The 56398-nt window shown below is 67.1% G+C and carries 52 protein-coding genes and 2 pseudogenes (1 of these 54 cut by a window edge); 24 read left to right on the top strand and 30 right to left on the bottom strand.

Going from position 1 to position 56398, the window contains the following annotated elements:
• Both tssM and ACV22Z_RS27770 read right to left on the bottom strand, forming a co-directional pair.
• Positions 1-463: the beginning of a type VI secretion system membrane subunit TssM gene (gene tssM, locus ACV22Z_RS27775; protein ID WP_448079477.1), read on the bottom strand. The gene continues 3455 nt to the left of window position 1, outside the view; only the first 463 of its 3918 coding nucleotides appear in the window; its start codon is at positions 461-463; the stop codon falls past the left edge of the window.
• A 301-nt stretch (positions 464-764) separates the two neighbouring features.
• Positions 765-1610: a M15 family metallopeptidase gene (locus tag ACV22Z_RS27770; protein ID WP_448079476.1), complete on the bottom strand. Its 846-nt coding sequence runs from the start codon at positions 1608-1610 to the stop codon at positions 765-767.
• A 122-nt stretch (positions 1611-1732) separates the two neighbouring features.
• On the opposite strand from ACV22Z_RS27770, the gene ACV22Z_RS27765 reads away from it, so the two are divergent.
• Positions 1733-2692 carry a phage tail protein gene (locus tag ACV22Z_RS27765; RefSeq protein ID WP_448079475.1) on the top strand — a complete coding sequence of 320 codons (960 nt, stop codon included), beginning with the start codon at positions 1733-1735 and terminating at the stop codon, positions 2690-2692.
• 308 nt (positions 2693-3000) lie between these two features.
• A complete protein-coding gene (locus tag ACV22Z_RS27760; protein ID WP_448079474.1) occupies positions 3001-4191 on the top strand; it encodes a transporter in 1191 nt (396 codons plus the stop codon).
• Positions 4192-4368: 177 nt separating this feature from the next.
• Here ACV22Z_RS27760 and ACV22Z_RS27755 read toward each other — a convergent pair whose 3' ends face one another.
• Positions 4369-6534, bottom strand: a complete 2166-nt coding sequence (locus ACV22Z_RS27755) for a M1 family metallopeptidase (protein WP_448079473.1) — start codon at positions 6532-6534, stop codon at positions 4369-4371.
• A gap of 236 nt (positions 6535-6770) precedes the next feature.
• On the opposite strand from ACV22Z_RS27755, the gene ACV22Z_RS27750 reads away from it, so the two are divergent.
• The 4 genes from ACV22Z_RS27750 (at position 6771) to ACV22Z_RS27735 (ending at position 9944) form a co-directional block, all read left to right on the top strand.
• Positions 6771-7007, top strand: a complete 237-nt coding sequence (locus ACV22Z_RS27750; protein WP_448079472.1) for a hypothetical protein — start codon at positions 6771-6773, stop codon at positions 7005-7007.
• Between the two features lie 213 nt (positions 7008-7220).
• The gene (locus ACV22Z_RS27745) at positions 7221-7715 is read left to right on the top strand and encodes an LEA type 2 family protein (protein ID WP_448079471.1); all 495 of its coding nucleotides are present in this window, start codon (positions 7221-7223) and stop codon (positions 7713-7715) included.
• 104 nt (positions 7716-7819) lie between these two features.
• On the top strand, positions 7820-8953 hold the full coding sequence (locus ACV22Z_RS27740) for a methyltransferase (protein WP_448079470.1): 1134 nt from the start codon (positions 7820-7822) through the stop codon (positions 8951-8953).
• Between the two features lie 100 nt (positions 8954-9053).
• The gene (locus ACV22Z_RS27735) at positions 9054-9944 is read left to right on the top strand and encodes a class I SAM-dependent methyltransferase (RefSeq protein WP_448079469.1); all 891 of its coding nucleotides are present in this window, start codon (positions 9054-9056) and stop codon (positions 9942-9944) included.
• Between the two features lie 133 nt (positions 9945-10077).
• Here ACV22Z_RS27735 and ACV22Z_RS27730 read toward each other — a convergent pair whose 3' ends face one another.
• Together ACV22Z_RS27730 and ACV22Z_RS27725 are read right to left on the bottom strand one after the other, a co-directional pair.
• Positions 10078-10662 carry a DUF1415 domain-containing protein gene (locus ACV22Z_RS27730; protein WP_448079468.1) on the bottom strand — a complete coding sequence of 195 codons (585 nt, stop codon included), beginning with the start codon at positions 10660-10662 and terminating at the stop codon, positions 10078-10080.
• A gap of 73 nt (positions 10663-10735) precedes the next feature.
• The gene (locus tag ACV22Z_RS27725) at positions 10736-11356 is read right to left on the bottom strand and encodes a TetR/AcrR family transcriptional regulator (protein WP_448079467.1); all 621 of its coding nucleotides are present in this window, start codon (positions 11354-11356) and stop codon (positions 10736-10738) included.
• A gap of 179 nt (positions 11357-11535) precedes the next feature.
• Between ACV22Z_RS27725 and ACV22Z_RS27720 the strand changes: the two genes are divergently transcribed.
• The 3 genes from ACV22Z_RS27720 to ACV22Z_RS27710 all read left to right on the top strand — a co-directional run bounded on the left by ACV22Z_RS27720 (position 11536) and on the right by ACV22Z_RS27710 (position 15168).
• Positions 11536-12819, top strand: coding sequence for an MFS transporter (locus ACV22Z_RS27720; RefSeq protein ID WP_448079466.1), 1284 nt, complete (start codon positions 11536-11538; stop codon positions 12817-12819).
• A gap of 175 nt (positions 12820-12994) precedes the next feature.
• Complete coding sequence (locus tag ACV22Z_RS27715; protein ID WP_448079465.1) at positions 12995-13600, top strand: nitroreductase family protein; 606 nt, start codon at positions 12995-12997, stop codon at positions 13598-13600.
• A gap of 317 nt (positions 13601-13917) precedes the next feature.
• On the top strand, positions 13918-15168 hold the full coding sequence (locus tag ACV22Z_RS27710; RefSeq protein WP_448079464.1) for an Hsp70 family protein: 1251 nt from the start codon (positions 13918-13920) through the stop codon (positions 15166-15168).
• Between the two features lie 159 nt (positions 15169-15327).
• Here the strand turns inward: ACV22Z_RS27710 and ACV22Z_RS27705 are convergent, their stop codons facing one another.
• Positions 15328-15531 (bottom strand): cold-shock protein, encoded by a 204-nt coding sequence (locus ACV22Z_RS27705; RefSeq protein ID WP_006400508.1) that lies wholly within the window; start codon positions 15529-15531, stop codon positions 15328-15330.
• Between the two features lie 420 nt (positions 15532-15951).
• Between ACV22Z_RS27705 and ACV22Z_RS27700 the strand changes: the two genes are divergently transcribed.
• A complete protein-coding gene (locus tag ACV22Z_RS27700; protein WP_448079463.1) occupies positions 15952-17550 on the top strand; it encodes an APC family permease in 1599 nt (532 codons plus the stop codon).
• Positions 17551-17720: 170 nt separating this feature from the next.
• Here ACV22Z_RS27700 and ACV22Z_RS27695 read toward each other — a convergent pair whose 3' ends face one another.
• From ACV22Z_RS27695 to ACV22Z_RS27665, 7 genes are all read right to left on the bottom strand, one after another.
• Entirely contained in the window at positions 17721-18512 is a 792-nt protein-coding gene (locus tag ACV22Z_RS27695; RefSeq protein ID WP_448079462.1) for a DODA-type extradiol aromatic ring-opening family dioxygenase, read from the bottom strand.
• 219 nt (positions 18513-18731) lie between these two features.
• Positions 18732-19328, bottom strand: coding sequence for a UbiX family flavin prenyltransferase (locus tag ACV22Z_RS27690; protein WP_448079461.1), 597 nt, complete (start codon positions 19326-19328; stop codon positions 18732-18734).
• Between the two features lie 23 nt (positions 19329-19351).
• Positions 19352-19663, bottom strand: a complete 312-nt coding sequence (gene grxD / locus ACV22Z_RS27685; protein WP_011883132.1) for a Grx4 family monothiol glutaredoxin — start codon at positions 19661-19663, stop codon at positions 19352-19354.
• 67 nt (positions 19664-19730) lie between these two features.
• Positions 19731-20573 (bottom strand): peptide chain release factor N(5)-glutamine methyltransferase, encoded by an 843-nt coding sequence (prmC, locus tag ACV22Z_RS27680; RefSeq protein ID WP_448079460.1) that lies wholly within the window; start codon positions 20571-20573, stop codon positions 19731-19733.
• Between the two features lie 7 nt (positions 20574-20580).
• Positions 20581-21663 (bottom strand): peptide chain release factor 1, encoded by a 1083-nt coding sequence (gene prfA / locus ACV22Z_RS27675; protein WP_448079459.1) that lies wholly within the window; start codon positions 21661-21663, stop codon positions 20581-20583.
• Between the two features lie 82 nt (positions 21664-21745).
• The gene (gene hemA / locus ACV22Z_RS27670) at positions 21746-23044 is read right to left on the bottom strand and encodes a glutamyl-tRNA reductase (protein ID WP_448079458.1); all 1299 of its coding nucleotides are present in this window, start codon (positions 23042-23044) and stop codon (positions 21746-21748) included.
• A 26-nt stretch (positions 23045-23070) separates the two neighbouring features.
• On the bottom strand, positions 23071-23832 hold the full coding sequence (locus tag ACV22Z_RS27665; protein WP_448079457.1) for a response regulator transcription factor: 762 nt from the start codon (positions 23830-23832) through the stop codon (positions 23071-23073).
• Between the two features lie 175 nt (positions 23833-24007).
• Between ACV22Z_RS27665 and ACV22Z_RS27660 the strand changes: the two genes are divergently transcribed.
• The 4 genes from ACV22Z_RS27660 to ACV22Z_RS27645 are packed head-to-tail and all read left to right on the top strand — an operon-like array spanning position 24008 to position 27323.
• Positions 24008-24262 carry a hypothetical protein gene (locus ACV22Z_RS27660; RefSeq protein ID WP_448079456.1) on the top strand — a complete coding sequence of 85 codons (255 nt, stop codon included), beginning with the start codon at positions 24008-24010 and terminating at the stop codon, positions 24260-24262.
• 18 nt (positions 24263-24280) lie between these two features.
• A complete protein-coding gene (locus ACV22Z_RS27655; protein ID WP_448079455.1) occupies positions 24281-26095 on the top strand; it encodes an aminopeptidase P family protein in 1815 nt (604 codons plus the stop codon).
• Positions 26096-26151: 56 nt separating this feature from the next.
• Positions 26152-26703 (top strand): isochorismatase family protein, encoded by a 552-nt coding sequence (locus ACV22Z_RS27650; RefSeq protein ID WP_448079454.1) that lies wholly within the window; start codon positions 26152-26154, stop codon positions 26701-26703.
• Positions 26700-27323 (top strand): HAD-IA family hydrolase, encoded by a 624-nt coding sequence (locus ACV22Z_RS27645; RefSeq protein ID WP_448079453.1) that lies wholly within the window; start codon positions 26700-26702, stop codon positions 27321-27323. The genes ACV22Z_RS27650 and ACV22Z_RS27645 overlap by 4 nt, the downstream gene beginning before the upstream one ends.
• A gap of 204 nt (positions 27324-27527) precedes the next feature.
• Here ACV22Z_RS27645 and ettA read toward each other — a convergent pair whose 3' ends face one another.
• Together ettA and gcvA are read right to left on the bottom strand one after the other, a co-directional pair.
• Entirely contained in the window at positions 27528-29195 is a 1668-nt protein-coding gene (ettA, locus tag ACV22Z_RS27640) for an energy-dependent translational throttle protein EttA (RefSeq protein ID WP_448079452.1), read from the bottom strand.
• Between the two features lie 204 nt (positions 29196-29399).
• Entirely contained in the window at positions 29400-30317 is a 918-nt protein-coding gene (gcvA, locus tag ACV22Z_RS27635) for a transcriptional regulator GcvA (RefSeq protein ID WP_448079451.1), read from the bottom strand.
• Between the two features lie 198 nt (positions 30318-30515).
• Between gcvA and ACV22Z_RS27630 the strand changes: the two genes are divergently transcribed.
• The 3 genes and pseudogenes from ACV22Z_RS27630 (at position 30516) to gabP (ending at position 33826) form a co-directional block, all read left to right on the top strand.
• A complete protein-coding gene (locus ACV22Z_RS27630; protein ID WP_448079450.1) occupies positions 30516-31892 on the top strand; it encodes an MFS transporter in 1377 nt (458 codons plus the stop codon).
• Positions 31893-31910: 18 nt separating this feature from the next.
• Positions 31911-32072: pseudogene (locus tag ACV22Z_RS27625) on the top strand (MmcQ/YjbR family DNA-binding protein); the annotation flags it as partial.
• Between the two features lie 362 nt (positions 32073-32434).
• A complete protein-coding gene (gabP, locus tag ACV22Z_RS27620) occupies positions 32435-33826 on the top strand; it encodes a GABA permease (protein WP_448079449.1) in 1392 nt (463 codons plus the stop codon).
• 192 nt (positions 33827-34018) lie between these two features.
• On the opposite strand, the gene ychF is transcribed toward gabP, so the two are convergent.
• Positions 34019-35113 carry a redox-regulated ATPase YchF gene (gene ychF / locus ACV22Z_RS27615; RefSeq protein WP_448079448.1) on the bottom strand — a complete coding sequence of 365 codons (1095 nt, stop codon included), beginning with the start codon at positions 35111-35113 and terminating at the stop codon, positions 34019-34021.
• A gap of 320 nt (positions 35114-35433) precedes the next feature.
• Here ychF and ACV22Z_RS27610 point away from each other — a divergent pair, with 320 nt between their 5' ends.
• The 4 genes from ACV22Z_RS27610 (at position 35434) to ACV22Z_RS27595 (ending at position 40093) form a co-directional block, all read left to right on the top strand.
• Positions 35434-36612, top strand: a complete 1179-nt coding sequence (locus ACV22Z_RS27610; protein WP_448079447.1) for a UbiH/UbiF family hydroxylase — start codon at positions 35434-35436, stop codon at positions 36610-36612.
• A gap of 90 nt (positions 36613-36702) precedes the next feature.
• Positions 36703-37431, top strand: coding sequence for a DsbC family protein (locus ACV22Z_RS27605; protein WP_448079446.1), 729 nt, complete (start codon positions 36703-36705; stop codon positions 37429-37431).
• Between the two features lie 106 nt (positions 37432-37537).
• Positions 37538-39340, top strand: coding sequence for a M61 family metallopeptidase (locus ACV22Z_RS27600; RefSeq protein ID WP_448079445.1), 1803 nt, complete (start codon positions 37538-37540; stop codon positions 39338-39340).
• Between the two features lie 156 nt (positions 39341-39496).
• Positions 39497-40093: an FMN-dependent NADH-azoreductase gene (locus ACV22Z_RS27595; RefSeq protein ID WP_448079444.1), complete on the top strand. Its 597-nt coding sequence runs from the start codon at positions 39497-39499 to the stop codon at positions 40091-40093.
• 140 nt (positions 40094-40233) lie between these two features.
• On the opposite strand, the gene ACV22Z_RS27590 is transcribed toward ACV22Z_RS27595, so the two are convergent.
• The 9 genes and pseudogenes from ACV22Z_RS27590 to ACV22Z_RS27550 form a co-directional block, all read right to left on the bottom strand.
• The gene (locus tag ACV22Z_RS27590) at positions 40234-41133 is read right to left on the bottom strand and encodes a uracil-DNA glycosylase (RefSeq protein WP_448079443.1); all 900 of its coding nucleotides are present in this window, start codon (positions 41131-41133) and stop codon (positions 40234-40236) included.
• Between the two features lie 6 nt (positions 41134-41139).
• Positions 41140-41766 carry a CYTH domain-containing protein gene (locus tag ACV22Z_RS27585; RefSeq protein ID WP_448079442.1) on the bottom strand — a complete coding sequence of 209 codons (627 nt, stop codon included), beginning with the start codon at positions 41764-41766 and terminating at the stop codon, positions 41140-41142.
• Positions 41766-42551, bottom strand: a complete 786-nt coding sequence (gene trpC / locus ACV22Z_RS27580) for an indole-3-glycerol phosphate synthase TrpC (RefSeq protein WP_448079441.1) — start codon at positions 42549-42551, stop codon at positions 41766-41768. The genes ACV22Z_RS27585 and trpC overlap by 1 nt, the downstream gene beginning before the upstream one ends.
• 37 nt (positions 42552-42588) lie before the next feature.
• A complete protein-coding gene (gene trpD / locus ACV22Z_RS27575) occupies positions 42589-43620 on the bottom strand; it encodes an anthranilate phosphoribosyltransferase (protein WP_448079440.1) in 1032 nt (343 codons plus the stop codon).
• Between the two features lie 13 nt (positions 43621-43633).
• Positions 43634-44224 (bottom strand): aminodeoxychorismate/anthranilate synthase component II, encoded by a 591-nt coding sequence (locus ACV22Z_RS27570; RefSeq protein ID WP_448079439.1) that lies wholly within the window; start codon positions 44222-44224, stop codon positions 43634-43636.
• A 13-nt stretch (positions 44225-44237) separates the two neighbouring features.
• Entirely contained in the window at positions 44238-45731 is a 1494-nt protein-coding gene (gene trpE, locus ACV22Z_RS27565; protein WP_448079438.1) for an anthranilate synthase component I, read from the bottom strand.
• Positions 45732-46090: 359 nt separating this feature from the next.
• Entirely contained in the window at positions 46091-46882 is a 792-nt protein-coding gene (locus tag ACV22Z_RS27560) for a phosphoglycolate phosphatase (RefSeq protein WP_448079437.1), read from the bottom strand.
• A gap of 4 nt (positions 46883-46886) precedes the next feature.
• Positions 46887-47573, bottom strand: coding sequence for a ribulose-phosphate 3-epimerase (gene rpe, locus ACV22Z_RS27555; protein WP_448079436.1), 687 nt, complete (start codon positions 47571-47573; stop codon positions 46887-46889).
• A 39-nt stretch (positions 47574-47612) separates the two neighbouring features.
• Positions 47613-47824, bottom strand: a pseudogene (locus ACV22Z_RS27550) (hypothetical protein).
• Between ACV22Z_RS27550 and apaG the strand changes: the two are divergent.
• Positions 47750-48124, top strand: a complete 375-nt coding sequence (apaG, locus tag ACV22Z_RS27545; protein WP_448079435.1) for a Co2+/Mg2+ efflux protein ApaG — start codon at positions 47750-47752, stop codon at positions 48122-48124. The pseudogene ACV22Z_RS27550 and the gene apaG sit on opposite strands and share 75 nt — an antisense overlap.
• Positions 48125-48207: 83 nt before the next feature.
• Positions 48208-49440 (top strand): murein transglycosylase A, encoded by a 1233-nt coding sequence (gene mltA / locus ACV22Z_RS27540; RefSeq protein WP_448079434.1) that lies wholly within the window; start codon positions 48208-48210, stop codon positions 49438-49440.
• A gap of 247 nt (positions 49441-49687) precedes the next feature.
• Here the strand turns inward: mltA and paaK are convergent, their stop codons facing one another.
• From paaK to paaN, 5 genes are all read right to left on the bottom strand, one after another.
• A complete protein-coding gene (paaK, locus tag ACV22Z_RS27535) occupies positions 49688-50986 on the bottom strand; it encodes a phenylacetate--CoA ligase PaaK (RefSeq protein ID WP_448079433.1) in 1299 nt (432 codons plus the stop codon).
• Positions 50987-51023: 37 nt separating this feature from the next.
• Entirely contained in the window at positions 51024-51476 is a 453-nt protein-coding gene (gene paaI, locus ACV22Z_RS27530; RefSeq protein WP_448079432.1) for a hydroxyphenylacetyl-CoA thioesterase PaaI, read from the bottom strand.
• Position 51477: 1 nt separating this feature from the next.
• The gene (gene paaG / locus ACV22Z_RS27525; protein ID WP_448079431.1) at positions 51478-52269 is read right to left on the bottom strand and encodes a 2-(1,2-epoxy-1,2-dihydrophenyl)acetyl-CoA isomerase PaaG; all 792 of its coding nucleotides are present in this window, start codon (positions 52267-52269) and stop codon (positions 51478-51480) included.
• 60 nt (positions 52270-52329) lie between these two features.
• Positions 52330-53532 (bottom strand): 3-oxoadipyl-CoA thiolase, encoded by a 1203-nt coding sequence (gene pcaF, locus ACV22Z_RS27520; protein WP_448079430.1) that lies wholly within the window; start codon positions 53530-53532, stop codon positions 52330-52332.
• An 87-nt stretch (positions 53533-53619) separates the two neighbouring features.
• Positions 53620-55326 (bottom strand): phenylacetic acid degradation protein PaaN, encoded by a 1707-nt coding sequence (gene paaN / locus ACV22Z_RS27515; protein WP_448079429.1) that lies wholly within the window; start codon positions 55324-55326, stop codon positions 53620-53622.
• Positions 55327-55454: 128 nt separating this feature from the next.
• Here paaN and ACV22Z_RS27510 point away from each other — a divergent pair, with 128 nt between their 5' ends.
• Positions 55455-56231, top strand: a complete 777-nt coding sequence (locus ACV22Z_RS27510) for an enoyl-CoA hydratase (RefSeq protein ID WP_448079428.1) — start codon at positions 55455-55457, stop codon at positions 56229-56231.
• Positions 56232-56398: the final 167 nt, after the last annotated feature.

Here is a 56398-nt window from a genome sequence, read left to right as displayed (position 1 = left end):
GGAATTGCAGGCCGGAATTGATCACCGCGCTGCTCTTGCCCGCAGCGGGGTTGCCGATCACGATGTACCACGGCAGCTCGTACAGCGCGGAGCCGCCCGACACCTGGCCGATCTTCGACGTCTTGATCGTCTTCACCGCGTCCGACAGGCGCGTGCGCAGCACGTCGAGGTCGGCCGACTTGTCGGCCGGTGCGAGCGCGGCGGCAGCCGGCGCGGTGATCTTGCCGGTTTCCGCCTGCTCCTCGAGGATCGCGCCGAGCTGGCGGTTCGCGCGCTTCACGCGCCAGCGCCGCCACAGCGCGGCGCCGAGCCACAGCACGAGAATCGCCGCGAAGGCGATCGCCGGCCACAGCAGCGGCAACTGCAGCGTATCGGCGACGATGAAGAGGATCGCCGCGAGCGCGACGATCCCGACGATCGAGAGCGTACGCGGGTGAGTCAGCACGTTGAGGATGCGTTGCATAGGACGTTCAGGTTCCGGTGCGATTCGATGAGGCGACGCAGGCGCGCCGAGCGGCAAGGGGGGCGCCGCGATGTGTCGCCATGCTGTCAAACGGGGTGAAGGGAGTCGGCATCAATGCGCCCGCGGCATCGGAGCGGGCGCGCGCATTAACGAAAGGACGCTGTGAGATTTAAAACGGAGCCGGCGGCCCGAGTTAATCGCGCACCGGAATGCGAGATCGATTGCGCCGCCCATATCGTTTCCTGCCGGGAGATTAAAAAGCCCCATGCCGCCCTCATTATTTCCTGTCCGGCTAGCCTGGCTAGCTGCCGCGTCCCAGTTTAAAACCGGGTTTATGGTATTCCACGTGTCCGAGATCCATCATTTTCCATCGGCCACCCCAGGTCAGGCCGACCTGTTCGGCGACCTGTCCGTATAACTGGTAGCCGCGCATCGCCCACGGATCTTTCTCGGAAATGACCAGCTTGCCGTCGCGCAGGAATGCGTTATCAGCCGCCAGCCCGTATTGGTGATAGCTCTGGAATGCCGCCGCATTGGTCACGTTGCCGCCCATTTGCGCCAGCCGGTTTTGACGTTCCGGGCTCCGATAACCTTCCAGTAACGCCATTTCGTAGCCGTATTGCTCGTGCATGATCTTGTAGACCAGCAGCAAGCGCGTGCGGAAATCCGGATCCAGCAGATTCCAGTCGCGGCTCGCGTCCTTCAGCGCCGGCCGCACCTGCTCGACTTCCCTGGTGGCAAAGACTTCAGGCGGCAACGGCGGAGGCGGCACGAGCTGCTCGCCCTGCAGCAGGGCGGCGATCTTCTCGTCGGGCACGCGCGCCGTGTCGTCGTATTGAAATAGTTGCCGGCCGCGTAATGCAATGGCGACCAATGGCGGCGTCGCAAGAATACCTGTCGACACCATAATCAGCAAGCGCCGCCGAATCAGTAAATTTTGCGCATCGTTTAATGCGCCGCGCGTAACGCTTGCCGATTTAACAATTTGACTGCGAGTGCGTGCCGCGCGATCGTTCGCACGGCGTGTCAGACGGCCGTGAAACTGGGCGACGGATTCAAATACGGTCGCGCGGACACCCGGTAAAAGCAACAGTGCCGCAACCGCGACGGCGAGGGCGAAATAGGCGACGAGTACGACGGCAATCAATGAAATCCCCGGAAATTGGAATTGATTGTGTTTTGCAATGCTTGCTCTTAGAATCAGGCCTGCTCCGAGAGGCCGGGCTATATTATCGCGGCGAATTAAACCAGGATTCAATGAGACGCTGAATGAGTGCGCCGGACAATTCAAAATCCAAAACCCCGCCCAGCCTGCTGTCCAATGAGAAACAGGCCGGCGTGCCCCAGCATTCGCGCATTCTCGCGAATCTGGAAGGCCGTGTTACGCCGCAGCAGGCCGAGCCGGCACGCCACTCGCTGAAGGCGCCGTTCGCGGCGGTGGGGGCGGCGATGGTTGCGCTGGTGGTCGCGCTTGGAGGCTGGGGCGCATGGCGCTGGCAGCAGCAGTCGGGCGACAGCACGGCGTCTGTCGCCGCAGCGACAGCGCAGGCGGCGGCGAAGGCCGCGCCCGCGAGCGCTGCCACAGTGCAGGTCGCGCAGAACAATGCGGCGAGAGCGCCGCAGCCGGCCACGATCGTCAACGACGATTCGGCAGCGAAATCCGTTGCGTCCGCATCGTCCGCGCCTGCGGCCGACGACAGCCGCCTGTCGCGCGCGCTCGCCAACGGCGCCGAAGACACGTCGGGCGCGGCGCCGGCCGCTGCCGCAGCCAAGGCCGCGAAGGCCGCCAAGGCCACGAATGCCGATACCGAGAAGAACGCGAAGGGTGCCGCGCGCAGCAAGGCAGACACCAAGGTGGAAAGCAAGGCCGAAGCGCGCAAGCATCGCAAGGAACAGCAGGCCGAGCTCGCGCAGGCGAAGACGAAAAAACAGCGTGACGCGACCGTGCGCACGGTCAGTGCGAAATCGTCGAAGGACGATCCGGACGCGGATCTGCTCGCGGCGCTCGTCGCGCGCACGAAGCCGGCCGACAAGAAGGCTGCGTCGGGCGCGCAGGCCGTGCCGACCAAGGCGTCGGCGACGGCGGGCACGACGCTCGCCGCGCGCGTGAAGGAGTGTGGCGAACGCGGCTTCTTCGAGGACCAGCTGTGCCGGTGGCGCGTATGCGAAGGTCAATGGGGCAAGGACCCCGCGTGCCCGGCTGCCGCGCAGTCGCAGAGCCGCCAGTAGGCTGCTGCCCCCTTCGATCAGCGCCGCACGTTGGGCGGCGCGCTGTTTTCAGGCGCTGTGAAGCCGCCCCGCGAACCTGCGTCGTAAAAGCCGCCCTGTAAAGCCGCCCTGTAAAGCCGACACGTAAAGCCGACACGTAAAGCCGACACGTAAAGCCGTCGCGTAAAGCCGACGCGTGACAGTGTCACGAAAGTGTCGCTTTCGTCGGGCATACGTCATCCTTTCTTTTTCTTGCGCGGCGCCTGCGTGCGGAAGGCGGCTGCGCCCGCCACGACGCGGCGAGCCGCCGCGCGCCGCATGACTTCGACATGATCGTTCAGACCTACGGCGCGGATACGTCCGGCATGGTGTGCGGGTTCCGCTTCACGCCGGGCGAGCCAGGCGCGATGCTCGATGCGCACGGCGCCGCCGAGTGGCTGCGCGCGACCAACGCGACCAACGCGACCAACGCGACCAACGCGACCAACGCGACCAACGCGACCAACGCGACCAACGCGACCAACGCGACCAACGCGACCAACGCGACCAACGCGACCAACGCGACCAACGCGGCCAACGCGACCAACGCGACCAACGCGACCAACGCGGCCAATGCGGACGACTCGGCTGACACGGACGACGCGTTCGTCTGGCTGCACTTCAACCTCGCACACGGCGCAAGCGAGCGCTGGATGCGCGCCCACCTCGCGTTGCCCGACAGCTTCTTCGCGTTCCTGCACGAAGGGTCGCGATCGACCCGCATCGGGCAGGAGGACGGCGCACTGCGCGCGATCGTCAACGACGTGATGTTCAACCTCGAGCTGACGCCGTCGGAGATCGCGACGATGTTCGTCCACGTCGAACGGCGGATCATGGTCACCGCGCGGCTCAAGCCGCTGCGCTCGGTCGACACGCTGCGCGCGAGCGTGCGCGACGGCGAGCGGTTCCGTTCGCCCGCGGAGCTGCTCGTGCACCTGCTGCGCGACCAGGCCGACCTGCTGATCCACATCGTGCGGCGCACGAGCGTCGACGTCGACCGCATCGAGGATCGTTTCCTGTCGCAGCGCCTGACTGCGAGCCGCGTCGAGCTGGGCGCGATGCGCCGCACGCTGACGCGTCTGCAGCGCATGCTTGCGCCGGAGCCGGGCTCGATCTTCCGGCTGCTCGCAAAGCCGCCCGCGTGGCTGCACGCGGAAGACGTGCGGGAACTGCGCGAGTCGACCGAGGAGTTCTCGCTGGTGCTCGCCGATCTCGCGGGACTCGTCGAACGGATCAAGCTGCTGCAGGAAGAAATCGGCTCGCGCCTCGACGAGCAGAACAACCGGACGCTGTTCACGCTGACGCTCGTCACCGTGATCGCGCTGCCGATCAACATCGTCGCGGGCTTCTTCGGGATGAATGTCGGCGGGATTCCGTTCTCGGAGAACCGGCACGGCTTCTGGCTGATGGTGCTGTTCGTCGCCTGCTTCACGGGGCTCGCCGCGTGGTGGGCGTTTCGGCGACGCGGCGGCGACCGCTAGCGCGCCGCGGCCTCGCCGGCCGATTCGAAAGCGTCGGGCGATGCGAACGCGCCGGCCGATGCGAACGCGCCGGACGGAATCCGTGGAGATGCCGCCCGGCGTGTTTTTGCTTCGTCACCACCGCCGCCGCGTGCGTGAGGGTTCGCACACGCGGCGGGCGGCTGGCTCATGCGCGCATTACTGCGTGAGTACCTTGCGCGGCTTGAACGCGCCCTGGTAGCGCAGCGACGGACGTTCCTTCAGCGTCGTGATGCCGTCGAAGGTCGGCGTCTGGCGCAGCATCGTCGCGGCCGGCGACGCGACCGAGCCGATCGACGTCGAGCGCGATGCCGGCGCGAGGTTGTTCGCGACGAGCAGCGCGGCCTCGCCTTGCAGGTTCGCGAGCAGCACCGGGTCGGTCGAGCGGTTGACCTGCGTGAGCAGCCCGCTCCATGCCGCATCGCTGTAGTTCACGACGTAGTAGTCGAGACCGCTCGGGTCCGCGACGACCGGCGAGCAGCCGTCGATCCGCACCTGCGTCTGCGTGTCCTTCAGCGCGACCGTCGTGCGATTCGCGAGCCCCTGCCCGTACGCGAGCGTGATCGGCACCGTCCATTGCGTGCCCGGATACGCGTTCTTGTTCGGGAACGGCTGCTGCTTCAGCGTGATCACGTTCTGGTTCTTCGTCAGGTCGCACTGCGCGTCGAGCGAGATCAGCGGCACGCCCGTCTGGCGCACGTAGCTGTCGCCGATCGGGCCGACCGACTGGCCGCTCGCCTTCGACAGCGCGTCCCACAGCCGCTTCGGCGTGCCGTTGCCGAACGAGTAGTCGGTCAGGTACTGCTGCAGACCCTTGCGGAGCGTCTGCTCGCCGAGGTAGTTCTCGAGCGTCTTCAGCACGTGGCCGCCCTTGTCGTACGTGAACGCGCTCGCGCTCAGCACGAAGTCGTTCGACGCCCAGCCGTTGAAGTTCGGCGCGACCGGGAACGCGTTCGGGCCGATGTCGCGGCCGATCACGCGATACTTGTTCTTCACCTGGTCGAGCCAGCTGAACTGGTCGGGGAAGAACTGGATCGTCGTCTTCGTCTCGAAGAACGTCGCGAACGATTCGTTAAGCCAAACGTTGTCCCACCAGTCGGCGGTGACGAGGTCGCCGAACCACTGGTGCGCGACTTCATGCGTGAGCACCTCGTTGCCGTAGCGCGACATCGGCTGGCCCGGCTGCGGCAGGATGTCGTCGGCGAACTCGAGAATCGAGCCCCAGTTCTCCATCCCGCCGAAGTTCAGGTCCTTCTGCTCCTTGAACGCATCGTTCGCGGCGACCGTATCGAATTTCGTCAGCGGCAGCGCAATGCCCGTGTAGCGGTAGTAGAAGTCGAGCGCCTGCTTGGTGCGGTCCATCGCCGGCTTCGCCCATTCGCGCATGCCCGGCGGCGTGAACACGCGCAGGTGCAGCCCGCCCTTGCCGCCCGGCAGAGGGCTCGTGAAGTCGTCCTCGTAGGTATCGAACTGGCCGCCGCCGAAGAACAGCAGGTACGACGGCATCGGCGGAGTCTTGTCGAACGACACGAGCTTGTAGCCGCCTCCGACGTTCGTCGACGGCTTCTCGGCTGCGTTCGACACGACGCGCCAGTTCTGCGGCACTTCGGCCGTCACTTCATAGGTCGGACGGAACGCCGGCTCGTCCCAGCCCGGGAACCACTGGCGCGACAGGTTGGTTTCGCCCTGCGTGAGGATCGCGCCGCTCGTGTTGCCGTCGGTGCTCTTCAGATCGACGCGGAAGATCCCTTCGGCCGCCGAGCAGCCCGGATACGGATCGTCGCCGCAGCTGCCGCCCGTCTTCTTGACCGGATCGTCGTACGACTTGAAGTTGATGATGCCCGTCCACTCCATGTGCAGCGAGTAGGTGCCGGGCGAGATCGTGCCGCTCACGGGGCGCAGCTGGTAGAAGTCGCCCTTGTCCTGCGGCGTCGCGATCAGCTGCACGTTGCCGGGCTGCAGCGTGAGGCGGCCATTCGTGAACTTGATCCGGTGGCCGGCGATCACGATCGACGTGACCGGCTTGAGCACCTTGATCTCGACGTCGGCTCGGCCGTCGAACGCGTTCAGCGCGTCGTTCGGACGGAACCACAGCCGGTAGTTGACCGGCACGACGGTGTCGGGCAGCTCGACGGGCGGCACGCTCTTGTCGACGGTGGAAGCGGTCGGCGGGGTCGTCGCGGCGGGCGACGACGCGGTACCCGGCGCGCCGGCCGCGCTGAGCGCCGAGGCGGAGCCGGTGCCGCCGTCATCGCCGCCGCACCCGGCGAGCGCGAGTGCGGAGACGAGCGGCAGATAACGCATCTTGCGAATGTTCATCCACATACTGAAACCTCGATTGTTTGAAGAGTCGTTCAGTGCTGCGAAAGCGGTTGGAAAAAACGTCCGGCAAAAGCAATTCCCTCGCCGTTAATCAACAGCGATGCGAAATGCCAATGGCGGATTATTCGAAAAGACGGTCGGCCGACTACGTGACGGTAACCATGGTTTGCTGCCCCCTTTGTATTCTCGATTGTCGATTAACTTGCCGGTTCAAATTGGCCGTACGCGGATCGGTGTGAATGGATTTCGCGCGCACGGCACACGGCGGCGCGCCCGGGCGGGCGCGCAACCCCATCGAATCGACGACCTGTCGAGCAGGCCGGGCTTCGCAGCAGGGCGGCCGGATTGCACGTGCAGCCATCCGTAAAATCGCCGTCATGCGGTTTGAAGCTTTGTCGGCCTGTTCGAAGGATGGGTCAATATACTTGATGGTTTTACGTAAAGGAAACGAAAAATTTGGAAAATGCGTCTATTGAAATTTTCGCATTCCATTGAATGATCTTGGTTGTCGATTCGCGTTTCTGTTTAGTCTTCGAATTCGTAGTTTTAATGTATTAAGAATCGGCTGGCCGTGCGGGGACTACGAAATGCGGTGTGTCCGCGCGTGCCCGGTACAATGCCGCAACGACCGATCGCGAATCTGTTTGACAACCCGCGTTTGCCAACCATGCGCTGCGAGGAGGCTGTCCATGCCACGAACCTTGTTCCGGGCCGCGCCGCTGCGCGCGCTGCTGCTGCTGATCGCCGCCGTGCTCGCGCTCGGCGGGTGCGCGAGCCTCATGCACGAGCAGGTGCGCGTGACCGTCGCGGGGCTCGAGCCGCTCGTCGGGCAGGGGCTCGAGATGCGCTTCAACCTGAAGCTGCGCGTGCAGAACCCGAACGACACGCCGATCGAGTACGACGGCATCGCGGTGGCGCTCGAGGTGAACGGCCAGCCGTTCGCGAGCGGGGTCAGCGATCGCACGGGCGTCGTGCCGCGCTTCGGCGAGGCCGTGCTCGACGTGCCGGTGTCCGTCTCCGCGTTCGCGGCGGCGCGGCAGGTTTGGAACCTCGCCGGCGCCGCGTCGGCGGGCGAGCTGCCGTATGCGCTGCGCGGCCGGCTCGCGGGCGGCACGTTCGGCGCGGCCCACTTCTCCGATGCGGGCACGCTGCGCCTGCCGGCGATGCCGGGCGCGGGCCAGTGAGCGCGCCGCGCTTTGCCGTGCGCGGCAAAGCAGGGTATAAGGTGTCGTTTGCGCGGCACACTGCGGCCGCGCGCTGAAGCCAACCGTTACATCACCGAGTTCGCGTGACTGATTTCCCCGTTTTCCACTGGACCGACGCCGCCGGCGCCGATCATGCCGTGCGCTGGCGTTCCGAAGCCGGCGTGGCGCCGCCGAAGCGCGCGGTGCCGGCCGACGACCGCATCAATGCCGACGCCGCATACCGCCTCGCATGCGAGGGCACGGCGCTCGTCTGGCAGGGCGACTTCCAGAACGCGCGCCAGCTCGTTCAGGCGATGGCGCGCCGCGTCGACCGTAAGCCGAAGAGGGCGAAGGCCGCCGCCGGCGTCGATGCGTTCAACCTGCATCGTCTCGCGCAATCGCAGCGCGCACGCACGCTCGGGATGCTGTTGATCCCGCTCGACGCCGACTACACGATTCCGCTGCGCCGTGCGCCGGACGTGCGCGCCGCATGCGAGGAAGCGTACGGCCCCGGCGGCGCGTCGTCGGTCGTGTCGCTGCGCGAGCTGCTCGGGCTCGTCGGCGCGCATGAGTGGCGCAAGAAGGGCGTGCCGATTCCGGCGCTCGGCGGCGCGGCGATTCACCCGCACTACGGCGTGTTTTCGCCGGTGCGCGGCGAGTACGTCGAGCTCGTCGCGCGCGCGAAGCTGCCGACCGACACGCTCGCGTTCGATGTCGGCACCGGCACCGGGGTGCTGGCTGCCGTGCTCGCGTCGCGCGGCGTCAAGCGCGTCGTCGCGACCGACCAGGATCCGCGCGCGCTCGCGTGCGCGCGCGAGAACGTCGAACGGCTCGGCTATGCGGCGCAGGTCGACGTCGTCGAGGCCGACCTGTTTCCGGCCGGCCGCGCGCCGCTCGTCGTCTGCAACCCGCCGTGGGTGCCGGCGCGGCCGAGCGCGCCGATCGAGTACGCGGTCTACGATCCGGACAGCCGCATGCTGCGCGGCTTCCTGGCCGGGCTCGCCGCGCATCTGGAGCCGGGCGGCGAAGGCTGGCTGATCCTGTCCGATTTTGCCGAGCATCTGGGCCTGCGGCCGCGCGACACACTGCTGAAGTGGATCGACGAAGCGGGCCTCGTCGTGCTCGGCCGCGACGATATCCGTCCGGCGCATCCGAAGGCGACCGACGCCGACGATCCGCTGCACGCCGCGCGCCGCGCCGAGCTGACGTCGCTGTGGCGGCTCGGTGTGCGGAACTGAGCGCGCGTTTTCGCCGCCGTTTTCGGTAAACTGACACCATTCCTCACGATTTCCCGCCGCCGGGCCGCGCGTATCGACCGCGGCCCGGCGCCGTTTCACGATGTCGAACAAAACCCACGAAATTCGCCCGGAGCAGTCCGTCGAGCTGCTGAAGGAACTGCACATCCTGACCCGCGACGGCAAGCTGAACCAGGACAGCCGCCGCAAGCTGAAGCAGGTCTACCACCTGTTCCAGTTCATCGAGCCGCTGCTCGCGAGCGTGCAGGCCGACCACGGCCGCGTGACGCTCGCCGATCACGGCGCCGGCAAGTCGTATCTCGGCTTCATCCTGTACGACCTGTTCTTCAAGCAGCAGCCGGGCCACGGCACGCCGGCGTTCGCGTCGCACATTTACGGGATCGAGACGCGCGAGGAGCTCGTCGCGCGTTCGGCCGATCTCGCCGCGCGGCTCGGGTTCGGCGGAATGTCGTTCCTGAACCTGTCGGTCGCGGATTCGATCACGTCGCCGAAACTGCCCGATACGATCGACGTCGTCACCGCGCTGCACGCGTGCGATACGGCGACCGACGATGCGATCCGCTTCGCGCTCGCGAAACAGGCGCGGCACATCGTGCTCGTGCCGTGCTGCCAGGCGGAAATCGCGGGCGTGCTGCGCAAGAACAAGGGCAAGTCGCTCGCGAATGCGCTGACCGAGGTGTGGCGGCATCCGCTGCACACGCGCGAATTCGGCAGCCAGATCACCAACGTGCTGCGCTGCCTGCAGCTCGAAGCGCACGGCTACCAGGTCAGCGTGACCGAGCTGGTCGGCTGGGAACACTCGATGAAGAACGAGCTGATCATCGCGCAATACAAGAACCTGCCGCGCCGGCGGCCGAGCGAGCGGCTCAACGAGATCCTCGACATGTTCGGCCTCGCGGAACTGCGCGAGCGCTTCTTCGTGCCGCAGGGCGAGCAGTCCGCCGGCGAGTTAACGGCGCCGGCCGCAGACTGATTCTCATGCCGCCCGCGCGCCGCGCCGGGCACGGCTTGCGATGCGCTGATCCGGCGCAGCGGCGTCGCGGTCATCAGCGTTGGCGGCATCGCACGCCGGTCGAGCCGGCGCGTGCGGGCGGCGCGCTCGCCGCTCAGACGTCGTCGCCGGGGCGGCTCATCCAGTCGCGCCAGCCGTCGTGGCCGAGGCGGCGCAGCGTCTCCTGGTTCTTCTCGTAGATCGCGGACGCGTCCGGAAACGCGTCGACCGCGCGCGCGATGCTGTCTTCGCGCAGCAGGTGCAGGATCGGGTACGGCGCGCGGTTCGTGTAGTTCTCGATGTCGTCCGGCGCGCTGCCGTCGAACTGGTAGTGCGGATGGAAGCTCGCGATCTGCAGCACGCCGCCGAGCTTCAGCTGGTTCACGAGCCGGTCCGCGAAGAACAGCGCGTCGTTGTAATCGAGGAAATCCGCGAACGCATGCGGATAGATCACGAGCGTCGTGTCGATCTGCTGCGGATCGGCGGCTTCGAGCCGGCGGAGTTCGGCCTCGAGATCGGCGAGCGCGTCCTCGAGCGTCGTTGCCTCGCTGATCGCGTAGCGCACCTGATCCTTCACATACACGCTTTTCGCGAACGGGCACAGGTTGAGCCCGATCACCGCGCGCGCGAGCCAGTGCCGGGTGGCGGCAAGAATATCGTCGTGCGAGGCGGGATGCAAAGCGGGGCGGGTGTCGGTCATGGTGAGGTGCTGTGGACGGGCAGCCGCATTGTAGCGGGGACGGCGCACGGTCACGGGGACGGTGCGCCGCACGTCATGCGCACGCCGCTTCGATCAACTGCGTGACCAGCGCGGGCGCAGTGCCGATCGGCGTTTCGCCGTGGCGGTAGGTCTGGCTCGCCGCGTAGATCCCTTCGATCACGAGCGCGAGCGAATCGGCAAGCATCTTCGGCTGCCGCGCGCCGGCGCTTTCGCACAGCTCGACGAGCCGCGCGATCAGGCGTTCCTTGTTCTGCGCGACGCGTTCGCGCGCCGGATGCGACGCGTCCGGAAATTCCGCCGCGACGTTCACGAACGGGCAGCCGCGGTAATCCTTGTGCGACGCGCGCTCGGCGAGGTCGACGAAATACTGGATCAGCTGCGCCTTCGGCTGGCCGGGATGCTTCGCGACGCTCGTGTCGAAGCGCTCGAAGAAGCACGCGTCCATCCGGTCGAGATAAGCCAGGATCAGGTCGTCCTTCGACGAGAACTGGCGGTACAGGCTCATCTTGTTGACGCCCGCGAGCTCCACGACGGCCTCGACGCCGACCGCGCGCACCCCTTCCTTGTAGAACAGCTCCTCGGCGGCGCGCAGCAGATGCTCGTGCGCGGTGGCCCCTGCGATCGGCCGGCGCGTGCGCCGCGATTCCGGTTTGGCGGCCTCGATGCCCGACATGATGCCCCTCGACTACGTAATGAATTGCTTGACATGTTACCGACTGGTCACTACGATCGCAACACAGTTGTGACCGATCGGTAACAATGCGATCGGATCAAAAATCGGAAAGCCATGCGTGTGTCCGGGCCGGCGCACGCAGCGTGCGGCGGAGGCGGCCCTCGACAGAGAGCGCAGACATGAACTGGGCAGCAAGACGAATTGGCGGGCGGTTCCATTACGGATGGCTCGCGGCGGCGGTGGTATTCCTGATCCTGCTGGCGGCGGCCGGCACGCGCGCGACGCCGAGCGTGCTGATGGTGCCGCTCGAACGTGAACTTGGCTGGAGCCGCGCGGCGATCTCGCTCGCGATTTCGGTGAACATCGCGCTGTACGGGCTGACCGGCCCGTTCGCAGCCGCGGCGATGCAGCGCTTCGGGCTGCGGCCGACGATCCTCGCCGCGCTCGCGACGATGAGCGCGGGCGTCGCGTTATCTTCGATGATGACCCAGAGCTGGCAGATGGTGCTGATCTGGGGCCTGATGGTCGGCTGCTCGACGGGTGTCGTCGCGCTGACGCTGTCGGCAACCTTCGTCACGCGCTGGTTCCACGCGCGGCGCGGGCTCGTGATGGGGGTGCTGACCGCGAGCACCGCGACCGGCCAGCTCGTGTTCCTGCCGATGCTCGCGGCGATCGCGCAGCACCACGGCTGGCGGCCGGTCGTGCTGGTCGTCGCGGTGGCGGCGGCGATCGTGATCCCGCTCGTCGCGTTCCTGCTGCCGGAGCGGCCGGCCGACGTCGCGCTGCGCCCGTACGGCGAGCCGGCCGACGCGCCGAGCGCGCCTGACGTGACGAAGGAGAACCCGCTTGCCGTGGCGTTCCGCACGCTGCTGACCGCGAGCCGCTCGCGCGATTTCTGGCTGCTGTTCTTCAGCTTCTTCATCTGCGGCGCGAGCACCAACGGCTACGTCGGCACCCACCTGATCGCGATGTGCAGCGATTACGGGATGACCGAAGTGCAGGGCGCGTCGCTGCTCGCCGCGATGGGCGTGTTCGACCTGTTCGGCACGACGCTGTCGGGCTGGCTGTCCGACCGTTACGACAATCGCGTGCTGCTGTTCTGGTACTACGGGCTGCGCGGGCTGTCGCTGATCTACCTGCCGCATGCATTCGGCATCGACTTCTTCGGGCTGCCGCTGTTCGCGATGTTCTACGGGCTCGACTGGATCGCGACCGTGCCGCCGACGGTGCGGCTCGCGACCGACGTGTTCGGCAAGGCGGCCGCACCGGTCGTGTTCGGCTGGATCGTCGCCGGCCACCAGCTCGGCGCGGCATTCGCGGCGCTCGGCGCGGGCATGCTGCGCGCGAGCCTTGGCACCTACACTATCGCGTCGATGATCTCCGGCGGGCTGTGCATCGTCGGCGCACTGATCGTGCTGCGCATCAACCGGGGCGCGTCGCGCGCGGCTGCGCAGCCGGTCTGACACGCTGGCGTCCGGAATGCACCGAATGGCCGGGCCGCGCGCGGTGCGTGGCCCGGCCATTGCAGCAGCGGCGATTTGCATCGATCCCGACAGCCGGGCACGCAGGCGCGCAAGCGGTTATGCTTGCGGTTCGCCCGGCGTTCGCGCCCCTTCATCGATGTCAGCGAGGATCCGCATGTCCGTCAAACCTGCTCCCACCACTGTTTCGATTCACGAACTGATCGCGGGCCGCTGGAGCCCGCGTGCCTATTCGAACGCGCCGGTCAGCGCCGGCGACCTGCATGCGGTGCTGGAGGCGGCGCGCTGGGCACCGTCCGCGTACAACGCGCAGCCGTGGCGCTTCATCGTGTTCGACCGCGCGCAGGATGAAGCGGCGTTCAAACGGGCGTTCGCGACGCTGGTGCCGTTCAACCAGGGCTGGAACGCGCCCGCCCAGGTGCTGATCGCGGTGACGGCGCACACGCTCACGTCGAAGGGCGAGCCGGCGCCGACCGCGCTGTACGACGCGGGCGCCGCGGCGATGGCGCTGGTGCTGCAGGCGCATGCGCTCGGGCTCGCCGCGCACCAGATGAGCGGCTTCGACGCGAACGCGTTCCGTAGCGCGTTCGCGATCCCCGCGGACGTCGCGATTCCGGCGATGATCGCACTCGGCCATTACGGCGACGCCGACAAGCTCGACCCGGTGCTGCGCGACCGCGAGAAGGCGCCGCGCACGCGTCATCCGCTGGGCGAGGTCGTGTATGCGGGCGCGTGGAAGAAAAGCTTCGCGTCGGCGGCCTGATCGCAGCGGCCGGGTTGCACCTGCCCGGCCGGATCAAGCGGCCCGGGCGGGATCCGCTGACTGGCGGGGCAGCCCGCTCATGCCGGGATCGCAACCTGTTTTGACGACGGAGAAGCTGGCCGGCCGACGTCGGGATGCCGTGATAACCTCGGCCTGGTGTCTGCCGACTGACAGGCGCCCGCGGACGCTGCAGGCCCGGGCTCGCCGCTCCGGCTTCTCCGGCGCCGATCGCCGGCCGCCGGTTGTGATCCCGCGGGCTTCATGTTAAAAAGCCCGTCCTTTCCGTTTTCGCGCCGGCCATGCGGCGGCCCCTTCCCATGACTTACTGCGCGATCGACTTCGGCACGTCCAATTCCGCTGTGGCACTGCCCGGCGGCGACGGCATGCGGCTCGCGCCCGTCGAGGGCGACCACCTGACGCTGCCGACCGCCATCTTCTTCAACAACGACGAAGAAACGGTCGAATACGGCCGCACGGCGCTCGCGTCGTACATCGACGGCTACGACGGCCGCCTGATGCGCTCGATGAAGAGCATCCTCGGCTCGCCGCTCGCGGAAACCACGACCGATCTCGGCGATGGCTCCGCGATCGCGTACACGGACATCATCGCGCGCTTCCTCACGCACCTGAAGCGCAAGGCGGAAGCCTGCGCGGGCGCGCCGATCGGCCGCGCGGTGCTCGGCCGCCCGGTGTTCTTCGTCGACGACGATCCGCGCGCCGACCAGCTCGCGCAGAACCAGCTCGAAGCCGCCGCGCATGCGGTCGGCTTCGCCGATGTGCAGTTCCAGTACGAACCGATCGCTGCCGCGTTCGATTACGAGTCGCGCCAGACCGCGGAGCGGCTCGTGCTCGTCGCCGACATCGGCGGCGGCACGTCCGACTTCTCGCTGGTGCGGGTCGGCCCCGACCGCATGACGCGCCTCGAGCGCAAGGACGACGTGCTGGCGCACCACGGCGTGCATGTCGCCGGCACGGATTACGACCGGCGCGTCGAACTGTCTGCGATCCTGCCCGCGTTCGGTTACCGTGCGCTCGACCCGGAGGGGCGCGAGCTGCCGAACCGAACCTATTTCGATCTCGCGACCTGGCACCTGATCAACACGGTTTACACGCCGAAGCGGCTCGGCGAGCTGAAGCTGATGAAGCACCTGTACCGCGACGTGCGGCAGTTCGACCGGCTCACGCGGGTGGTCGAGTTGCGGCTCGGCCATGCGCTGATGGCGCGCGCGGAAGAAGCGAAGATCGGCGTCGCGGCGGGCGGGGAGACGATGATCGACCTGAACGACGTCGAGGAAGACCTGCAGATCGCGTTCGACGCGGACCGCCTGGTCGACGCAAGCCGCGACGATACCGTGCGTATCGTCGATGCCGCGCGCGAGACGGTGCGTCTTGCCGGCATCGCGCCGCGCGACGTCGGTGCGCTGTATTTCACGGGCGGCTCGACCGGGCTCGCGTTTCTGTCGGGCGCGCTTGCAGCGGCGTTCGCGGATGCGCAGCCGGTGTTCGGCGATCGCCTTGCGAGCGTCGCGACCGGTCTCGGAATTCACGCGCAGCGGCTGTTCGGCTGATCGCGGCCGGCCGCGGCGGCGTGTCGGCAGCGCGCGGCTGCCTCCATGCCTGTAGGCAACGGACATGCGGCGACGCGCATCGCATCGCATCGCACCCTCGGAAAAACAAAAAGCCCCGCCGAAGCGGGGCTTTTTTTCAGACGAAAACTCGCGCTGAACTTACAGCGGGCGAATGTTCGCTGCTTGCAGACCCTTCGGGCCCGTCTTCACTTCGAATTCGACCTTCTGGTTTTCTTGCAGCGTCTTGAAGCCTTCGACGCGGATTTCCGAGAAGTGCGCGAACAGATCGTCGCCGCCGCCTTCCGGGGTGATGAAGCCGAAGCCCTTTGCGTCATTGAACCACTTGACGGTACCGGTTGCCATGTTACTTGTTCCTAAAAAGATAAAACGGGGCCGAAGCCCATGGGGTGCGGAAAATCAAGGAAGGGGTAATGGGACCAACCGGAGTACCGTTGATGGGCGAACTACGAAAGAACCAATTCACTCGCCACTTGAAATCCTGCGTGGATCTTTATACGGCTAATTCACCTCGAGGTCAACCGTATTTCCATAGTCTCAGGGTTATTCCGAGTTTAGAGCTTACAAACATTGCAAAGGTCATGGTTTTTTTGTAGGGGGCGATCGATTTTGGCGCCAATCCGGAGGTGCAACCGTTAAACTACGCGCCGCGTGGACGGGTTGCCCTGATCGGGTGATGCGTCCCCCCAAGAATGCGTGCGCGGTGCAATCCGAGCCGATCCCGGATGGCGGGCCGACCATGCTTTTTGAGACACAGGAGAGGATGTGAAGAGTTCTATTCAACGGAACATCGGCCCGTTTGCACTGATGCTGACGGGGCTGGGTTCGATTATCGGCTCGGGCTGGCTGTTCGGCGCCTGGAAGGCCGCCAAGATCGCAGGTCCGGCGGCGATCTGCGCATGGATCATCGGCGCGGTCGTGATTCTGGCTATTGCGCTGACGTACGCGGAACTGGGCGCGATGTTCCCCGAGTCGGGCGGCATGGTTCGCTATGCACGCTATTCGCACGGGTCGCTGGTGGGTTTCATCAGCGCGTGGGCGAACTGGATCGCGATCGTATCGGTGATCCCGATCGAGGCGGAAGCGTCGATCCAGTACATGAGCACGTGGCCGTATCCGTGGGCGCACGCACTGTTCGTCAACGGTGAGCTGACGACCCCCGGCCTGCTGCTGTCGGCCGTGCTCGTGGTCATCTACTTCCTGCTGAACTACTGGGGCGTGAAAGCGTTCGCGCGTGCGAACACGGCGATCACGATCTTCAAGTTCCTGATCCCCGGCCTGACGATCGCCGGCCTGATGTTCTCGAGCTTCCACTCGGAGAACCTCGGCACGGCGACGAACGCGAGCTTCGCGCCGTACGGCTGGTCGGCGGTGCTGACCGCGGTTGCGACGAGCGGCATCGTGTTCGCGTTCAACGGCTTCCAGAGCCCGGTCAACCTCGCGGGCGAAGCGCGCAATCCGTCGCGCAGCGTGCCGTTCGCGGTGATCACGTCGATCCTGATCGCACTCGTGATCTACGTGCTGCTGCAAGTCGCGTACATCGGCGCGGTGAATCCGGCCGACATCGCTGCGGGCTGGTCGCACTTCAACTTCAAGTCGCCGTTCGCCGAACTGGCGATCGCGCTGAACCTGAACTGGCTCGCGATCATGCTGTACGTCGACGCGTTCATCAGCCCGAGCGGCACCGGCACGACCTACATGGCGACGACGACGCGGATGATCTACGCGATGGAGCGCAACAACACGATGCCGAAGATGTTCGGCAACGTGCACCCGCTCTACGGCGTTCCGCGCCAGGCGATGTGGTTCAACCTGCTGGTCTCGTTCATCTTCCTGTTCTTCTTCCGCGGCTGGAGCTCGCTCGCGGCGGTGATCTCGGTCGCGACGGTGATCTCGTACCTGACCGGCCCGATCAGCCTGATGGCGCTGCGCCGTTCGGCGACCGACATCGAGCGGCCGCTGTCGATTCCTGGCATGAAGCTGATCGCGCCGTTCGCGTTCGTCTGCGCGTCGCTGATCCTGTACTGGGCGAAGTGGCCGCTGACGGGCGAAATCATCCTGCTGATGATCGTCGCGCTGCCGGTGTACTTCTACTTCCAGGGCAAGGCCGGCTGGGGCGGCTGGGGTGCCGACCTGAAGGCCGCATGGTGGCTCGTCGCCTACCTGCCGACGATGGCCGTGCTGTCGCTGATCGGCAGCAAGGAGTTCGGCGGCCACGGCGTGCTGCCGTACGGCTGGGACATGCTGATCGTCGCGGCGATCTCGCTGGTGTTCTACTTCTGGGGCGCGAATTCCGGCTACCGGACCAAGTATCTCGACGAGCGCGAAATGCACGACGAGATCCTCGAAGGTATCGGCGCCTGACGCATCGTGACCTGCCGCCGGGATCGGCGGCGGCAGGTTCGACGAAAAAAGCCCGTTCGAGCGCCTGGCTCGGACGGGCTTTTTGTTTTTGGGGCCGGGTTGGTGCCGACGCCGACGCCGCGGAAAGGCCTGCGGCCGTCAGCCGATGAAGGCCTGCGGCCGTCAGCCGATTACGCGGCCGCGCCGGTGAACACGTAGTTCGTCATCGCGAGCACGCGCTGGTAAGTGCCGAGCGACTGGATGCCGAGCTGATAGTCGTCGTCCGCCGCGCCGAGCGCCACGAACACCGGCAGCAGGTGCTCGTCGGTCGGATGCATCAGCACCGCGTGCGGCGCCTGGCGGCGATAGTCGAGCAGCGCGTCGATGTCGCGCTCGGCGAGCTTCGCCTCGAACCAGTCGGTGAATTCGACGACGCGCGGATCGGCATCCTCGGGTGCCGCGCCGAAATCGGCGGCGCGCAGGTTGTGCGTGATCTGGCCGGAGCCGATCACCATCACGCCTTCGTCGCGCAGTGGCCGCAATGCGCGGCCGAGCGCGAAGTGATGGGCGGCGTCCGCACGCGGCTGGATCGACAGCTGCGCGACCGGCACGTCGGCTTCCGGGAACATCAGCAGCATCGGCACCCATGCCCCGTGGTCGAGGCCGTGCTCGGTCGTCTGGGTTGCGATGCCGGCCGCGTTCAGCAGGCCGGCCGCGCGCTCGGCCACGTCCGGCGCACCCGGCGCCGGATAGCGGATCTCGTACAGCGCGCGCGGGAATCCGTAGAAATCGTGGATCGTTTCCGGATGCTGCGCGACGCTCGCGACCGGCTGCTGGGTGCCCCAGTGCGCGGACAGCATCAGCACCGCGCGCGGGCGCGGCAGCTGGGCGCCGAGGTGCGTGAACGCACCGGACGGCAGGGTCGGGTCGATCGGCAGCGTCGGGGCGCCGTGGGACAGGTAGAGCGAAGGCAAGCGGTTCATGGCGGTGGCCTGCGAATGATGTTGGCTGTGACTATAGCCCCGCATCGATTGTTGATAAATTCGCTGATGCGAATTTGATTGGATCGTATTTGTTGATAATCGGAGGCAGCTGCAGCCTGGGTGCGCGTGTTTGCGTCAATGGACGATGTTCGTCGACGATGGTCGGCGAAATCTTCAAAAAGGACGGAGAAGTGAGGAGATGTGCGCTTGTGGGCTTCGTTACTGCGCGTGCCGAATGCCTTCCCAGGGCGTCGTCAGCGGCGCGCTCAGCGCGAACAGGTCGAGCACGCGCGCGACCGTCTGGTCGACGAGTTCCTCGATCGTCTTCGGCATCGCGTAGAAGGCCGGCAGCGGCGGAAACACGATGCCGCCCATTTCGGTGACGGCGGTCATGTTGCGCAGATGCGCGAGGTTGAACGGCGTTTCGCGCACCATCAGCACGAGGCGGCGGCGTTCCTTCAGCGTGACGTCGGCGGCACGGGTGATCAGGTTGTCCGACAGGCCGTGCGCGACACTCGCGAGCGTCTTCATCGAGCACGGTGCGATCACCATCCCGTCAGTCGCGAACGAACCCGACGCAATCGTCGCGCCGACGTCGCGCACGGCATGCACGACATCCGCGCGGCGTTCGACGTCGGTCTTCGACAGCTTCAGTTCGTGCTGGATGTTGAGCCAGCCGGCGCTCGAAATCAGCAGGTGCGTTTCGACGCCGCCGGCGGCGCGCAGCATGTCGAGCAGCCGCACGCCGTAGATCGCGCCGGTGGCACCGGTGATCGCGACGATCAGGCGGCGCGGCGGCGCGCTGCGGGATTCCATCGGGGGAGGGGCGATACGGAGCGTCAAGCAGCGGCGAACAGTTGCTGCAGTTCGCCCGACTGATACATCTCCATCATGATGTCCGAGCCGCCGATGAATTCGCCCTTCACGTACAGCTGCGGAATGGTCGGCCAGTTCGAGAATTCCTTGATGCCCTGGCGGATTTCGTCGTCCTCGAGCACGTTGACCGTCTTGAACTGGTCGACGCCGCAGGCCTTCAGCACCTGCACGGCGCGGCCCGAGAAGCCGCACATCGGAAATTGCGCGTTGCCCTTCATGAAGAGCACGACCTGGTTTTCGTCGACGATTTGCTTGATACGTTGTTGGGTGTCCATGACTGACCTTGCGTTAGCGGGGCGTTAGAACGAAATGATAGCGGATTTCCACCGCGCGGGCCGGGCGTCAGCCGGGCCGGCGGCCGCCGGTAGTGCGCTCGATCGCGGCGAGATCGGTGAGCGATTCGATCGCGATGTAGCCGCGCGCGGCGAGCAGCGTGCGCACGGCTTCGGCCTGGTCGTAGCCGTGCTCGATCCACAGCGAGCCATGCGGTTTCAGGAACGCGCCGGCGCCCGCGACGATCGTGCGGATTGCGCTCAGGCCGTCCGCGTCGTCGGTCAGCGCGCCGCGCGGCTCGAAGCGCAGGTCGCCTTGCGACAGGTGCGGGTCGTGCTCCGCGATGTACGGCGGGTTGCTGACGATCGTATTGAACGTGAGCGACGGATCGAGCGCCGCATACCAGTCGCTCTGCAGCCAGTGCAGCGGGCCGCCGGGACGGCGCGCGTCGAGCAGCTTGTCCGCGTTGCGTCGGGCAACGCCCAGCGCGGCCGGCGAGCGGTCGAGCGCCCAGACGCGCGCGTCGGGCCGCTCGGCCGCGATCGACACCGCGATCGCGCCGCTGCCGGTGCCGAGGTCGAGCACCGCGGGATGCGCCATGCCGTCGATCGCATCGAGCGCCGCCTCGACGAGCAACTCGGTTTCCGGGCGCGGAATCAGCACGTCGGGCGTCACGTCGAACGGCCGTCCGAAGAATTCGCGCACGCCGACGAGTTGCGCGACCGGCTCGCCCGCGACGCGGCGCGCCTCGAGCGCACGATAGCGCTCGACCGCGGCCGAGTCGAGCGGCTCGTCGCCGCGCGTGATCAGTTGCGTGCGCGTCCAGCCGAGCGCATGCGTGAGCAGCACGCGCGCGTCGACTGGGTCGAGCGGCGACGCGCGCAGCAGGTCGACGGCGGTCGTGGCGCTCATCGCGGGCTCAGTCGGCGTCGCCGAGCGACGCGAGCAGCTCGGCCTGGTGCTCGCTGACGAGCGCGCCGATCAGTTCGTCGAGATCGCCGTCCATGATCGCCTCGAGCCGGTACAGCGTCAGGTTGATCCGGTGATCGGTCATCCGGCCCTGCGGGAAGTTGTACGTGCGGATCCGTTCCGAACGATCGCCCGAGCCGATCAGGCTCTTGCGCGTCGCGGCTTCCTTCGCGTGCTGCTCGTGATACTGCTTGTCCTTGATCCGCGCGGCGAGCACCTTCAGTGCGCGGTCCTTGTTCTTGTGCTGCGAACGGTCGTCCTGGCACTCGACGACGATCCCGGTCGGGATGTGCGTGACGCGCACCGCCGAATCGGTCTTGTTGATGTGCTGGCCGCCCGCGCCCGACGCACGGAAGGTGTCGATCCGCAGATCGGCCGGATTGATCTCGACCTCGCCGATCTCGTCGGCTTCCGGCATCACCGCGACGGTACACGCGGACGTGTGGATGCGGCCCTGCGTCTCGGTGGCCGGCACACGCTGCACGCGATGGCCGCCCGATTCGAACTTCAGGCGCGAATACGCACCCTGGCCCGCGATCCGCACGATCACTTCCTTGTAGCCGCCGAGATCCGACGCGCTTTCCGACATCATCTCGACCTGCCAGCGCTGGCGTTCCGCGAAGCGCAGGTACATGCGCAGCAGGTCGCCCGCGAACAGCGCCGATTCGTCGCCGCCCGTGCCCGCGCGGATTTCGAGGAAGATATTGCGCTCGTCGTTCGGGTCCTTCGGCAGCAGCATTTTCTGCAGCTCGGTCTCGAGGCGGACCATGCTGTCCCGGGCGCTCTTGATCTCGTCCTCGGCGAAGTCGCGCATCGACGCATCGCCGAGCAGCTCCTGCGCAGCCACCTCGTCGCTGCGCGACTGGCGCCACAGCGCGTACTGCTCGACGACCGGGCCGAGCTCGGCGTGCTCGCGGGTCAGCTTGCGGTACTGGTCGAGATCGGCGGTGACGTTCTCGCGGCTCAGCAGGTCGTTCAGTTCGGCCAGCCGTACGGACAGCTGGTCGAGCTTGCGTTGCATGCTCGTTTTCATGATGTGGAGCGGCGCTCCCGGGCAAGGGGTATTCGGAAAGGATAGGTCGGCTCGCGGCCGACGGCAGGGCGACCGGCCGGCGCTAGTGGCCCGACTGGTCGTTCGAGCGCGGCGCGTGCTGGTAGAAGCCGCGCATCAGGTCGATCAGCGAATCGCGATCGGCGCCGTTCGAGCGGTTGAGCGCGCTCGTCGGGCCGTGGATCAGCTTGTTGGTCAGCGCCTGCGACAGCGCTTCGAGTACGGCGGCCGGATCGTCGCCGCGCGCGAGCATTTTCTGCGCCTTGTCGACTTCGGCGCGGCGCAGCGCATCGGCCTGCGTGTGCATGTGACGGATCACCGGCACGACGCTGCGCGTGTCGAGCCATTGCATGAAATTCTGCACGCGCGTCTCGATGATCGCCTCGGCCTGCGCGACCGCGGCCTGGCGTGATGCGTTGCCTTCGCGCACGATCGCGCCGAGATCGTCGACGGTGTACAGGAACACGTCCTTCAGCTTGCCGACTTCGGGCTCGATGTCGCGCGGCACCGCGAGGTCGACCATGAAGATCGGCCGGTGGCGGCGCGCCTTCACCGCGCGCTCGACCGCGCCGAGCCCGATGATCGGCAGCGTCGATGCGGTGCACGACACGATGATGTCGAATTCGTGCATGCGGGCCGGCAGGTCCGACAGCGGCATCGCGCGGCCGTTGAAGCGTTCGGCGAGCTTCTGGCCGCGCTCCGCGGTGCGGTTCGCGACAACCAGCTCGCGCGGGCTCTGCGCGGCGAAGTGCGTCGCGCACAGCTCGATCATTTCGCCGGCGCCGATGAACAGCACGCGCTGGTCGGACACGTTCTCGAAGATGCGCTGCGCGAGGCGGACCGCGGCGGCGGCCATCGACACCGACTGCGCGCCGATCTCGGTCGTGCCGCGCACTTCCTTCGCGACAGCAAAGGTGCGCTGGAACAGCTGGTTCAGGTAGGTGCCGAGCGCGCCGGCCTCCGACGCGGTACGCACTGCGTCCTTCAGCTGGCCGAGGATCTGGGTTTCGCCGAGCACCATCGAGTCGAGGCCCGACGCGACGCGGAACGCGTGGCGGACCGCTTCCGACTGCGGCAGCGCATAGAGGTGCGGCGCGAGTTCGTCGACGGGAATCCGGTGATACTCCGACAGCCAGCGCACAGCGCCCTCGCGTGCCGCACGGTCGTCGGTCGCGCAATAGAGTTCGGTGCGGTTGCAGGTGGAGAGGATCGCCGCTTCCGGCGTATTGGGCGCCTGGGGCCCGAGGAAGACACTCTTGAACGTGACGAGAGCCGGCTTGATCTGTTCGAGCGGAAACGCCACGCGTTCGCGCAAGGCGACTGGCGCAGTGTGGTGGTTGATTCCGATCGTGAGGAGTTGCATATCAAGGGCTATCGTTTAGCTGCGTATTATAGCGTCTCGGTGATTTCGTCACTCGCTGCGTATCGGCCATCCGCGACACTGGGGCGACAATTTGGGGGCTCGATCGGCACCTGGTCGAGCTGGTAGCCATAGCCGTACAGCGGCAGCAGCCGGTAGCCGCGCTCGGGCAGAAGCTTCAGCTTGCTACGCAGCCGGGATGCGTGGGTGTCGAGGGTGCGCGACTTCATGTCGCGCCGGCGCGCCCAGACCGTTTCGAGGATATGGGCACGCGACACGGGCCGGGACAGGTTCGCGAACAGCAGCAGCGCGAAGCGGAACTCCTTCGGCGTGAGCGCGACGATCTCGTCGCCGAAGCGCGCGAGGCAATGCGTGGCGTCGAACGCATATTCTCCATACGTATCGCGCGAGCGGTTCGGCGGGCGCCGCACGCCCGCGCGGCGCATCAGCGCGTTGACGCGCGCAAGCAGCTCCGGGCCGCTGACCGGCTTGACGACGCAGTCGTCGGCGCCCGCATGCAGGCACGACACGATCTCGCTCTCGCGCGGCATCCGCATCACGGCGATCGCGGGCAGGCCGGGCAGGATCGCGCGTGCGCGCGGAATCACTTCCTCGGCGGGCTGGTCGCCGGCCCAGTCGACGGTGATCAGCATGTCGCAGGTATCCGTGGCGAGCCACTGGAAGAACCGTGCGCTCGACTGGAAGAGGTGGCAGACGTGGCCGCCCGCGAAGAGGAGGCGATTCAAGAGCGCTGCATGTCGCGCATCCGGATCGATCAGAGCGATTCGCATGGGATTTCTTCATTACGGCAGCCGGTGCGCGCTTGCCATAACGTCGGGTCGGCCCCTACACTCGAACGTTACGCGGCAAGTACCCTGCTGATCTCGGTTTCGATGGATGGGTCGATGCTAGCCGCGGGAATCGTTCACGCCTATGGGACGAATCTGAAATTAATAGAGGCGTCGAATGAACTGGTTTGGAATCATCGTCCTGGGAGCGGCCGTCGGGCTGTTCGGCCGCTGGCTGCACCCGTTGCGCCGCGACGGCCGGCCGGCCTGGTGGGTCGCGGTACTCGTCGGCATTGCCGGCGCGGCTGCCGCGAAGATGGCCGGCAATCTCTCGGGACTGTTTTACGACGGCGAGACGCTCGAATGGCCGGTCTGCACCGGTGTCGCGTTCCTTGCCGTAGCCGCGACGGTCGCGCTGGCGGCGCGTCGCTGATTGCTCTCAGGTGAAATCATGAATCCCCGTCTTCCCGAAGCCACGTCGGTGCCGGCCCGTCTCGCGCTGCTGCGTGGCGCGATGGTCCGCGAGAACCTGGCTGCCTATCTCGTACCGTCCGCCGATCCCCACCTGTCCGAATACCTGCCCGAACGCTGGCAGGCGCGCCGCTGGCTGTCCGGTTTCACGGGCTCGGTCGGCACCCTCGTCGTCACCGCCGATTTCGCGGGACTGTGGGTCGACAGCCGCTACTGGGTACAGGCCGACGCCGAACTGGCCGGCAGCGGTGTCACGCTGATGAAGATGACGGGCGGGCAGCAGAGCGCGCCGCACGTCGACTGGCTCGCGCAGAACGTGCCGGCAGGCGCCACGGTCGGCGTCGACGGCGCGGTGCTCGGCGTCGCGGCCGCGCGTGCGCTGTCCAATGCGCTGACCGCGCGCGGCATCGCGCTGCGCACCGATCTCGACCTGCTCGACGCGATCTGGCCCGAGCGGCCGGGGCTGCCCGACGACACCGTGTTCGAGCACGCGGCGCCGCAGGCCGACGCGACGCGCGCGAGCAAGCTCGCCGAGGTGCGCCGTGCGATGCACGCGCAGGGCGCGCAATGGCATTTCGTGTCGACGCTCGACGATCTCGCATGGCTCTTCAACCTGCGCGGCGCGGATGTCAACTTCAACCCGGTGTTCGTTGCGCACGCAATGATCGGCGCCGATCGCGCGACGCTGTTCGTCGCCGACGGCAAGGTGCCGCCCGCGCTCGCCGCGTCGCTCGCGCAGGACGGCGTCGACGTGCGGGCGTACGACGCCGCGCGTGCGGCGCTCGGCGCGCTGCCCGACGGCGCGACGCTGCTGATCGATCCGCGCCGCGTGACGTACGGCACGCTCGAGGCCGTGCCGTCCGGCGTGAAGCTGATCGAAGCCGTCAATCCGTCGACGTTCGCGAAATCGCGCAAGACGCCCGCCGAGATCGAGCACGTGCGCGTGACGATGGAGCACGACGGCGCGGCGCTCGCCGAATTCTTCGCGTGGTTCGAGCAGGCGGTGAACCGCGAGACGATCACCGAGCTGACGATCGACGAGAAGCTCACCGCCGCGCGCGCGCGGCGTCCCGGCTACGTGTCGCCGAGCTTCGCGACGATCGCCGGCTTCAACGCGAACGGCGCGATGCCGCACTACCACGCGACGCCCGAATCGCATGCGACGATCGCCGGCGACGGCCTGCTGCTGATCGACTCCGGCGGCCAGTACGTGAGCGGCACGACCGACATCACGCGCGTGGTGCCGGTCGGCACCGTCAGCGACTTGCAGCGGCGCGACTTCACGATCGTGCTGAAGGCGATGATGGCGTTGTCGCGCACGCGCTTTCCGCGCGGCATCCGCTCGCCGATGCTCGACGCGATCGCGCGCGCGCCGATGTGGGCGGCCGGGCTCGACTACGGCCACGGCACCGGCCACGGCGTCGGCTACTTCCTGAATGTGCACGAAGGCCCGCAGGTGATTTCGCACTACGCGCCGGCCGAGCCGTACACGGCAATGGAAGAGGGGATGATCACGTCGATCGAGCCGGGCGTGTACCGGCCCGGCCAGTGGGGGATCCGGATCGAGAACCTGGTCGTCAACCGGGCCGCCGGACAGACCGAGTTCGGCGACTTCCTCGCGTTCGAAACGCTCACGCTCTGCCCGATCGACACGCGCTGCGTGCTGGTCGAGATGCTGCACGAAGAAGAGCGCGCGTGGCTGAACGCGTATCACGCGACGGTGCGCGAGCGCGTCGGCCGGCACGTGAGCGGCGACGCGAAGGCGTGGCTCGACGCGCGGACGCAGCCGATCTGACGTGACGCGCGCGCCGCATTGATTCGAATAACGAAGGACGAGAGACGAGGGCAGCGATGGCGAAAGTGGCAGTGATCGTGGTCGACATGCAGCGCGGGCTCGTGCAGCGGGCGAACCCCGCGTACCGGCTCGACGACGTGGTGGCCGGCATCAACCGGCTGACGGCGGCGGCGCGGGCGGCGGGCGCGCCCGTCTGCTTCGTGCAGCACGACGGCGACGCGGACGACGACATCGTCCCCGGCACGCCGGGCTGGGACCTGCATGCGGATCTCGTCGTCGCGGACGGCGACTGGCGCGTGCGCAAGCGCTTCGGCGATGCGTTCCACGAGACGCCGCTTGCCGAACGGCTCGACCGCGACGGCATCCGCGCGGTGCTGATCTGCGGCTATGCGACCGAGTTCTGCGTCGACTCGGCCGCGCGCCGCGCGGCGCTGCTCGGCTATCGCACGACGGTCGTGTCCGACCTGCACACGACGAACGAGCGCGCGCACCTCGCGGCCGCGCAAATCGTCGCGCATCATCACTTCGTCTGGGAAAACAGCACGCTGTCGGGCATTGCGGTGACGCCGCGCCCGCTCGCCGACGTGCTCGCGACGGAGTTCGCATGACGATCAAGGCCGTCGTATTCGATTTCGGCGGGGTGCTGATCGACTGGAGTCCCGAGTACCTGTACAGGCAGCTGATTCCGGACGATGCCGAGCGCCGCTGGTTCCTCACGCACGTGTGCGGGATGGACTGGGTGATCCGCCAGGACGGCGGACAGACGATCGAGGAAGGCACAGCCGAACGCGTCGCGAAGTTTCCGGAACACGAGCCGCTGATCCGCGCGTTCTACACGCGCTGGCACGAGATGATCGGCGGCGTGCTCGCGGACGGCGAGGCGCTCGTCGACCGGCTCGACGCGCAGCGCATGCCGCTCTTCGGGCTGACGAACTGGTCCGCGCAGACGTTCCCGTATGCGTGGGACAGGTTTGCGGTGCTGCGGCGCTTCCGGGACATCGTCGTGTCGGGCCGCGTGAAGCTTGTGAAGCCCGATCCGGCGATCTACCGCGAGATGCACGCACGGATCGACCCGCACCTGCCGGGCATCGCGCCGCACGAACTCGTATTCATCGACGACAACGCGAACAACGCCGCCGCCGCGACTGCGCTCGGCTGGCACGGCATCCACCATACGAGCGGCGCCGCCACCGAGGCGCGGCTGCGCGAGCTGGGCGCGCTCGCCTGAGCGGGCGACAGGCGGTACGCAGCGCAGGCCGTGGCCCGTGTGCGACGCGCGGCCGTGCAAGCGCACAAAAAACAAAACCCCACGCTCCGAAAAACGTGGGGTTCATCGTCAGTCTGACGCGGGCCGGCGGCCCGCTTTCCTGTCTCGCGAGTGAAGGGGTGCCGGCACCGCGTTGCCGCGACGCAGGCAACCCTCCCGCGCCGATCAGCGGCTGATCGGCTTGTAGCGGAGGCGGTGCGGCTTCGCGGCTTCCTCGCCGAGGCGCGCGCGCTTGTCGGCCTCGTACTCCTGGTAGTTGCCGTCGAAGAACGTCACCTGCGAATCGCCTTCGAACGACAGGATGTGCGTCGCGATCCGGTCGAGGAACCAGCGATCGTGCGAGATCACCATCACCGAGCCCGCGAATTCGAGCAGCGCGTCTTCGAGCGCGCGCAGCGTTTCGACGTCGAGGTCGTTCGACGGCTCGTCGAGCAGCAGCATGTTGCCGCCGGCGATCAGTGTCTTCGCGAGGTGCAGGCGGCCGCGTTCGCCGCCGGACAGGTTGCCGACGATCTTCTGCTGGTCGCCGCCCTTGAAGTTGAAGCGGCCGATGTACGCGCGCGACGGCGTTTCGTACTTGCCGACCGTCAGGATGTCGGCGCCGCCCGAGATTTCCTCGAACACCGTCTTCGAGCCGTCGAGCGCGTCGCGGCTCTGGTCGACGTACGCGAGCTTGACCGTCGGGCCCATCACGATCTCGCCCGAATCCGGCTGCTCCTTGCCGGTCAGCATCCGGAACAGCGTCGACTTGCCGGCGCCGTTCGGGCCGATGATGCCGACGATCGCGCCGGCCGGGATCTTGAAGCTCAGGTCGTCGATCAGCATGCGGTCGCCGAACGCCTTGCTGACGTTCTTGAACTCGATCACTTCATTGCCGAGGCGGTCGCCGACCGGAATGAAGATTTCCTGCGTCTCGTTGCGCTTCTGGTATTCCTGGCTGTTCAGCTCCTCGAAGCGCGCGATACGCGCCTTCGACTTCGCCTGGCGGCCCTTCGGGTTCTGGCGCACCCACTCCAGTTCCTTCTTGATGGCCTTCTGGCGTGCCGACTCCGACGCTTCTTCCTGCTTCAGGCGCTCTTCCTTCTGGTCGAGCCAGCTGCTGTAGTTGCCCTTCCACGGAATGCCGTGGCCGCGGTCGAGTTCGAGAATCCACTCGGCCGCGTTGTCGAGGAAGTAGCGATCGTGCGTGACGGCGACGACGGTGCCCGGGAAGCGCACCAGGAACTGCTCGAGCCAGTCGACCGATTCGGCGTCGAGGTGGTTGGTCGGCTCGTCGAGCAGCAGCATGTCGGGCTTCTCGAGCAGCAGCTTGCACAGCGCGACGCGGCGCTTCTCGCCGCCCGACAGGTGCTCGATCTTCGCGTCCCACGGCGGCAGGCGCAGCGCGTCGGCCGCGACTTCGAGCTGCTGCTCGGGGCTGCCGCCGTCGCTCGACGCGAGGATCGCTTCGTACTTCGCCTGCTCGGCCGCGAGCGCGTCGAAGTCGGCGTCCGGCTCCGCGTAGGCCGCGTAGATTTCCTCGAGCTTCTTGTTCGCCTGGAACAGGTCGCCGAGGCCTTCCTCGACCGCTTCGCGCACGGTCTTGGTCGGATCGAGCTGCGGTTCCTGCGGCAGGTAACCGATGTTCAGGTTCGGCATCGGCGTCGCTTCGCCTTCGATGTCCTTGTCGACACCCGCCATGATGCGGATCAGCGTCGACTTGCCCGAGCCGTTCAGGCCGAGCACGCCGATCTTCGCGCCGGGGAAGAACGACAGGGAGATGTCCTTCAGGATCTGGCGCTTGGGCGGCACGATCTTGCCGACCCGGTTCATCGTGAAAACGTATTGGGCCATTTGGGTGTGAAAGTCAAAAGTTGAGGCCGCCGCGCAGCGGACTCGCGGCGCGGCGTCGGGTGATTCGGTCCGGAGAGTGCCGCAGGTCGTGCGGCGGAGTCGCCGCGTGGCGGCGGCGCGAGCGGCTATTGTACTTCGGCGCCGGCTGCTGCTGGCGTGGCGGGTGGGCGCGTCCGTGTCGCGACGCAGTGGGCGGCGCGGCTGCTACGCCGTGCCCGACATCTGCGCTGCGTCGTCGGCCAAAGCTGCGTCGAGGATCCAGCGGCGGAACGCGGCGACTTTCGGGCGCTCCGCATGATGGGGCGGATAGACGACGTAGTACGCGAAATCATCGAGCCACGTGGCGTCGGCGAGCTGCACGAGCCGCCCGCTTGCGAGCTCGGCGCGCACCATCGCGGCGGGCAGGAGCCCCGCGCCCTGGCCGGCGACGATCGCCTGCAGCAGCAGGCCCGCATCGTCGAACGCGGGGCCGCGCGGCGGACCGAAATCGTCGATTCGCTGCGCGTCGAACCAGATGTGCCAGCCTTTGCGCTCGGCGTCGTGCAGGTGCGGCCATGCGACGAGATCGGCGGGCGTCGCCGGCATGCCGAGCCGTGCGACGAGCGCGGGCGCCGCGAGCGCGACGATCTCGACCGTCAGCAGGCGTTCGCTGCACAGCCCGACATAGCGGCCGAGGCCGTGGCGGATCGCGACATCGACGCCGTCGCGCGCGAAGTCGGCGAGCGCATGGCCGGTGACGACCTGCAGGTCGACGTCAGGGCACGCGTGCCGGAACTGCGCGAGACGCGGCACGAGCCACGCGGATGCGAAGAACGGCGTGACGCTGACGGTCAGCACGCCGTTGTCGGCCGTGCCCGATACGCGCTGCGATGCGTCGGCGATCTGGCGAAACGCGTTGCGCACGGGCGGAAGATAGTCGCGGCCGGCGGCGGTGAGCAGGATCCCGCGGTTGACGCGGTCGAACAGTTGCACGCCGAGGTGCGCCTCGAGCGTGCGGATCATCTGGCTCACCGCGCCGGGCGTGACCGACAGCTCCTCGGCTGCGGATTTCACCGACAGGTGGCGGGCGGCCGCTTCGAATGCGCGCAGCGCGTTGAGAGGCGGCAGGCGGGACCGGTTCATTCAGTTTTTCTAAATCGAAAGGCCGACGAAATATCGTTTGAGGCGACGTGTATGCGCGAGTACCGTTGTCGCATCGGATCGCATTCTTCGTGGCCGCCCTTCGGCGGCCGATGCGATCAACATAGTTCAACTATATCCACGAGGCAATCCGGATGCCGCTTGCGGCGGCACCGGAACGGACCTGAGAGGAGCATCGTGATGAAGCGTCCTGGCGCGCCGCGCCTTTTCCATGGCTGGTATGTGGTCGCCGCCGCATTCGCCGTGACGTTCGTCGGCTTCGGCAGCGCGTATACGTTCAGCGCCTTCGTCGAATCGCTGCAACGGGACTTCGCCGCGTCCCGCGGGCAAATTTCGCTCGTGTTCTCGCTTGCCGGCTTCCTGTATTTCGGCTTCGGTGTCATCAGCGGGCCGCTCGCCGACCGTTTCGGCTCGCGGCGGCTTGCCGTCACCGGCATGCTGCTGACGGCCGCCGGACTCGCGGCCGCCGGCGCCGCGCGCACGCTGCCGCAGGTCTATGCCGCGTACGGGCTGGGTGTCGGTTTCGGCGTCGGTTGCGCGTACGTGCCCGCGATCGGCGCGGTGCAGCGCTGGTTCGTGCGGCGGCGCGGCTTCGCGTCGGGGCTCGCAGTCGCGGGCATCGGCGTCGGCACGCTCGTGATGCCGCCGCTCGCGTCCGCGCTGATCGCGCACATCGGCTGGCGCGGCGCGTATCTCACGCTTGGCGCGCTCGCGGTCGTGTTCGGTGCGGGGATGTCGCTGCTGATCGAGAACGATCCGCGCGGACGGGGGCTGCTGCCTGATGGAGACGTGGGGGGCGGCCATCCGCGGGGCGGCGATCCGGGGGCCGGCCATCCGGGGGCCGGCCATCCGGGGGCCGGCCATCCGGGGGCCGGCCATCCGAGGGCCGGCCGTCCGGCGAGCGGCGCTTCAAATGCAGGTGGTTCGGCAACCGGCGTGCATGCCGCGCGTGCACCCGCCGGGGCGACCGTCCGCGAGGCCGTGACGTCGCGGCCGTTCGCGAGCCTCTATGCGGCGTGTCTCATGTGCTCGTTCGGCGTGTTCGTGCCGTTCGTGCATCTCGTGCCGTACGCGCTCGATCACGGCGTGAAGCGCACTGCGGCCGTGCTGCTGCTCGGCGCAATCGGCGTCGGCAGTACCGCGGGCCGGTTCTTCCTTGGCGGACTCGCCGATCGCTTCGGCCGCCGCACGTCGCTGCTCGCGATGTACGCGGGGATGGCGGTCGCCCTCGTTGCATGGGCCGGCGCCGGCGATTTCGCGACGCTCGCCGCGTTCGCGCTCGTGTTCGGCGTGTTCTACGGTGGCTGGGTTGCCGTACTGCCCGCGGTCGTGATGGACTATTTCGGAGGACGCAACGTGAGCGGGATCATCGGCGTGCTCTATACGAGCGTCGGGTTCGGCACGCTGATCGGGCCGGCCGCCGCAGGCTTCATCTACGATGCCGGCGGCGGCTACCTGGTGCCGATCCTTGCCAGCGCCGCCGCGAACGCGATCGCGTTCGCGATCGTTGCGGCGACAGGGCGCGCGCCGGCGGCCGCACATGCGGCAGGCGGATAGGCATGTGCCGCGATTTCCCCCGACGTGCATTACGTGATCGATCACTGCGTCGGCTGGCCGATCGTGCTGACGCGCCTGTCGGCCGCTCATCCTGACGCCGCGAAAAAACTGCATCTGCGAGAATGGCGGCCGATCGTGCCTGCCACGCGGCACGACGAGATGGAGCGCGGCAACGCGTGACGCGCGGTGCGTTTGTTGCATCGATCCGTGTCGATGCAACAAGTGGTTCCATCGAAGTTCATCAATTGGTTCTTAGTGAAGAACCGTTTGATGCTTACACTCCTTCGCTTCGAAGGTGGTTCCCCAATACGCCGACGGAAAGAGCGCCGCGATGCACCGGCGCGATGCGCGACGCATCGCCCCGCATGCATCGCCCCGCAGATTCGCAGACCTGCGTGGCGTGCCTTTCCGACCGGCCGCGGACCCGGCATCCGAGCGACGTGCGACGCACGTCCTGCCGTGTCCGCTCCGAGAACGACAATCCCAGCGCCGCCTTCACGCGATACCCGGGCATCCCGGAACCGTTTTTTGGAGAGAGACACATGAATGGTAGTAAGACAGGCCTCGGCACCGGCCTGAAGCAGCGCCACGTGACGATGATGTCGATTGCGGGCGTGATCGGCGCCGGGCTGTTCGTCGGTTCAGGCCACGCGATCGCGGAGGCCGGCCCGGCATCGATCCTCGCGTATGCGATCGCGGGCGCGCTGGTGGTGCTGGTGATGCGCATGCTCGGCGAGATGGCCGTCGCGCATCCGGACAGCGGTTCGTTCTCGACCTATGCCGATCGCGCGATCGGCCACTGGGCAGGTTTCTCGATCGGCTGGCTGTACTGGTGGTTCTGGGTGCTCGTGATCCCGATCGAGGCGACCGCGGCGGCGACCATTCTGAATGCGTGGTTCCCCGGTGTCGCGACCTGGATTTTCGCGCTCGGCATCACGTCGGTGCTGACCGTGACCAACCTGTTTTCCGTCAAGAATTACGGCGAATTCGAATTCTGGTTCGCGCTGATCAAGGTCGTCGCGATCGTCATATTCCTGTGCATCGGCGGCGCGGCGATCGTCGGGATCATCCCGGCACCGGCCGTCTCGGGCGTGTCGAACCTGTTCGTGCACGAAGGCTTCATGCCGAAGGGCGCCGGCGCGGTGCTCGCGGCAATGCTGACGACGATGTTCTCGTTCCTCGGCACCGAGATCGTGACGATCGCGGCCGCCGAATCGGATAACCCGCAACGCCAGATCGTGCGTGCGACCAACTCGGTGATCTGGCGCATCACGCTGTTCTACCTCGGCTCGATCCTCGTCGTCGCCGCGATCGTCCCGTGGAACGACCCGCTGCTGCCGGCGCATGGCTCGTATCAGCGCGCGATGGAGCTGATCGGCGTCCCGCACGCGAAGGCGATCATCGACGTGATCGTGCTCGTGTCGGTCGCGAGCTGCCTGAACTCGGCGCTGTACACCGCGTCGCGGATGCTGTTCTCGCTGTCCAAGCGCAAGGATGCGCCGGCGTTCCTGCATCGCACCGATTCGACCGGCACGCCGCGCGCGGCCGTGCTCGCGTCGACCGCGTTCGGTTTCCTGACCGTGATCGCGAACTACCTGATGCCGGAGCAGGTGTTCGGCTTCCTGCTCGCGACGTCGGGTGCGATCGCACTGCTCGTGTATCTCGTGATCGCGATCTCGCAGTTGCGGATGCGCCGCACGCTCGAAGTGACCGGCGCGGACCTGACGCTGCGGATGTGGATGTTCCCGTGGCTCACGTGGGCGGTGATCCTGTTCATCTGCGGCACGCTGACCGTGATGCTGGTGAGCGAGGATCACCGGATGGAAGTGGGCGCAACCGCCGTGCTCGCGCTGATCGTGCTGCTGGCGTCGTGGCTGAACAAGCGCAGCCGCGATGCGCAGGCGAGCGCGGGGCGGCGGGTGTCGGCGACGTGATGTCGTGATGGCGAAGCGATGACGGACGCTCGAGTGCCCGTCATCGCCGAACTGGCCGGATTCCCGGAAAAACGATGGCCCGATCGACGCATGCCGATCGGGCCATTTGCATATCAGCGTACCGGAAGGTCCGGCGCCGATGCGTATCGCGCGACGCCACGCGCATTGCGCGGCGCCGACGCGCGCGCGCCATTACACGTTGAACAGGAAGTTCATCACGTCGCCGTCATGCACGACGTATTCCTTCCCTTCCGCGCGCATCTTCCCGGCTTCCTTCGCGCCTTGCTCGCCCTTGAACGCGATGAAATCGTCGAATGCGATCGTCTGCGCGCGGATGAAGCCGCGCTCGAAGTCGGTGTGAATCACGCCGGCCGCCTGCGGCGCCGTATCGCCGATGTGGATCGTCCACGCGCGCACTTCCTTCACGCCCGCGGTGAAGTAAGTCTGCAGGCCGAGCAGCTTGAAGCCCGCGCGGATCACGCGGTCGAGGCCCGGCTCGTCCATGCCCATGTCGGCGAGGAACGCTTCCTTGTCCGCGTCGTCGAGATCGGCGATTTCCGCCTCGATCGCCGCGCACACCGCGACCACCGGTGCGTTCTCGCTTTCCGCGTACTTGCGCACCGCGTCGAGGTGCGGGTTGTTCTCGAAGCCGTCGTCCTTCACGTTCGCGACGTACATTGCCGGCTTCGCGGTGATCAGGCAGAACGGCTTGAGCAGCGCCTGCTCGTCGTCCGACAGCGCGAGGCCGCGCACGGCCTTGCCCTGGTCGAGTTGCGCGCGCACCTTGTCGAGCACCGCGACGAGCTTCGCCGCTTCCTTGTCGTTGCCCGACTTCGCGGCCTTCGAATAGCGCGTGAGCGCCTTCTCGACCGTGCCGAGGTCGGCGAGCGCGAGTTCGGTGTTGATCACTTCGATGTCGTCGATCGGGCTGACCTTGCCGGCGACGTGGATGACGTTCTCGTCCTCGAAGCAGCGCACGACGTGCGTGATCGCGTCGGTTTCGCGGATGTTTGCGAGGAACTGGTTGCCGAGGCCTTCGCCCTTGCTCGCGCCCGCGACGAGGCCCGCGATGTCGACGAACTCGACGACGGCCGGCACGATACGCTCAGGGTTGATGATCTCGGCGAGCGCCTTCAGGCGCGTATCCGGCACTTCGACGATGCCGACGTTCGGCTCGATCGTGCAGAACGGGTAGTTCTCGGCAGCGATGCCGGCCTTGGTCAGCGCATTGAACAGGGTGGACTTGCCGACGTTGGGCAAGCCGACGATGCCGCATTTGAGGCTCATGGAATCCTTCGGACGGTGAAGCGGCGCGGCCGGGCGGGGCGCGGCGGCGCGGGGCAAAAGAGGGCGGCCGGCGCTTGGGCAGCGCGACGGGCCGGCGTTCAAAGGCGCTATTGTACCGTGCTGGCGGGCTGGTTTCCGGGTGCAGGCCTCGCCCGGTCGACGCAGGCGGCTGGGCGGCCGGGCGGCCGGCGGTTTCGGGCCGGACGCACGCCGGCCGGGCAAGCTTCGCGCGCCGGCGGCGGCGTCGCGCCGGCGACCCGCGCGGTTCCCCTGATTTGCCGCAAAGTCCGGCCGCGTAAGGGTTTGGCCCCGCGGCTATAATGCCCGCCATGACTGCCCACCATACCTTCGACGTCGCCGTGGTCGGCGGCGGGCTCGTCGGCAAGACGGCCGCGCTCGCGCTCACCCAGTCCGGCTACAAGACCGCGTTGCTCGCCCAGCCTGCGACGCCGCGTCCCGCCGATCTCGCGTTCGACACGCGCGTCTACGCGCTGTCGTCCAGCTCGCAGGCGCTGCTCGAACGGCTGCGCGTCTGGCAGGCGCTCGATCACGGCCGGCTTGCACCCGTCTACGACATGCGCGTGTATGGCGACGCGCACGCCGAGCTCCATTTTTCCGCGTACCAGGCGTCGGTGCCGCAGCTCGCGTGGATTGCCGAATCGTCGCTGATCGAGACGTCGCTCGACGCCGCGCTGCGGTTCCAGCCGAACCTGACGTGGTTCGACGCGCGCGCGCAAGGCTTCGACGTACGCGACGACGCGGCCGTGCTCACGCTGTCGTCCGGGCAGGTGCTCGAAGCCGACCTGATCGTCGGCGCGGACGGCGCGCATTCATGGGTGCGTTCGCAAATGGGGGCCAAAGTGGAGCGGCGCGACTACCGGCAAACCGGCGTCGTCGCGAACTTCAAGGCATCGCTGCCGCACCGCGAGACGGCGTACCAGTGGTTCCACGACGGCGAAATCGTCGCGCTGCTGCCGCTGCCGGACGGTCATGTGTCGCTCGTCTGGTCAGCGCACACCGCGCACGCGGACGAGCTGCTGACGCTCGATCCCGCGCAGCTCGCGGCCGAGGTCGAGCGCGTGTCGCACGGGCAGCTCGGCACGCTCGACTGCGTGACGCCGGCGGCCGGCTTCCCGCTTGCGCTGCAGACCGTCGACAAGCTGATCGCGCCCCGCGTCGCGCTCGTCGGCGACGCGGCGCACCTGATCCATCCGCTCGCGGGCCAGGGGATGAACCTCGGGCTGCGCGACGTCGCGGCGCTCGCCGATGCGATCGCGAACAAGGAAAGCTTCCGCAACCTCGGCGATACCGTGCTGCTGCGCCGCTACGAGCGCTCGCGCCGCGAGGACATCCGCGCGCTGATGATCGCGACCGACGGCCTGCAGCGGCTGTTCGCGGTGCCCGGTTCGTTGGCGAAGGCGGTGCGCAACGCGGGCATGGCGTTCGTCGGCGCGCAGCCGCTCGTCAAGCGCTGGCTCGTGTCGGCGGCGCTCGGCTGAGCGAACCTTCGGATACTTCCCGGGTCGGAGACGATTCCGTTACGGCGTACACTGTGCCGTGCACTCCGATTGAGCTGAAGGAAGATTTCGATGAAAAAAACGATCCGTATCGCGTCGCTGGCGCTGGCCGTCGCCGCGGCGACGCTGGGCTGCACCGCGCAGGCCGACCAGACCACCGACAAACTGAAAGCGACGCTGCAGGACCGTCTCGGCAGCGACGCGCCGATCAAGAGCGTGTCGAAATCGCCGGTCGCGGGCCTGTATGAAGTGAACCTCGGCTCGCAGATCATCTACAGCGACGCGTCGGGCGACTACGTGCTGCTCGGCGATCTCGTCGACGCGAAAACGCGCAAGAACCTGACCGAGGCGCGCCTCGCGGAGGTCAACAAGATCGATTTCGCGAGCCTGCCGCTCGCGAACGCGATCAAGGTCGTCAAGGGCAACGGCGCGCGCAAGATCGCCGTGTTCTCCGATCCGAACTGCCCTTACTGCAAGAAGCTCGAAACGACGCTGCAGTCGGTCGACAACGTCACCGTCTACACGTTCCTGTATCCGGTGCTGTCGCCGGATTCGACCGCGAAGTCGAAGGCGATCTGGTGCGCGACCGACCGCGCGAAGACGTGGGAGAGCTGGATGCTCGACCATCGTGTGCCGACGAACGCCGCAAGCTGCGACACGAGCGCGCTCGACAAGAACCTCGCGCTCGGCCGCGGGATGAACGTCACGGGCACGCCGACGATCTTCCTGCCGGACGGCCGCCGCCTGCCGGGCGCGGTGTCCGCCGAGCAGCTGAACCAGGCGCTCGCCTCGAACAAGTAACCGACTGACGCGCCGGGCCGCAAGGCCCGGCCGGCGAGGGGCGCACGGGGCTTCGGCCCGGCGCCTCTCGTCGTTTCTGCTGCCGTAATCCCGACCGACCTCCACGATGAAAACGCCGATCCGCTATTCGATTGCCCCGAAAGATCTCGCCGCACACCTGTTCGAAGTGTCCGTGACGGTCGCCGATCCCGATCCCGAAGGCCAGCGGTTCGCGCTGCCCGTGTGGATTCCGGGCAGCTACCTCGTGCGGGAGTTCGCGCGCAACATCGTGACGCTGCAGGCGTTCAACGACGCCGGCCGCAAGGTGCGGATCGCGAAGACCGACAAGCACACGTGGCAGGCCGCGCCGGTGAAGGGCGCGCTGACGCTGCGCTACGACGTCTACGCATGGGATCTGTCGGTGCGCTCCGCGTATCTCGACGACACGGGCGGCTTCTTCAACGGCACCGCGGTGTTCCTGAGCGTCGCCGGCCGCGAGGACGCGCCGTGCGAGGTCGAGATCGCGAAGCCGGCGGGCGCTGCGTTCCGTTCGTGGCGCGTTGCGACCGCATTGCCGGAGGCACGCGGCACGAAACGCTACGCATTCGGCGCCTATCGTGCGTCGAACTACGACGAGCTGGCCGACCATCCGGTGACGATCGGCGAATTCGCGCTCGCGACTTTCGACGCGCACGGCGTGCCGCACGATATCGCGATCGCCGGGCGCGTGACGCAGCTCGACATGGAACGGCTCCGCACGGACCTGAAGCGCGTATGCGAAGCGCAGATCGCGCTGTTCGAGCCGAAGTCGAAGAAGGCGCCGATGGATCGCTATGTGTTCATGACGCTCGCGGTCAGTGACGGCTACGGCGGCCTCGAACATCGCGCGTCGACCGCGCTGATCTGCAACCGCACCGATCTGCCGGTGACGGGGCGCCCGGAAACGTCGGAAGGCTATCGCACGTATCTCGGCCTCTGCAGCCACGAGTATTTCCACACGTGGAACGTGAAGCGCATCAAGCCGGCGGCGTTCGTGCCGTACGACCTGGCGCAGGAGAACTACACGTCGCTGCTGTGGCTGTTCGAAGGCTTCACGTCGTATTACGACGACCTGATGCTCGTGCGCAGCGGGCTGATGTCGCAGGACGAATATTTCGCGGCGCTCGGCCGTACGATCGGCGGCGTGCTGCGCGGCACGGGGCGCTTGAAGCAGAGCGTCGCCGAGAGCTCGTTCGATGCGTGGGTCAAGTACTACCGGCAGGACGAGAACGCGACCAACGCGATCGTCAGCTACTACCAGAAAGGCTCGCTCGTGGCGCTCGCGTTCGACCTCGCGATTCGCGCGCAGACCCGCCACCGCAAGTCGCTCGACGACGTGATGCGGCTGCTCTGGCAGCGCTACGGCCGCGATTTCTACCGCGGTCAGCAGGCGGGTGTCGGCGAGGACGAAGTCGACGCGCTGATCGAGGAAGCGACCGGCGTTGCGCTCGGCCGCCTGTTCGCCGATGCGGTACACGGCACGCGTGACCTGCCGCTCGCCGAACTGCTCGCGCCGTTCGGCGTGACGTTCGCACCGGACCTCGGCGCGAACGGTGCGCTCGCGAAGCCGACGATCGGCGCGCGCCTGCGCGGCGGCGCGGACTGCACGCTGGCGGCGGTCTACGAAGACGGCGCCGCACACCACGCGGGGCTGTCGGCCGGCGACACGTTGATCGCACTCGACGGGTTGCGGGTGACCGGCGGGAACCTCGATGCGCTGCTCGCGCGCTACCGGCCGGGCGACAAGGTCGAGCTCCATGCCTTCCGCCGCGACGAGCTGCGGACCGCGAAACTGAAGCTCGACGGCCCCGAGGTCGCACGCTACAAGTTCATCGCCGCAGCAAAGCCGGCGGCGCAGCGCACGGCGCGCGAAGCCTGGCTGAAGGGCTGAGCGGCCGAACGGACAGGCTCCGGCAATCAGGGCGCGATCGAGCATCGTTCTGCTGCTGCAACAATCCGTCGCCCTGAGCCTGCTTTTTCAGCATATCGCGACCACGCACAATGGCGTCACTCGCGCTGCTGAAGCGCAACCCAACCGGAGCCTGACATGACGACCATTCTGCAAATCAATTCCGCGGCGCGCTCGCAAGGTGCGCATTCCACGCTGCTGGCCAACGAACTCACGGCAAAGCTGCAACAATCGAACCCCGGCGCGAAGGTCGTGGTTCGCGACCTGCTGACGGATGCGCTGCCGCATCTCGACGAATCGGTGCTCGGCGCGTTCTTCACGCCGGCTGACCAGCGCAGCGCGGAACAGAATGCGATCGTCGCGAAGAGCGACGCGCTGATCGCCGAACTGCAGGCTGCCGATATCGTCGTGCTCGGCGCACCGATGTACAACTTCGGCGTGTCGTCGCAACTGAAGACGTACTTCGACTGGATCGCCCGCGCCGGCGTCACGTTCCGCTACACCGAGAACGGTCCGGAAGGCCTGATCAAGGGCAAGAAGGTGCACGTGGTGACGGCGCGCGGCGGCAAGTACCTCGGTACGCCGAACGACAGCCAGACGCCGTACCTGCGTACGTTCCTCGGCTTCCTGGGCATGACCGACGTGAACTTCATTCACGCGGAAGGCCTGAACCTGGGGCCGGATGCGCAAAGCGCGGCGCTCGCCAGCGCACGCGAGGCAATCGCTGCTGCATAAGGCAGGTTGCGTCGGGCGCGGTGCGCCCGTCCGCCCAGCCGAAAAAAACGCCGCGTACCTGGAAAGGTACGCGGCGTTTTTGCATTCGTGACCGAAGCGAAGCGGTGGCGGGTGCCCGCCGGTCGCCCGCCGGCCGCCGTTCACGCGAGCATCTCGGCCTCGTCCGGCAGGCGCCAGTCGATCGCGTCGCGGCCCTGCGTCACGAGGTAGTCGTTCGCGAGCGTGAAATGGCGGCAGCCGAGGAAGCCACGGTGTGCGGACAGCGGCGACGGATGCGGCGCCTCGAGTACGCAATGCGCGTTCGCATCGAACAGCGCGCGCTTGGCCTGCGCGTGCGCGCCCCACAGCATGAAGACTAGCCCGCGATGGCGGTTCGCCAGTTCGCGGATCAGCGTGTCCGTGCATTGCTCCCAGCCGCGCTTCGCGTGGCTCGCGGCCGCGCCGCGTTCGACCGTCAGCACGGTGTTGAGCAGCAGCACGCCCTGGCGCGCCCATGTGTCGAGGCAGCCGTGACGCGGCGTGTCGTGACCGAAGTTCGCGGCGATTTCCTTGAAGATGTTGCGCAGCGACGGCGGCGGGCGGACCGCCGGCGGCACCGAGAACGCGAGGCCGTGCGCCTGCGGCGTGCCGCGGTCGTCGCCGTGGTACGGGTCCTGGCCGAGGATCACGACTTTCACGTCGTCCGGGCTCGTGAGCCGCAGCGCGCGGAACACGTCGGCCGGATAGACGGTCTTGCCGGCCGCGCGCTCGTCGTCGACGAAACGGCACAGCGGTGCGTATGCGTCGCTGTCGGTGAAGGGCTTCAGGACGTCGCGCCACGCACCCGGCAGCGCGTCGAACTGCGCGGCGAGATGCAGGATGCCGTCCTGCGCACGCGGCGTGCTGGCGGGTGCCGCCGGGGTTGCGCGTGCCGGGGTAGCGCCGGCGGCGACAGGTGCCGCCGATCCGGCGGATGGGGTCGATTCGGCCGGCGTCTCGGGCACGGGATCGTCGAACAGCGACGCCTGTTGCGGCGCGCGGGAAGTCTTGCGGGTTGCCATGCGTGATTACTGCGCGCGCAGCCGGTAGCCGCGCTGCGCTTTGCTGATGTTTTCGGGGGTGAGGCCGGGCAGCGACTGCTGCAGCTCGGCGGCGAGCGTCGCGAGCGCCGCTTCCGGGCCGTCGAGCAATTCGAGTTCGATTTCGCTGATCGGTTCACGGAGCGTTGCGTCGCCGGCCTCGACGGTGATCTCGCCGAGATCCACCGCGGCTTCGATGATTGCGCCGCCGTGCGCGATGCGCCACAGCGTGCGCGAGAAATCGGTGCGGAACAGCGCGTGCAGCGCGGGCGCTGCGTCACGCAGCGCGGCGGCCGCGTCCGGCACGTCGCACGCGGCGACGAGCGCGTCGATCTCGAGCGCGTCGCCGGCCACGGGCAGCTCCCATTCGTGACGCCGATGCAGCCCGCCTTCCGCGGAGCCGACCGTCTTGAACGTCTGCAGCCAGCCGTGCGGCGCGCGGCGCACCCGCACCGCGCTCTTCGAGCGGGCGAGCGCGAGATCGGGCGTGTCGTAATAGACGTTCGCGAGCGTAATCTCGCGGCCCGGTTCGCCCGTCAGCGTCGCGAAGAATTGCCGCGCCGCGTCGGCCTGGCCGGCCGGCAGCGCGAGCTTGATTTCCTTCTCGATCGCCATCAGAAGAACATCCGTGCGAGTTCGGCGCCCGGTTGCTCGGCGCGCATGAACGCTTCGCCGACGAGGAACGTGTTCACGTTCGCCGCGCGCATCGTGTCGACGTCGATGCGCGACAGGATGCCCGATTCGGTCACGACGATGCGGTCCTGCGGAATCATGTCGAGCATGTCGAGCGTCGTCTGGAGCGACGTCTCGAACGTGCGCAGGTTGCGGTTGTTGATGCCGAGCAGCGGCGTCTTCAGCGTGAGCGCCTGCTCCATCTCGTTGCGGTCGTGCACTTCGACCAGCACCGCAAGCCCGAGCGAATGCGCATACGCTTCGAGATCCTGCATCAGCGGCGTGTCGAGCGCGGCGGCGATCAGCAGGATCGCGTCGGCGCCCATCGCGCGCGCTTCGAGGATCTGGTACGCATCGACGATGAAGTCCTTGCGCAGCACCGGCAGCGTGCAGGCCGCGCGCGCTTCCTCGAGATAGCGGACGCTGCCCTGGAAGAACTGCTCGTCGGTCAGCACCGACAGGCACGCGGCGCCGTGCGACGCGTACGAGCGGGCGATGTCGGCCGGCACGAAGTGCTCGCGCAGCACGCCCTTCGACGGGCTGGCCTTCTTGACTTCCGCAATGACGGCCGCCTGGCCGGCCGCGTGCTTCGCGCGCAGTGCGCCGACGAAGTCGCGCAGGTCGCGCGCGGACGCGTCCAGCTTCAACGCCTCGAGCGGCGTGCTGCGCATGGCCGCCGCGACTTCTTCGCGCTTGACGGCAATGATTCGTTCGAGAATGTCGCTCATGTGAGTCTCGTGCTTGATTCGGGTTCGAAAGGGCGCGTCAGCGCTTGAATTGCTGCGTGAAGCGCACCAGCTCGTCGACCTTCGCGCGCGCCTTGCCGCTCGCGATGGCCTCGCGGGCGAGCTGGATGCCGTCGGCGATCGACGCGACGACGTTCGCCGCATACAGCGCGGTGCCCGCGTTCAGCGTGACGATCTCGCGCGCGACGCCCGGCTGGTTGTCGAGCGCGCCGAGCAGCATCACGCGCGATTCGTCCGCATTTTCCACCTTCAGCGTGCGGTTCGACACCATCTGCAGGCCGAAATCCTCCGGATGGATCTCGTATTCGTGCACCTGGCCGTCGCGCAGTTCGCCGACGAGCGTCGCGGCGCCGAGCGACACCTCGTCCATCCCGTCCTTGCCGTACACGACGAGCACGTGCTGCGCGCCGAGGCGCTGCATCACGCGCACCTGGATGCCGACGAGGTCCGGGTGAAACACGCCCATCAGCTGGTTCGGTGCGCCGGCCGGGTTGGTCAGCGGGCCGAGGATGTTGAAGATCGTCCGCACGCCGAGCTCGCGGCGCACCGCCGCGATGTTCTTCATCGCCGGGTGATGGTTCGGCGCGAACATGAAGCCCATGCCCGTTTCGGCGATCGACGCGGCGACCTGGTCCGGCTGCAGGTCGATGTTGACGCCGAGCGCCTCGAGCACGTCGGCGCTGCCGGACTTGCTCGACACGCCGCGGTTGCCATGCTTTGCGACCTTCGCACCGGCCGCCGCGGTGACGAACATCGACGCGGTCGAGATGTTGAACGTGTGCGAGCCGTCGCCGCCGGTGCCGACGATGTCGACGAAGTTCGAGTTGTCCTGCACGTCGACATGGTTCGCGAATTCGCGCATCACGGTCGCGGCGGCGGCGATCTCGCCGATCGTCTCCTTCTTCACGCGCAGCCCGGTGATGATCGCGGCCGCCATCACCGGCGACATGTCGCCGCGCATGATGAGCCGCATCAGGTGCAGCATCTCGTCGTGGAAGATCTCGCGGTGCTCGATCGTGCGCTGCAGCGCTTCCTGTGGGGTGATCGTCATCGTGAGGCTCCGGTCAGGCGGTGTGCGCGGCGGCTGCGCGCGTCTCTTTCAGGAAGTTTTCGAGCAGTGCATGGCCGTGCTGGGACAGGATCGATTCCGGATGGAACTGCACGCCTTCGATCGGCAGCGTCTTGTGGCGCACGCCCATGATCTCGCCGTCTTCGGTCCACGCGGAAATCTCGAGACAGTCGGGCAGCGATTCGCGCTCGATCGCGAGCGAGTGGTAGCGCGTGACGTCGAAATGCTTCGGCAGGTCGGCGAACACGCCGCGGCAGTCGGTTTCGATCCGGCTCACCTTGCCGTGCATGATGGTCTTCGCGCGCACGACGCGGCCGCCGAACGCTTCGCCGATCGCCTGGTGGCCGAGGCACACGCCGAGGATCGGCTTCTTGCCCGCGAATTCGCGCAGCACGTCGAGCGTGATCCCCGCGTGCTGCGGATTGCTCGGCCCGGGCGACAGGCAGATCGCAGCGGGGTTCAGGCGCGCAATCTCGTCGAGCGTGATTTCGTCGTTGCGATAGGTGTGTACGTCCTCGCCCAGCTCGCCGAAGTACTGGACCAGGTTGTAGGTGAACGAGTCGTAATTGTCGATCATGAGCAGCATGGTCAGTCTCCGGTCAGAAGTCGCTGTCGAGGCCGTCTTGGACCTGTTCGGCCGCACGCAGCACCGCGCGCGCCTTGTTTTCGGTCTCTTGCCATTCGGATTCGGGCACCGAATCCGCGACGACGCCGGCCGCCGCTTGCACGTACAGGTTGCCGTTGTGGATCAGGCCCGTGCGGATCGCGATCGCGAGATCCATCTCGCCGGAGAACGACAGGTAGCCGACTGCGCCGCCGTACAGCCCGCGCTTGATCGGCTCGAGTTCGTCGATCAGCTCCATCGCGCGCACCTTAGGCGCGCCGGACAGCGTGCCCGCCGGGAACGTCGCGCGCAGCACGTCGTAGTTCGTCATGCCTGGCTTCAGCTTGCCTTCGACCGAGCTGACGATGTGCTGCACGTGCGAGTACTTTTCGATGACCATCTTGTCGGTCACCTGCACCGAGCCGATTTCCGCGATGCGGCCGACGTCGTTGCGTGCGAGGTCGATCAGCATCACGTGCTCGGCGATTTCCTTCGGATCGTTGAGCAGTTCGGTTGCGAGCTCCGCATCACGTTCAGGCGTGTTGCCGCGCGGCCGCGTGCCGGCGAGCGGGCGGATCGTGACGATCTGGTCGTCGCCGCGCTTTTCCTGGCGCACGAGGATTTCCGGCGATGCACCGACCACGTGGAAATCGCCGAAGTTGTAGTAATACATGTACGGCGACGGATTCAGCGAGCGCAACGCGCGGTACAGCGACAGCGGGTTGTCGCGATACGGCTTCGTCAGGCGCTGGCCGACCTGGATCTGCATCAGCTCGCCGGCCGCGATGTATTCCTTCGCCTGGCGCACGGCGGCCAGATAGTCTTCCTTCTTGAACTCGCGGAACGTCTCGGTGCGCACGCTCGCCGACGTGACGGGTGGCTGCACGGTCGCGCGCAGCCGCTGCTTCAGTTCGCGCAGTCGCTGCTTCGCCTTCGTGTAGGCCTCCGGCTGGCCCGGGTCGGCATAGATGATCAGGTACAGCTTGCCGGCGAGGTTGTCGATCACCGCGACTTCCTCGGTCAGCAGCAGCTGGATGTCGGGCAGGCCGAGATCGTCGCGGGGCGCGGTGTGCGCGAGCTTCTTCTCGATGTAGCGCACCGCGTCGTAGCCGAAATAACCGGCGAGGCCGCCGCAGAAGCGCGGCAGGCCGGGGCGCTGCGCAACCTTGAAACGCGCCTGGAACGCGGCGATGAATTCGAACGGGTCGCCGTCGTGCGTTTCGACGACCTGACCGTCGCGCACGACTTCGGAGATGCCGTTGCGCGTGCGCAGCAGCGTACGCGCCGGCAGGCCGATGAACGAATAGCGGCCGAAGCGTTCGCCGCCGACCACCGATTCGAGCAGGAACGAATTGGCGCCGCTGCGTTCCGGCTGCGCCAGTTTCAGGTAGAGGGACAGCGGCGTTTCGAGGTCGGCCAGGGCTTCCGCGATCAGCGGGATGCGGTTATAGCCTTCGTTCGCGAGCGATTGGAATTCGAGTTCAGTCATGTTCCGGTCCTGTTCGGGACGAGCGGCGGAATGCGCCGGGGATCACGGGGTGCTGCGCGAGCTGCCGTCGGCTGAAGGGCGGTCGAACGTGGTGTGCCTGCCGGCGGGCGCGGCCCGGACGCGAACGTCGTTCATGTGCCTGCGGCCGGCCCTGAACGAACAGGTCCGGATGCGGTCATGCGGCAGGTGAAGCGGCGATCGGCGCGCGGATGCGCAGCGAGATAAAAAACGGCGCTGAAGACGTGCTTCAGCGTACCTCATCGAGGTTAGCGCGACCAGCGACGCCAGGGCCAGGCTCCCCGGTCGATGCTGCTCAGACTCCGTTTTTTATTCAGAAACATGCGGATGGAAGAATTAGATCAGACGGTTGGCTGGCCGGCGTTGTGCGCGGCGATCGCGCGGGCTGCGACCAGCAACGAGCCGACTATACCATCCGAATTTATCGTTTGTATAGCCTTGCCATGGTTGTAGCCGTACGGCACCGTCAGCGTCGCCATGCCCGCCGCGCGGCCCGCGAGCGCGTCGTTTTCCGAATCGCCGATCGCGACCGCCGCGTCCGGCGCGATGCCCAGCGCGTCGCACGCGGTCAGCATCGGCAGCGGATCGGGTTTCTTGCGTGGCACGCTGTCGCCGCCGAGCACGATGCCGAAACGGTCGATCAGCCCGTACTGCTCGAGCAGCTCGATCGCGAAGCGGTGCGGCTTGTTGGTTACGCATGCGAGCTTCACGCCCGCGTCGCGCAGCGCGTCGAGGCCGGCCGCGACGTCCGGGTAGAGACGCGCGTGGCGGCCGTTGATCTTCGCGTACTCGGCCTGGTAGATCGCGAGCGCGTCGTCGAAGCGCGCGCGCGCGTCGTCTGCCGTGAAGCGCGGCTTCAGCACGCTCTGGATCAGGTGCTCGGAGCCCTTGCCGACATAGCCGATCACTTCGTCGCGCGACGTTGCCGGCGCGTCGAGTTGCGCCAGCATGCCGTTCAGGCCCGCGGTGAAATCGTCGGCGGTATCGACCATCGTGCCGTCGAGATCGATCAGCGCCGCGTCGATGCGCGACGCGGCGAAGCGGATCGGCGCGGCCGGCTTAGGTGCGGCCGGCTCAGGCGCGGCCGGCTTAGGTGCGACCGGCTCGCGCCCGGCCAGTTGCGAGTCAGTCATGGCGTCAGCTCTGCTTGACGGTCGCGAGCTGGCTGCGCATCTCGTCGATCACCTTGCGGTAGTCGGGCTTGCCGAAGATCGCCGAACCCGCGACGAACGTGTCGGCGCCGGCGGCGGCGATCTCCGCGATGTTGTCGGTCTTCACGCCGCCGTCCACTTCGAGCAGGATCTCGCGGCCCGTGCGCTCGGTGTACGCATCGATGCGCGCGCGTGTCTCGCGCAGCTTGTTCAGCGTTTCCGGAATGAAGGACTGGCCGCCGAAACCCGGGTTGACCGACATCAGCAGCACGAAGTCGAGGCGATCCATCACGTAGTCGAGATAGTTCAGCGGCGTCGCCGGGTTGAACACGAGGCCGGCCTTGCAGCCGTGATCGCGGATCAGCGACAGCGTGCGGTCGATGTGGTCGGAGCCTTCCGGGTGGAAGCTGATCAGGTTCGCGCCCGCCTTCGCGAAATCGGGCACGATCCGGTCGACCGGGCGCACCATCAGGTGCACGTCGATCGGCACCTGCACGTGCGGGCGGATCGCCTCGCAGACGAGCGGGCCGATCGTCAGGTTCGGGACGTAATGGTTGTCCATCACGTCGAAGTGGATCCAGTCGGCGCCGGCGGCGACCACGTTGCGGACTTCTTCGCCGAGCCGTGCGAAGTCGGCCGACAGGATGCTGGGAGCGATGCGGAATTGGGTCATGACTGAGGAGCGGGGACGCTGCGGCGCAAAACCGCCATTCTACCGCCGGGGGGCGGCCGTGCGCGCGGTTGCGGGCCGGTGCTGCATCAAGCAGAATGCCGAACCAAAGCGGCGCGTCCGCGGCCCGGCGTCGCGCGAAGCAGGCGCGGGCCGGTCACCACCCCAGCGGAACCACCATGAGTCAGTATCAGTTCACCGTTTCGGTGAAAACCAGTTATTTGCCGGAACAATCCGACCCCGAACGCCGTCAATACGCATTCGCGTACACGCTGACGATTCGCAATACGGGGCAGGTCGCGGCGCAGCTGATCGCACGCCACTGGGTCATCACGGACAGCGAGAGTCACGTGCAGGAAGTGAAGGGGCTCGGCGTCGTCGGCCACCAGCCGCTGCTGCAGCCGGGCGAACAGTTCGAATACACGAGCTGGGCGGTGATCGCGACGCCGGTCGGCACGATGCGCGGCGCGTATTTCTGCGTGGCGGAGGACGGCGGGCGCTTCGAGGCGCCGATCGACGAGTTCGCGCTGCACATGCCGCGCACGCTGCATTGAGCGTGCCGATGCGGTGGAATCAGCGCGGCTGACGGTCGTTGTTGCGTGCGTGCTTTTTCCTGCCCGAGGCTGTCCACGCGACGATGAAGATCAGCAGGGCGAGCGCCAGGAACGCTTCCAGCGCGAAGATGAGCATCGGATATTGGTCGAGAAGATCTGACATGGCGGTTTCCATCAAGAACGGACATTGTATGTGGTTTGGGCCCCGGCTGACCGGGTGGGCGGCGGCAGTCGCGACGGCGGCGCTGCTCGCCGCGTGCGGCGGCACGCCGACGCGGACTTCCTCCATGAATCCGCCGACCGGCGCCGCGATCGTGCCGGGGCAGGTCGCCGCCACGCGGCTGACGCCGGTCGCCTGGCAGCAGGTGCCGGGCTGGCAGGACGATTCGCTGATCGGCGCGACGGCCGCGCTGCGGCAGAACTGCGCGCGGCTTGCGCGGCAGCCGACATGGCGGCGTGCCTGTGCAGCGGCGGAACGGCTCGACGAGCTCGACGTCAGCAGTGCCCGAGCGTTCTTCGAAGCGTATTTCACGCCGTTCCAGTTCGCGAACAGCGACGGCACGCTCGACGGGCTCGTCACCGGCTACTACGAGCCGCTGCTGCACGGTTCGCGCGTGCGGCGCGGGCCGTATCAAACTGCGCTGTATCGCTGGCCGGCCGGCTATCGGGCCGGCTCCGCGCTGCCGGCGCGCGCGCAGCTCGAGCGTGCGGGTGTCCTGAACGGCAACGAACTCGTGTGGGTCGACGATCCGATCGAGGCGTTCTTCCTGCAGGTGCAGGGCTCCGGACGGGTGCTGCTCGACGACGGCTCGGTGATGCGCGTCGGCTACGGCGGCACCAACAACCAGCCGTACCGCTCGATCGGCAAGTGGCTGCTCGATCGCGGCGAGCTGACGCCCGCCCAGGCGACGATGCAGGGCATCAAGGCATGGGCGAAGGCGAATCCGACCCGTGTGGATGCGTTGCTCGACACGAACCCCCGGTTCGTGTTCTTCCGCGAGATGCCGTCGAAGGAGGACGTGCCGCACGGCGGCTCGGACGGTCCGGTCGGCGCGCTCGGCGTGCCGCTCACGCCCGAGCGTTCGATCGCGGTCGATCCGTCGTCGATTCCGCTCGGCACGCCGGTCTTCCTGCAGACGACGCGTCCGCTGAGCAATACGCCGATGAACCGCCTCGTGTTCGCGCAGGATACGGGCACCGCGATCAAGGGCGGTGTGCGGGCCGATTATTTCTGGGGACTTGGGGATGACGCCGGCGATCAGGCGGGGCGGATGAAGCAGATCGGCCGGATGTGGCTGCTGTTTCCGAATTCGTGATGCGGGGCGTGCGCGTGCTTGCGGCTGACGCAACGCGCGGCGCCTGGCGCGTGTCCGTGTGACGAGGTGCGCCGTTTCGCGGTGAGGCGGGCCTTCGGCGACCCGATCGCCGCGCCCATGCCGTGTCGAATCGAGCGGCCGGACGGTGGGACAGCGTGACCGATGCAGCCCGCTCAGCTTTCGCTGACCGGGCTGTGTTCTTTTGCGGCGCGCATTGCCGGCGGGTGGCTGCCGGGCAGGTTGGCCGTCAGCCCTTGCGCTTGTCGACGACCCGTCGCGCCTTGCCGACGGAACGTTCGATGCCGTTGACCGGCAGCACGTTGATCACCGCGGTCACGCCGATCATCGCCTTGATGTCGTGCGCGAGCGCTCGCTTTGCGGCGTCGATCGTCGCGGTGTCCGGCGCAGTCTCGGGGCAGGGTTCGACGTTCAGCGTCAGCACGTCGAGCGGGCCTTCCTTCGTCAGCACGATCTGGTAGTGCGGTGCGAGCGCGCGCTGCTTGAGCAGCTGTTCCTCGATCTGTGTCGGGAATACGTTCACGCCGCGCACGATCATCATGTCGTCCGAGCGGCCGGTGATCTTTTCCATCCGGCGCATCGTACGGGCCGTACCCGGCAGCAGACGCGTCAGGTCACGCGTCCGGTAGCGGATGATCGGCAGCGCTTCCTTTGTCAGCGACGTGAACACGAGTTCGCCGAGTTCGCCATCGGGCAGCACTTCGCCGGTTTCCGGGTCGATGATCTCCGGGTAGAAATGGTCTTCCCAGATCGTCGGGCCATCCTTCGTCTCGACGCATTCGGACGCGACGCCCGGGCCCATCACTTCCGACAGCCCGTAGATGTCGACGGCGTCGATCCCCATGCGGCGTTCGATCGCGACACGCATGTCGTTGGTCCACGGCTCTGCGCCGAAGATGCCGATGCGCAGCGAGCATTGCGCGGGATCGAGGCCCTGCCGCTCGAATTCATCGGCGATCGACAGCATGTAGCTTGGCGTCACCATGATGATGTCCGGACGGAAATCCTGGATCAGCTGCACCTGTTTCTCGGTCTGTCCGCCGCCGAACGGGATCACGGTCAGCCCTGCGCGTTCCGCGCCGTAATGCGCGCCGAGTCCGCCGGTGAACAGCCCGTAGCCGTAGCTGACGTGAACCTTGTCGCCTTGACGCGCGCCGGCGGCGCGGATCGAGCGGGCGACGAGATTCGCCCACGTGTCGATATCGCGCGCGGTGTAGCCGACGACCGTCGGCTTGCCGGTCGTGCCCGACGAGGCATGGATGCGGGAAATCTGATCCTGCGGCACGGCGAACATGCCGAACGGATAGCTGTCGCGCAGGTCGCCTTTGGTCGTGAACGGGAAGCGGGACAGGTCGGCGAGCGACTTCAGGTCGTCCGGATGCACGCCCGCTTCGTCGAACTTGCGGCGATAGACCGGGGAATGCTCGTACGCATGCCGGAGCGACCACTTGAGACGTTCGAGCTGCAGCGCGGTCAGCTCGTCACGGGTCGCGGTCTCGATCGGCTCGAGCGGAAGCGGGGTAGTCATGTGTGTCTCCAGTATTTGTTATGTGCGAGCCGTGGCGTCAGCGGTCTTCCGGAATGACCGTGCCCTTGATCTGGGCGGATTTGCCGCGGAACATCGCGACCGTTTCGCCGGCCCGATTCGTGACGCGAATGTCGTAGATGCCGTATCGGCCGTTGCGCGTCTGTTCGATCGCCTCGGCGGTCAGTACGTCGCCGCCGTGCACCGGGCGCAGGTATTCGATCGAACAGCCGGCCGCGACGGTGTTGAGGTTGTACGAATTGCACGCGAACGCGAATGTCGAGTCGGCGAGCGTGAAGATGAGCCCGCCGTGACAGATCTGATGGCCGTTCAGGAAATCCGGACGCACCGGCATGCGCAGGCGCGCGTAGCCGGGGCGCACTTCGTCGAGTTCCATGCCGAGCGCGCGGCTGCATGCGTCCGCGTCGTACATGGCCTGCGCCGTGGCCTGTGCGAGTGCTTCGGGGCTGCGGGCTTCGATGGGCTGGCTCATGTCAGCGTCCCTCGAAGCGCGGCGCGCGTTTCTCGATGAATGCCTGGACACCTTCCGCGTAATCGTGCGACTGGCCGAGCTTGCGCTGCAGGTCGCGTTCGAGGTCGAGCTGCCGATCGAGTGTCTGCGTGACGCTCTCGCGCATCGCCTGCTTGATTGAGGCGATGGCCAGGGTCGGCTGCTGTGCGAGCTGCGCGGCAAGTTGCCGGGCGTTCGCAGCGAGTGCGTCGTCGTCGATGGTGCGCCAGATCAGGCCCCATTGCTCGGCCTGTTCGGCGCTCAGCTTGTCGCCGGTCAGCGCGAGGCCGAGCGCGCGTGCCATCCCGACGCGCTGCGGCAGGAACCAGGTGCCGCCGGAATCCGGGACGAGCCCGATCTTCACGAAGGCCTGGATGAAGCTGCTCGAGCGTGCGGCCAGCACGAGGTCGCAGGCGAGCGCGAGGTTGGCGCCGGCCCCGGCGGCCGTGCCGTTGACGGCGGCGATTACCGGCATCGGCAGCCGTTGCAGACGCCGGATCAGCGGATTGAAGTGCTCGTCGATCAGCGTGCCGAGATCGGTCGATGCACCGGGAGTGACGTCGAGATCGGCCAGGTCCTGCCCCGCGCAGAAGCCGCGCCCCGCGCCTGTCAGGATCAGCGCGCGCACGCCGCTGCCTTCGATTTCATCCAGCGCCGATTGCAGCTCGCGGTGCATCGACCGCGTGAAGCTGTTCAGCTTGTCCGGCCGGTTGAGGGTGATCGTGGCCACATGAGCGACTTGATCGATATCCAGCTGAATTGCCTGATATGACATGCAGTGTCTCCTTCATGACTCGGTTATTAGGCGGGGCGTGCGGCAGCGTCGCAGCGTCGATTACACCCGCTCGATCGCGAGGGCGATGCCTTGGCCCACGCCGATGCACATCGTACAGAGCGCGAAACGTCCGCCGGTGCGTTCCAGCTGATGAAGCGCCGTGGTGACGAGCCGTGCGCCGGATGCGCCAAGCGGATGGCCGAGCGCAATGGCGCCGCCGTTCGGGTTCACGCGGGAGTCGTCGTCTGCGATGCCGAGCATCCGCATCACCGCGAGCCCTTGCGATGCGAATGCCTCGTTCAGTTCGATCACGTCGAATTGATCGATCGTCATGCCGAGCTGGCGCAGCAGTTTCTGGGCGGCGGGCGCCGGGCCGATGCCCATCACGCGAGGTTCGACGCCTGCGGTCGCCATGCCGATCACGCGCGCGCGGCGGCGCAGCCCGTACTGGTCGGCCGCTTCGGCATTGGCGAGCAGAAGGGCGCATGCGCCGTCGTTGACGCCTGACGCATTGCCGGCCGTCACCGTGCCGTCGGCGCGCACGACGCCCTTCAGCTTCGCGAGCGCTTCGAGCGATGTCTCGCGCGGATGCTCGTCGAGCGCGACGACGAGTGGATCGCCTTTCTTTTGCGGAATCGTCACGGGCACGATTTCCTCGGCGAGCGTGCCGTCCTGCTGCGCACGCGCGGCCTTCTGCTGGCTGCGCAGCGCGAACAGGTCCTGGTCGGCGCGGTTGATGTTGTAGTCGGTTGCGACGTTCTCGGCCGTTTCCGGCATCGAATCGACACCGTATTGCTGCTTCATCCGCGGATTGATGAAGCGCCAGCCGATCGTCGTATCGAAAATGTCGGCCTGCCGTGCGAATGCCGTTGCCGACTTGCCCATCACGAATGGTGCGCGCGTCATGCTCTCGACGCCGCCGGCAATCATCAACCGTGCCTCGCCGGACTTGATCGCGCGTGCGGCGGAGCCGACCGCGTCCATCCCGGAGCCGCACAGGCGGTTGAGCGTCGTGCCCGGCACGGTGGTCGGCAGGCCGGCCAGCAGCGCGGACATGCGTGCGACGTTGCGGTTGTCCTCGCCGGCCTGGTTCGCACAGCCATACAGCACGTCGTCGACCGCGGACCAGTCGACTCCGCGGTTGCGTTCGATCAGCGCCTTGATCGGCACCGCGCCGAGATCGTCGGCTCGAACGTCTTTCAGTGCGCCGCCGTAGCGGCCGATGGGGGTGCGAATCGCGTCGCAGATGTAGGCGTCAGTCATGGGCGTATCGGTGAAAAACGAACCCGCCGGGTGGCGGATTCGTTCATGGTAGAGGACGGTGGGACGATTGCACGTCGGCCGTACGGGTTATGCCGTTTGGCCAGCTTCCGCGGGTGCGGCTTTCGGCGCAACATGGACACGGCTCTGCACGACGCGGAACCGGTTGGCGACGAACGCCGCGTCGGCCAGTGCCGCGTTGGCCGCCGGATTGGCGCCGGTGCCGTGGAAGTCCGAGAACGCGGCGGACTGGTTGACGAACACGCCGCCCGTCAGATTGATGGACAGTGCGACGCCACCACGCACCGCGGCGTCGTGCGCCGCATCGATCACTGCATCATCGGTGCTGTAGACGGAAAGCGTGAGCGCGCCGTGCCCGGCTGAGATCTCGCCGGCGAGATCGAGCGACTGGGCCGTCGAGTCGGTCGCGATGACGAACGAGATCGGGCCGAACCACTCTTGCGTGAATTTTTCGCGGTCGGCGACATCGAGCTGGAGCACGAGCGGCGTGCGCACGCGCGCATCGGCGAACACCGGGTGTTGCAGCGTCTGGCTGTCGGCGAGCACGCGGCCGAGCTTGCGGGCCTCGTCGATTCGCGCGGTCACGCCGTCGTTCTGGATCGCGCCGATGAGTTCGACCGAGCGCGCCGGGTCGCCGGTCAGCTTCTGGACCGCAACGGCGATCGCCTGTGCGACGTCGTCGAAGCTCACGTGGCCGTCAGCGGTCCGGATCCCTTCGCGCGGCACGTAGATGTTCTGCGGCGCCGTGCACATCTGGCCGGAGTACAGCGACAGCGAGAACGCGATGTTCTTCGCGACGGCCTTCAGATCGTCTGCGGAATCGATCACGATCTGGTTGACGCCGGCCTTTTCGGTATAGACCTGCGCCTGGTGAGCGTGCCGCTCGAGCCACGTGCCGTTCTGCGTGCTGCCCGTGAAGTCGATCAGCTTGATTTCCGGGCGAAGCGCGAGGTCCTGCACGAGCGCGCCGTCATTCGGCTCGGTCGCGAGGAGCGTCACGACGTTCGGGTCGAAGCCGGCTTCGCGCAGCACGTCGCGTGCGATGCGGACGGTGATCGCGAGCGGCAGGATCGCACCGGGGTGCGGCTTGACGATGACCGTGTTGCCCGTTGCCAGATCGGCGAAGAGGCCCGGGTAGCCGTTCCACGTGGGGAACGTGCAGCAGCCGAGCACGAGGCCGGTGCCGCGCGGGACGATCATGTAGCGCTTGTGCATCGCGAGCGGCGGGTTCTTGCCCTGCGGTTTTTCCCAGTGTGCATCGCCGGGGATGCGACGAAGCTCGTCCCACGCGTACGCAACCGCTTCGAGCGCGCGGTCCTGGGCGTGCGGGCCGCCGGCCTGGAACGCCATCATGAACGCCTGACCGGTCGTGTGCATCACGCTATAGGCGACCTCGAAGCTGGCGCGATTCAGGCGCGCGAGGATTTCCATGCTGACGCCGATCCACGCGGTCGGCCCGGCCTCGCGCCACGTCGGCTGGGCTGCGGCGGCTGCCGCGATCAGCGCGTCGGGCGTCGACTGCGGGTACCGCACGCCGAGTCCGAAGCCGTACGGCGACCGCTCGGCGCCGACCGTCTCGCCGGACGCCGGCTGATCGAGCACGAAGGTCTTGTCGAGGTGCGACTTGAACGCGGCTTCCCCATCGGCATTCGCACTTTCCCCGTACACTTTGGGGCTCGGCATTTCGACGAACGGGCTCCAGTAGCCGCGGCTCTCGATGGCGGCGAGTGCGTGCTTCAGCGTGTCTTCGTGCTTCGTGAACAGTGGGTGGGTCATGGCGCGGCCTGATAGACGTTGAGGGGGATCGAATCGATTAATTAACCGACCGGTTGGTCGGAGAATGGTAGCATCAAATTATTCGCATGTGCGAGGCGTTTCTCATTTCATTGAGCGAGGAGAAATAGATGGCTTACGAGAACATCCTGGTGGAGACCCAAGGTCGTGTCGGCCTCATTACGCTGAACCGGCCGAAGGCGCTGAATGCGCTGAACGATGCGCTGATGGACGAGCTGGGCGCGGCGCTGACGGCATTCGATGCAGATGAAGGCATCGGTGCGATCGTCGTGACGGGGAGCGAGAAGGCGTTTGCGGCCGGGGCGGACATCGGCATGATGGCGACCTATTCGTATATGGATGTCTACAAGGGCGAATACATCACGCGGAACTGGGAGACCGTCCGCCAGATTCGCAAGCCGATCATCGCGGCGGTGGCCGGGTTCGCGCTGGGTGGCGGCTGCGAGCTGGCGATGATGTGCGACATCATCTTCGCGGCGGACACGGCGAAGTTCGGTCAGCCCGAGATCAAGCTCGGCATCATGCCGGGTGCGGGCGGCACGCAGCGTTTGCCGCGCGCAGTATCGAAGGCCAAGGCGATGGACATGTGCCTGACTGCGCGGTTCATGGATGCAGCGGAGGCCGAGCGTGCGGGACTGGTGTCGCGCGTGTTGCCGGCGGACAAGCTGCTCGACGAGGCGATCGCGGCTGCGGCGACGATTGCCGAGTTTTCGCTGCCGGCGGTCATGATGGTCAAGGAGTCGGTGAACCGTGCATACGAATCGACGCTGGCCGAGGGTGTGCATTTCGAGCGCCGGCTGTTCCATTCGTTGTTCTCGACCGAAGACCAGAAGGAAGGGATGGCGGCGTTCGTCGAGAAGCGGAAGCCGGTGTTCAAGCATCGCTGACAGGTCAAGCGCGCAGCAGGGTGTCGATCTGCTTTCCTATATGGAGAGTTCCGTCGAGGGCCTGCCGCGTGCAGCCTGACATCAGGCCTGTCAGCTTGCTAAAGGCCCCCGTGCGCGGCAGCGCACGGGAGCTGTAAAATTTATTTCACCAACCCCCTTGCGCTCGC

The sequence above is a fragment of the Burkholderia sp. PU8-34 genome (genome assembly GCF_053427725.1).
This window is presented reverse-complemented; position numbering and strand designations above follow the sequence as displayed.

Excerpts from the sequence above, each read along its gene's own strand:
- ACV22Z_RS27660 (WP_448079456.1), top strand. The coding sequence starts at position 24,008 with ATGAACTGGTTTGGAATCATCGTCCTGGGAGCGGCCGTCGGGCTGTTC.
- ACV22Z_RS27665 (WP_448079457.1), bottom strand. The coding sequence starts at position 23,832 with ATGCGAATCGCTCTGATCGATCCGGATGCGCGACATGCAGCGCTCTTG.
- ACV22Z_RS27510 (WP_448079428.1), top strand. The coding sequence starts at position 55,455 with ATGGCTTACGAGAACATCCTGGTGGAGACCCAAGGTCGTGTCGGCCTC.
- ACV22Z_RS27705 (WP_006400508.1), bottom strand. The coding sequence starts at position 15,531 with ATGGCAACCGGTACCGTCAAGTGGTTCAATGACGCAAAGGGCTTCGGC.
- paaG (WP_448079431.1), bottom strand. The coding sequence starts at position 52,269 with ATGTCATATCAGGCAATTCAGCTGGATATCGATCAAGTCGCTCATGTG.
- apaG (WP_448079435.1), top strand. The coding sequence starts at position 47,750 with ATGAGTCAGTATCAGTTCACCGTTTCGGTGAAAACCAGTTATTTGCCG.
- ACV22Z_RS27720 (WP_448079466.1), top strand. The coding sequence starts at position 11,536 with ATGAACTGGGCAGCAAGACGAATTGGCGGGCGGTTCCATTACGGATGG.
- prfA (WP_448079459.1), bottom strand. The coding sequence starts at position 21,663 with ATGAAAACGAGCATGCAACGCAAGCTCGACCAGCTGTCCGTACGGCTG.
- ACV22Z_RS27630 (WP_448079450.1), top strand. The coding sequence starts at position 30,516 with ATGAAGCGTCCTGGCGCGCCGCGCCTTTTCCATGGCTGGTATGTGGTC.
- paaK (WP_448079433.1), bottom strand. The coding sequence starts at position 50,986 with ATGACTACCCCGCTTCCGCTCGAGCCGATCGAGACCGCGACCCGTGAC.
- trpD (WP_448079440.1), bottom strand. The coding sequence starts at position 43,620 with ATGACGATCACCCCACAGGAAGCGCTGCAGCGCACGATCGAGCACCGC.
- ACV22Z_RS27645 (WP_448079453.1), top strand. The coding sequence starts at position 26,700 with ATGACGATCAAGGCCGTCGTATTCGATTTCGGCGGGGTGCTGATCGAC.
- ACV22Z_RS27690 (WP_448079461.1), bottom strand. The coding sequence starts at position 19,328 with ATGGAATCCCGCAGCGCGCCGCCGCGCCGCCTGATCGTCGCGATCACC.
- ACV22Z_RS27760 (WP_448079474.1), top strand. The coding sequence starts at position 3,001 with ATGATCGTTCAGACCTACGGCGCGGATACGTCCGGCATGGTGTGCGGG.
- ACV22Z_RS27755 (WP_448079473.1), bottom strand. The coding sequence starts at position 6,534 with ATGTGGATGAACATTCGCAAGATGCGTTATCTGCCGCTCGTCTCCGCA.
- ACV22Z_RS27725 (WP_448079467.1), bottom strand. The coding sequence starts at position 11,356 with ATGTCGGGCATCGAGGCCGCCAAACCGGAATCGCGGCGCACGCGCCGG.
- ACV22Z_RS27650 (WP_448079454.1), top strand. The coding sequence starts at position 26,152 with ATGGCGAAAGTGGCAGTGATCGTGGTCGACATGCAGCGCGGGCTCGTG.
- rpe (WP_448079436.1), bottom strand. The coding sequence starts at position 47,573 with ATGACCCAATTCCGCATCGCTCCCAGCATCCTGTCGGCCGACTTCGCA.
- mltA (WP_448079434.1), top strand. The coding sequence starts at position 48,208 with ATGAAGATCAGCAGGGCGAGCGCCAGGAACGCTTCCAGCGCGAAGATG.
- ACV22Z_RS27570 (WP_448079439.1), bottom strand. The coding sequence starts at position 44,224 with ATGCTGCTCATGATCGACAATTACGACTCGTTCACCTACAACCTGGTC.
- ACV22Z_RS27560 (WP_448079437.1), bottom strand. The coding sequence starts at position 46,882 with ATGACTGACTCGCAACTGGCCGGGCGCGAGCCGGTCGCACCTAAGCCG.
- paaN (WP_448079429.1), bottom strand. The coding sequence starts at position 55,326 with ATGACCCACCCACTGTTCACGAAGCACGAAGACACGCTGAAGCACGCA.
- pcaF (WP_448079430.1), bottom strand. The coding sequence starts at position 53,532 with ATGACTGACGCCTACATCTGCGACGCGATTCGCACCCCCATCGGCCGC.
- ACV22Z_RS27605 (WP_448079446.1), top strand. The coding sequence starts at position 36,703 with ATGAAAAAAACGATCCGTATCGCGTCGCTGGCGCTGGCCGTCGCCGCG.
- ACV22Z_RS27735 (WP_448079469.1), top strand. The coding sequence starts at position 9,054 with ATGTCGAACAAAACCCACGAAATTCGCCCGGAGCAGTCCGTCGAGCTG.
- ACV22Z_RS27715 (WP_448079465.1), top strand. The coding sequence starts at position 12,995 with ATGTCCGTCAAACCTGCTCCCACCACTGTTTCGATTCACGAACTGATC.
- ACV22Z_RS27745 (WP_448079471.1), top strand. The coding sequence starts at position 7,221 with ATGCCACGAACCTTGTTCCGGGCCGCGCCGCTGCGCGCGCTGCTGCTG.
- ACV22Z_RS27765 (WP_448079475.1), top strand. The coding sequence starts at position 1,733 with ATGAGTGCGCCGGACAATTCAAAATCCAAAACCCCGCCCAGCCTGCTG.
- ACV22Z_RS27695 (WP_448079462.1), bottom strand. The coding sequence starts at position 18,512 with ATGAACCGCTTGCCTTCGCTCTACCTGTCCCACGGCGCCCCGACGCTG.
- ACV22Z_RS27585 (WP_448079442.1), bottom strand. The coding sequence starts at position 41,766 with ATGGCGATCGAGAAGGAAATCAAGCTCGCGCTGCCGGCCGGCCAGGCC.
- gcvA (WP_448079451.1), bottom strand. The coding sequence starts at position 30,317 with ATGAACCGGTCCCGCCTGCCGCCTCTCAACGCGCTGCGCGCATTCGAA.
- ettA (WP_448079452.1), bottom strand. The coding sequence starts at position 29,195 with ATGGCCCAATACGTTTTCACGATGAACCGGGTCGGCAAGATCGTGCCG.
- ACV22Z_RS27600 (WP_448079445.1), top strand. The coding sequence starts at position 37,538 with ATGAAAACGCCGATCCGCTATTCGATTGCCCCGAAAGATCTCGCCGCA.
- ACV22Z_RS27610 (WP_448079447.1), top strand. The coding sequence starts at position 35,434 with ATGCCCGCCATGACTGCCCACCATACCTTCGACGTCGCCGTGGTCGGC.
- grxD (WP_011883132.1), bottom strand. The coding sequence starts at position 19,663 with ATGGACACCCAACAACGTATCAAGCAAATCGTCGACGAAAACCAGGTC.
- trpE (WP_448079438.1), bottom strand. The coding sequence starts at position 45,731 with ATGACTGAACTCGAATTCCAATCGCTCGCGAACGAAGGCTATAACCGC.
- ACV22Z_RS27730 (WP_448079468.1), bottom strand. The coding sequence starts at position 10,662 with ATGACCGACACCCGCCCCGCTTTGCATCCCGCCTCGCACGACGATATT.
- ACV22Z_RS27710 (WP_448079464.1), top strand. The coding sequence starts at position 13,918 with ATGACTTACTGCGCGATCGACTTCGGCACGTCCAATTCCGCTGTGGCA.
- paaI (WP_448079432.1), bottom strand. The coding sequence starts at position 51,476 with ATGAGCCAGCCCATCGAAGCCCGCAGCCCCGAAGCACTCGCACAGGCC.
- gabP (WP_448079449.1), top strand. The coding sequence starts at position 32,435 with ATGAATGGTAGTAAGACAGGCCTCGGCACCGGCCTGAAGCAGCGCCAC.
- trpC (WP_448079441.1), bottom strand. The coding sequence starts at position 42,551 with ATGAGCGACATTCTCGAACGAATCATTGCCGTCAAGCGCGAAGAAGTC.
- prmC (WP_448079460.1), bottom strand. The coding sequence starts at position 20,573 with ATGAGCGCCACGACCGCCGTCGACCTGCTGCGCGCGTCGCCGCTCGAC.
- ACV22Z_RS27590 (WP_448079443.1), bottom strand. The coding sequence starts at position 41,133 with ATGGCAACCCGCAAGACTTCCCGCGCGCCGCAACAGGCGTCGCTGTTC.
- ACV22Z_RS27655 (WP_448079455.1), top strand. The coding sequence starts at position 24,281 with ATGAATCCCCGTCTTCCCGAAGCCACGTCGGTGCCGGCCCGTCTCGCG.
- ychF (WP_448079448.1), bottom strand. The coding sequence starts at position 35,113 with ATGAGCCTCAAATGCGGCATCGTCGGCTTGCCCAACGTCGGCAAGTCC.
- hemA (WP_448079458.1), bottom strand. The coding sequence starts at position 23,044 with ATGCAACTCCTCACGATCGGAATCAACCACCACACTGCGCCAGTCGCC.
- ACV22Z_RS27750 (WP_448079472.1), top strand. The coding sequence starts at position 6,771 with ATGGATTTCGCGCGCACGGCACACGGCGGCGCGCCCGGGCGGGCGCGC.
- ACV22Z_RS27595 (WP_448079444.1), top strand. The coding sequence starts at position 39,497 with ATGACGACCATTCTGCAAATCAATTCCGCGGCGCGCTCGCAAGGTGCG.